The organism is Clostridium chromiireducens (genome assembly GCF_002029255.1).
Taxonomy (GTDB): Bacteria; Bacillota; Clostridia; order Clostridiales; family Clostridiaceae; genus Clostridium; species Clostridium chromiireducens.
Genome location: NZ_MZGT01000029.1, coordinates 1 through 57,671, shown reverse-complemented (window position 1 = coordinate 57,671; position 57,671 = coordinate 1). Strand labels below are relative to the sequence as shown.

59 protein-coding genes and 2 pseudogenes (1 of these 61 running past the window's edge) are annotated in these 57,671 nt (G+C 30.7%); 44 read left to right on the top strand and 17 right to left on the bottom strand.

Going from position 1 to position 57,671, the window contains the following annotated elements:
• A protein-coding gene (locus CLCHR_RS12030; protein WP_079440047.1) for a TetR/AcrR family transcriptional regulator crosses the window boundary here: on the bottom strand, nt 1–518 show its 5' portion. 10 nt of this gene lie to the left of the window's left edge; the window shows 518 of its 528 coding nt (coding positions 1–518); it begins with the start codon at nt 516–518; its stop codon lies beyond the left edge, outside the window.
• Nucleotides 519–1,085: 567 nt separating this feature from the next.
• On the opposite strand from CLCHR_RS12030, the gene CLCHR_RS12025 reads away from it, so the two are divergent.
• Nucleotides 1,086–2,039: an SDR family oxidoreductase gene (locus CLCHR_RS12025; protein ID WP_079440046.1), complete on the top strand. Its 954-nt coding sequence runs from the start codon at nt 1,086–1,088 to the stop codon at nt 2,037–2,039.
• Nucleotides 2,040–2,057: 18 nt separating this feature from the next.
• On the top strand, nt 2,058–2,930 hold the full coding sequence (locus tag CLCHR_RS12020; RefSeq protein WP_079440045.1) for a carotenoid biosynthesis protein: 873 nt from the start codon (nt 2,058–2,060) through the stop codon (nt 2,928–2,930).
• Between the two features lie 319 nt (nt 2,931–3,249).
• Here CLCHR_RS12020 and CLCHR_RS12015 read toward each other — a convergent pair.
• Nucleotides 3,250–3,578, bottom strand: a pseudogene (locus CLCHR_RS12015) (sigma-70 family RNA polymerase sigma factor); the annotation flags it as partial.
• A 131-nt stretch (nt 3,579–3,709) separates the two neighbouring features.
• On the opposite strand from CLCHR_RS12015, the gene CLCHR_RS12010 reads away from it, so the two are divergent.
• The 16 genes from CLCHR_RS12010 to CLCHR_RS11940 all read left to right on the top strand — a co-directional run bounded on the left by CLCHR_RS12010 (nt 3,710) and on the right by CLCHR_RS11940 (nt 17,181).
• The gene (locus CLCHR_RS12010) at nt 3,710–4,270 is read left to right on the top strand and encodes a class I SAM-dependent methyltransferase (RefSeq protein WP_079440044.1); all 561 of its coding nucleotides are present in this window, start codon (nt 3,710–3,712) and stop codon (nt 4,268–4,270) included.
• A 17-nt stretch (nt 4,271–4,287) separates the two neighbouring features.
• On the top strand, nt 4,288–4,974 hold the full coding sequence (locus CLCHR_RS12005; RefSeq protein ID WP_079440043.1) for a response regulator transcription factor: 687 nt from the start codon (nt 4,288–4,290) through the stop codon (nt 4,972–4,974).
• A complete protein-coding gene (locus CLCHR_RS12000) occupies nt 4,971–6,053 on the top strand; it encodes a HAMP domain-containing sensor histidine kinase (protein ID WP_079440042.1) in 1,083 nt (360 codons plus the stop codon). The genes CLCHR_RS12005 and CLCHR_RS12000 overlap by 4 nt, the downstream gene beginning before the upstream one ends.
• Before the next feature lie 116 nt (nt 6,054–6,169).
• Nucleotides 6,170–7,102, top strand: a complete 933-nt coding sequence (locus tag CLCHR_RS11995) for an oxidoreductase (protein WP_079440041.1) — start codon at nt 6,170–6,172, stop codon at nt 7,100–7,102.
• Nucleotides 7,103–7,436: 334 nt separating this feature from the next.
• On the top strand, nt 7,437–7,925 hold the full coding sequence (locus tag CLCHR_RS11990) for an RNA polymerase sigma factor (RefSeq protein WP_079440040.1): 489 nt from the start codon (nt 7,437–7,439) through the stop codon (nt 7,923–7,925).
• The gene (locus CLCHR_RS11985; protein WP_119366877.1) at nt 7,922–8,377 is read left to right on the top strand and encodes a zf-HC2 domain-containing protein; all 456 of its coding nucleotides are present in this window, start codon (nt 7,922–7,924) and stop codon (nt 8,375–8,377) included. The genes CLCHR_RS11990 and CLCHR_RS11985 overlap by 4 nt, the downstream gene beginning before the upstream one ends.
• A 382-nt stretch (nt 8,378–8,759) precedes the next feature.
• Nucleotides 8,760–9,692 (top strand): exonuclease domain-containing protein, encoded by a 933-nt coding sequence (locus CLCHR_RS11980; RefSeq protein WP_079440038.1) that lies wholly within the window; start codon nt 8,760–8,762, stop codon nt 9,690–9,692.
• Nucleotides 9,693–9,986: 294 nt separating this feature from the next.
• Nucleotides 9,987–10,325: a hypothetical protein gene (locus CLCHR_RS25200; protein WP_242966021.1), complete on the top strand. Its 339-nt coding sequence runs from the start codon at nt 9,987–9,989 to the stop codon at nt 10,323–10,325.
• Complete coding sequence (locus tag CLCHR_RS25195) at nt 10,313–10,549, top strand: PHP domain-containing protein (protein WP_242966020.1); 237 nt, start codon at nt 10,313–10,315, stop codon at nt 10,547–10,549. Before CLCHR_RS25200 ends, CLCHR_RS25195 begins: the two co-directional genes overlap by 13 nt.
• Nucleotides 10,550–10,853: 304 nt before the next feature.
• Nucleotides 10,854–11,219 carry an ArsR/SmtB family transcription factor gene (locus CLCHR_RS11970; RefSeq protein ID WP_079440037.1) on the top strand — a complete coding sequence of 122 codons (366 nt, stop codon included), beginning with the start codon at nt 10,854–10,856 and terminating at the stop codon, nt 11,217–11,219.
• A gap of 54 nt (nt 11,220–11,273) precedes the next feature.
• Nucleotides 11,274–12,143: an aldo/keto reductase gene (locus tag CLCHR_RS11965; protein ID WP_079440036.1), complete on the top strand. Its 870-nt coding sequence runs from the start codon at nt 11,274–11,276 to the stop codon at nt 12,141–12,143.
• 185 nt (nt 12,144–12,328) lie between these two features.
• Entirely contained in the window at nt 12,329–13,546 is a 1,218-nt protein-coding gene (locus CLCHR_RS11960; RefSeq protein WP_079440035.1) for a MerR family transcriptional regulator, read from the top strand.
• A gap of 123 nt (nt 13,547–13,669) precedes the next feature.
• Entirely contained in the window at nt 13,670–14,926 is a 1,257-nt protein-coding gene (locus tag CLCHR_RS11955; protein WP_079440034.1) for an MFS transporter, read from the top strand.
• 184 nt (nt 14,927–15,110) lie between these two features.
• Complete coding sequence (locus tag CLCHR_RS11950) at nt 15,111–15,905, top strand: nucleotidyltransferase domain-containing protein (RefSeq protein WP_079440033.1); 795 nt, start codon at nt 15,111–15,113, stop codon at nt 15,903–15,905.
• A 347-nt stretch (nt 15,906–16,252) separates the two neighbouring features.
• On the top strand, nt 16,253–16,687 hold the full coding sequence (locus CLCHR_RS11945; RefSeq protein ID WP_079440032.1) for a hypothetical protein: 435 nt from the start codon (nt 16,253–16,255) through the stop codon (nt 16,685–16,687).
• 59 nt (nt 16,688–16,746) lie between these two features.
• Entirely contained in the window at nt 16,747–17,181 is a 435-nt protein-coding gene (locus CLCHR_RS11940) for a hypothetical protein (RefSeq protein ID WP_079440031.1), read from the top strand.
• Nucleotides 17,182–17,508: 327 nt separating this feature from the next.
• On the opposite strand, the gene CLCHR_RS11935 is transcribed toward CLCHR_RS11940, so the two are convergent.
• Both CLCHR_RS11935 and CLCHR_RS11930 read right to left on the bottom strand, forming a co-directional pair.
• Nucleotides 17,509–18,669 (bottom strand): FtsW/RodA/SpoVE family cell cycle protein, encoded by a 1,161-nt coding sequence (locus CLCHR_RS11935; RefSeq protein WP_079440030.1) that lies wholly within the window; start codon nt 18,667–18,669, stop codon nt 17,509–17,511.
• Between the two features lie 277 nt (nt 18,670–18,946).
• A complete protein-coding gene (locus CLCHR_RS11930) occupies nt 18,947–19,507 on the bottom strand; it encodes a nitroreductase family protein (protein WP_079440029.1) in 561 nt (186 codons plus the stop codon).
• A gap of 285 nt (nt 19,508–19,792) precedes the next feature.
• Here CLCHR_RS11930 and CLCHR_RS11925 point away from each other — a divergent pair, with 285 nt between their 5' ends.
• Complete coding sequence (locus tag CLCHR_RS11925) at nt 19,793–20,686, top strand: LysR family transcriptional regulator (RefSeq protein WP_079440028.1); 894 nt, start codon at nt 19,793–19,795, stop codon at nt 20,684–20,686.
• A 348-nt stretch (nt 20,687–21,034) separates the two neighbouring features.
• Here the strand turns inward: CLCHR_RS11925 and CLCHR_RS11920 are convergent, their stop codons facing one another.
• Both CLCHR_RS11920 and CLCHR_RS11915 read right to left on the bottom strand, forming a co-directional pair.
• The gene (locus tag CLCHR_RS11920; protein ID WP_079440027.1) at nt 21,035–22,399 is read right to left on the bottom strand and encodes an MFS transporter; all 1,365 of its coding nucleotides are present in this window, start codon (nt 22,397–22,399) and stop codon (nt 21,035–21,037) included.
• Nucleotides 22,400–22,404: 5 nt separating this feature from the next.
• Nucleotides 22,405–22,932 carry a PadR family transcriptional regulator gene (locus CLCHR_RS11915; protein ID WP_079440026.1) on the bottom strand — a complete coding sequence of 176 codons (528 nt, stop codon included), beginning with the start codon at nt 22,930–22,932 and terminating at the stop codon, nt 22,405–22,407.
• 207 nt (nt 22,933–23,139) lie between these two features.
• On the opposite strand from CLCHR_RS11915, the gene CLCHR_RS11910 reads away from it, so the two are divergent.
• The 3 genes from CLCHR_RS11910 (at nt 23,140) to CLCHR_RS11900 (ending at nt 25,664) form a co-directional block, all read left to right on the top strand.
• Entirely contained in the window at nt 23,140–23,559 is a 420-nt protein-coding gene (locus tag CLCHR_RS11910) for a GNAT family N-acetyltransferase (RefSeq protein ID WP_079440025.1), read from the top strand.
• A 64-nt stretch (nt 23,560–23,623) separates the two neighbouring features.
• The gene (locus tag CLCHR_RS11905; RefSeq protein WP_079440024.1) at nt 23,624–24,592 is read left to right on the top strand and encodes an AraC family transcriptional regulator; all 969 of its coding nucleotides are present in this window, start codon (nt 23,624–23,626) and stop codon (nt 24,590–24,592) included.
• A gap of 190 nt (nt 24,593–24,782) precedes the next feature.
• Nucleotides 24,783–25,664 carry an SDR family oxidoreductase gene (locus tag CLCHR_RS11900; RefSeq protein ID WP_079440023.1) on the top strand — a complete coding sequence of 294 codons (882 nt, stop codon included), beginning with the start codon at nt 24,783–24,785 and terminating at the stop codon, nt 25,662–25,664.
• 145 nt (nt 25,665–25,809) lie between these two features.
• On the opposite strand, the gene CLCHR_RS11895 is transcribed toward CLCHR_RS11900, so the two are convergent.
• Nucleotides 25,810–26,256, bottom strand: coding sequence for a DUF2000 domain-containing protein (locus CLCHR_RS11895; RefSeq protein WP_079440022.1), 447 nt, complete (start codon nt 26,254–26,256; stop codon nt 25,810–25,812).
• A gap of 1 nt (nt 26,257) precedes the next feature.
• Nucleotides 26,258–27,181: a DMT family transporter gene (locus CLCHR_RS11890; RefSeq protein WP_079440021.1), complete on the bottom strand. Its 924-nt coding sequence runs from the start codon at nt 27,179–27,181 to the stop codon at nt 26,258–26,260.
• A 140-nt stretch (nt 27,182–27,321) separates the two neighbouring features.
• On the opposite strand from CLCHR_RS11890, the gene CLCHR_RS11885 reads away from it, so the two are divergent.
• Nucleotides 27,322–28,146: a TrmB family transcriptional regulator gene (locus CLCHR_RS11885; RefSeq protein ID WP_139376233.1), complete on the top strand. Its 825-nt coding sequence runs from the start codon at nt 27,322–27,324 to the stop codon at nt 28,144–28,146.
• Nucleotides 28,147–28,353: 207 nt separating this feature from the next.
• On the opposite strand, the gene CLCHR_RS11880 is transcribed toward CLCHR_RS11885, so the two are convergent.
• Both CLCHR_RS11880 and CLCHR_RS11875 read right to left on the bottom strand, forming a co-directional pair.
• Entirely contained in the window at nt 28,354–28,725 is a 372-nt protein-coding gene (locus CLCHR_RS11880) for a DUF3037 domain-containing protein (protein ID WP_079440019.1), read from the bottom strand.
• An 11-nt stretch (nt 28,726–28,736) separates the two neighbouring features.
• The gene (locus tag CLCHR_RS11875) at nt 28,737–29,543 is read right to left on the bottom strand and encodes a HipA family kinase (RefSeq protein WP_079440018.1); all 807 of its coding nucleotides are present in this window, start codon (nt 29,541–29,543) and stop codon (nt 28,737–28,739) included.
• Between the two features lie 324 nt (nt 29,544–29,867).
• On the opposite strand from CLCHR_RS11875, the gene CLCHR_RS11870 reads away from it, so the two are divergent.
• The 3 genes from CLCHR_RS11870 to hisS all read left to right on the top strand — a co-directional run bounded on the left by CLCHR_RS11870 (nt 29,868) and on the right by hisS (nt 32,195).
• The gene (locus CLCHR_RS11870) at nt 29,868–30,113 is read left to right on the top strand and encodes a hypothetical protein (protein WP_079440017.1); all 246 of its coding nucleotides are present in this window, start codon (nt 29,868–29,870) and stop codon (nt 30,111–30,113) included.
• A complete protein-coding gene (locus CLCHR_RS11865; protein ID WP_341456899.1) occupies nt 30,110–30,502 on the top strand; it encodes a retropepsin-like aspartic protease in 393 nt (130 codons plus the stop codon). The genes CLCHR_RS11870 and CLCHR_RS11865 overlap by 4 nt, the downstream gene beginning before the upstream one ends.
• 403 nt (nt 30,503–30,905) lie before the next feature.
• Nucleotides 30,906–32,195, top strand: a complete 1,290-nt coding sequence (gene hisS / locus CLCHR_RS11860; protein WP_079440015.1) for a histidine--tRNA ligase — start codon at nt 30,906–30,908, stop codon at nt 32,193–32,195.
• A gap of 253 nt (nt 32,196–32,448) precedes the next feature.
• Here hisS and CLCHR_RS11855 read toward each other — a convergent pair whose 3' ends face one another.
• Complete coding sequence (locus CLCHR_RS11855) at nt 32,449–33,003, bottom strand: nitroreductase family protein (protein ID WP_079440014.1); 555 nt, start codon at nt 33,001–33,003, stop codon at nt 32,449–32,451.
• Between the two features lie 276 nt (nt 33,004–33,279).
• Here CLCHR_RS11855 and CLCHR_RS11850 point away from each other — a divergent pair, with 276 nt between their 5' ends.
• Entirely contained in the window at nt 33,280–33,861 is a 582-nt protein-coding gene (locus tag CLCHR_RS11850) for a TetR/AcrR family transcriptional regulator (RefSeq protein ID WP_079440013.1), read from the top strand.
• 25 nt (nt 33,862–33,886) lie between these two features.
• Here the strand turns inward: CLCHR_RS11850 and CLCHR_RS11845 are convergent, their stop codons facing one another.
• Complete coding sequence (locus tag CLCHR_RS11845) at nt 33,887–34,882, bottom strand: oxidoreductase (protein ID WP_079440012.1); 996 nt, start codon at nt 34,880–34,882, stop codon at nt 33,887–33,889.
• A 210-nt stretch (nt 34,883–35,092) separates the two neighbouring features.
• On the opposite strand from CLCHR_RS11845, the gene CLCHR_RS11840 reads away from it, so the two are divergent.
• Nucleotides 35,093–36,073, top strand: coding sequence for an AraC family transcriptional regulator (locus tag CLCHR_RS11840; protein WP_242966019.1), 981 nt, complete (start codon nt 35,093–35,095; stop codon nt 36,071–36,073).
• Between the two features lie 2 nt (nt 36,074–36,075).
• Here the strand turns inward: CLCHR_RS11840 and CLCHR_RS11835 are convergent, their stop codons facing one another.
• Nucleotides 36,076–36,957 carry a LysR family transcriptional regulator gene (locus CLCHR_RS11835; RefSeq protein WP_079440010.1) on the bottom strand — a complete coding sequence of 294 codons (882 nt, stop codon included), beginning with the start codon at nt 36,955–36,957 and terminating at the stop codon, nt 36,076–36,078.
• A 249-nt stretch (nt 36,958–37,206) separates the two neighbouring features.
• Between CLCHR_RS11835 and CLCHR_RS11830 the strand changes: the two genes are divergently transcribed.
• The 6 genes and pseudogenes from CLCHR_RS11830 to CLCHR_RS11805 all read left to right on the top strand — a co-directional run.
• Entirely contained in the window at nt 37,207–38,220 is a 1,014-nt protein-coding gene (locus tag CLCHR_RS11830; protein WP_079440009.1) for an aldo/keto reductase, read from the top strand.
• Between the two features lie 326 nt (nt 38,221–38,546).
• Nucleotides 38,547–38,678 (top strand): winged helix-turn-helix transcriptional regulator, encoded by a 132-nt coding sequence (locus CLCHR_RS25665; protein WP_419260662.1) that lies wholly within the window; start codon nt 38,547–38,549, stop codon nt 38,676–38,678.
• Nucleotides 38,663–39,019, top strand: a complete 357-nt coding sequence (locus tag CLCHR_RS11820; RefSeq protein ID WP_079440008.1) for a winged helix-turn-helix transcriptional regulator — start codon at nt 38,663–38,665, stop codon at nt 39,017–39,019. The genes CLCHR_RS25665 and CLCHR_RS11820 overlap by 16 nt, the downstream gene beginning before the upstream one ends.
• Before the next feature lie 103 nt (nt 39,020–39,122).
• Complete coding sequence (locus tag CLCHR_RS11815) at nt 39,123–40,298, top strand: iron-containing alcohol dehydrogenase (protein WP_079440007.1); 1,176 nt, start codon at nt 39,123–39,125, stop codon at nt 40,296–40,298.
• Between the two features lie 14 nt (nt 40,299–40,312).
• Nucleotides 40,313–40,825 carry a heme-degrading domain-containing protein gene (locus tag CLCHR_RS11810; protein WP_079440006.1) on the top strand — a complete coding sequence of 171 codons (513 nt, stop codon included), beginning with the start codon at nt 40,313–40,315 and terminating at the stop codon, nt 40,823–40,825.
• Nucleotides 40,826–41,094: 269 nt separating this feature from the next.
• Nucleotides 41,095–41,502, top strand: a pseudogene (locus tag CLCHR_RS11805) (ATP phosphoribosyltransferase regulatory subunit); the annotation flags it as partial.
• A 42-nt stretch (nt 41,503–41,544) separates the two neighbouring features.
• On the opposite strand, the gene CLCHR_RS11800 reads toward CLCHR_RS11805, so the two are convergent.
• The 3 genes from CLCHR_RS11800 to CLCHR_RS25660 form a co-directional block, all read right to left on the bottom strand.
• A complete protein-coding gene (locus tag CLCHR_RS11800) occupies nt 41,545–41,967 on the bottom strand; it encodes a hypothetical protein (RefSeq protein WP_079440004.1) in 423 nt (140 codons plus the stop codon).
• Between the two features lie 422 nt (nt 41,968–42,389).
• A complete protein-coding gene (locus CLCHR_RS11795; RefSeq protein ID WP_079440003.1) occupies nt 42,390–42,956 on the bottom strand; it encodes a flavin reductase family protein in 567 nt (188 codons plus the stop codon).
• Between the two features lie 413 nt (nt 42,957–43,369).
• Nucleotides 43,370–43,600, bottom strand: a complete 231-nt coding sequence (locus CLCHR_RS25660; RefSeq protein ID WP_207652315.1) for a helix-turn-helix transcriptional regulator — start codon at nt 43,598–43,600, stop codon at nt 43,370–43,372.
• 357 nt (nt 43,601–43,957) lie between these two features.
• Here CLCHR_RS25660 and CLCHR_RS11780 point away from each other — a divergent pair, with 357 nt between their 5' ends.
• The 4 genes from CLCHR_RS11780 to hcp all read left to right on the top strand — a co-directional run bounded on the left by CLCHR_RS11780 (nt 43,958) and on the right by hcp (nt 48,668).
• A complete protein-coding gene (locus CLCHR_RS11780; protein ID WP_079440002.1) occupies nt 43,958–45,655 on the top strand; it encodes a methyl-accepting chemotaxis protein in 1,698 nt (565 codons plus the stop codon).
• Nucleotides 45,656–45,694: 39 nt separating this feature from the next.
• Nucleotides 45,695–46,003, top strand: coding sequence for an MGMT family protein (locus CLCHR_RS11775; protein ID WP_079440001.1), 309 nt, complete (start codon nt 45,695–45,697; stop codon nt 46,001–46,003).
• A 367-nt stretch (nt 46,004–46,370) separates the two neighbouring features.
• The gene (locus CLCHR_RS25460; RefSeq protein ID WP_278337003.1) at nt 46,371–46,493 is read left to right on the top strand and encodes a hypothetical protein; all 123 of its coding nucleotides are present in this window, start codon (nt 46,371–46,373) and stop codon (nt 46,491–46,493) included.
• 519 nt (nt 46,494–47,012) lie between these two features.
• Nucleotides 47,013–48,668, top strand: coding sequence for a hydroxylamine reductase (gene hcp, locus CLCHR_RS11770; RefSeq protein ID WP_182629365.1), 1,656 nt, complete (start codon nt 47,013–47,015; stop codon nt 48,666–48,668).
• A gap of 293 nt (nt 48,669–48,961) precedes the next feature.
• Here the strand turns inward: hcp and CLCHR_RS11765 are convergent, their stop codons facing one another.
• Nucleotides 48,962–49,222 (bottom strand): hypothetical protein, encoded by a 261-nt coding sequence (locus CLCHR_RS11765; RefSeq protein WP_079440000.1) that lies wholly within the window; start codon nt 49,220–49,222, stop codon nt 48,962–48,964.
• Between the two features lie 453 nt (nt 49,223–49,675).
• On the opposite strand from CLCHR_RS11765, the gene CLCHR_RS11760 reads away from it, so the two are divergent.
• From CLCHR_RS11760 to CLCHR_RS11735, 6 genes are all read left to right on the top strand, one after another.
• The gene (locus CLCHR_RS11760) at nt 49,676–50,329 is read left to right on the top strand and encodes a DUF975 family protein (protein ID WP_079439999.1); all 654 of its coding nucleotides are present in this window, start codon (nt 49,676–49,678) and stop codon (nt 50,327–50,329) included.
• Between the two features lie 434 nt (nt 50,330–50,763).
• On the top strand, nt 50,764–52,317 hold the full coding sequence (locus CLCHR_RS11755; RefSeq protein WP_079439998.1) for a nitrogenase component 1: 1,554 nt from the start codon (nt 50,764–50,766) through the stop codon (nt 52,315–52,317).
• Between the two features lie 139 nt (nt 52,318–52,456).
• The gene (locus tag CLCHR_RS11750) at nt 52,457–53,806 is read left to right on the top strand and encodes a nitrogenase component 1 (protein WP_079439997.1); all 1,350 of its coding nucleotides are present in this window, start codon (nt 52,457–52,459) and stop codon (nt 53,804–53,806) included.
• A 284-nt stretch (nt 53,807–54,090) separates the two neighbouring features.
• On the top strand, nt 54,091–54,924 hold the full coding sequence (gene nifH, locus CLCHR_RS11745; protein WP_079439996.1) for a nitrogenase iron protein: 834 nt from the start codon (nt 54,091–54,093) through the stop codon (nt 54,922–54,924).
• A 30-nt stretch (nt 54,925–54,954) separates the two neighbouring features.
• Nucleotides 54,955–55,872 carry a homoserine O-acetyltransferase MetA gene (gene metA, locus CLCHR_RS11740; RefSeq protein WP_079439995.1) on the top strand — a complete coding sequence of 306 codons (918 nt, stop codon included), beginning with the start codon at nt 54,955–54,957 and terminating at the stop codon, nt 55,870–55,872.
• A gap of 245 nt (nt 55,873–56,117) precedes the next feature.
• Entirely contained in the window at nt 56,118–57,407 is a 1,290-nt protein-coding gene (locus tag CLCHR_RS11735) for an O-acetylhomoserine aminocarboxypropyltransferase/cysteine synthase family protein (protein ID WP_079439994.1), read from the top strand.
• The last annotated feature ends 264 nt before the right edge of the window (nt 57,408–57,671 follow it).

The window sequence follows — 57,671 nt, the reverse complement described above, 5'->3', positions numbered from 1 at the left end:
ATTTCAGCAATAAGTTTGGCCATTTCTTCAACACTCTCCTTAGTATCGTTATTTATCCATTCTATTAAAATGCTGTAGAGGCCACCCGATGCGTATCTTGTAAGATAATTATTATATGGCAAGTTATTACCACCTATACTCTCAAGAAAGTTGAATAAATAACAACTTAATCTATCATAAAAGATATATATCAATCCTGACTTAATTAATACTTCAATAAAATCTTTCCTTTCTTTAAAATAAGAAAAGTAAAGCAACGCAACATCGTATTTTTCGCTGGCCCTTGAATTTTTAATTTCATTCATAAATTCATTGAACAGCTCATCCAGATAGGTGGTTATAATATCTTCTTTAACATTATAGTTTCTATAGAAAGCCATTCTTGATACACCTGCAAGATTAGTTATCTGCGTTATGGTTACTTCATTAAACTGATGTTTTTCTAATAATTTTATCAGGGCAATAAATATACTTTCTTTTGTGAGTTTTTTTTGGACCTCGGTATAAGAATCAGGCAAAATAAATTCCCCCTTTATGTAATAGATGACTTTGGGAATATAAATTTCAATAATTAACATTATAATATAAGAATAAATCCATTACAAGTGTAACGTTACACTTGTAATTTAGAAAATGGATAACTACAGATGTTCCGAAATAACAATTCCATAAATCTCATTTCTTCATTAAGAATTTTCCCAGATTTATAATGGGCGGATATTGCCTAAGGTACAAGCAAACTCAAACATAGGTATAGATTATGATGTACCATTGCAACCATATTGAAATCATGTGATTTTTTGAGCTTCAGTTTATGAATCATGCGTAACAAATTTTTCTCTATTGTAACAGACGGCCTTGAGAGTATTGACTTCAGGTGATTAGCAATATAATATAAGAATTAATCCGTTGCATATGTAACGTTACAAATATAACGGAACGATAAAAAGTTTAACAAATTAACGAGATTTTATCTTAAGTAAAAAACAAAACAACAATGTCCAATTAACAGGAGATTTCAAGAATATTCACCACAAGGGAGTTGCAACTTATAACATTAATTAGAGATAGGAAGGGGAAAAAGCATGAAAAAATCAGAAGAATGGATAAATATCAATATTCCCAAACAACATAGTCGTTCAGTTATCATTACAGGTACAGGTGGATTGGGATACGAGACGGCATTGGTTTTGGTTCGTGCAGGAGCAGAGGTCATTTTTGCAGGTCGTAATGAAAAAAAGGGAGCTGAATCAGTAAATAAAATTCGTACAATAGTTCCTTCAGCTAATATACGCTTTGAGAGTATCGACTTAGCTGATCTTGCATCTATAGAAGCATTTGGTGCTCGTATAAAAAATCAGCGTCAAAGCCTCGACCTACTTATCAATAATGCAGGTGTGATGACGCCACCAAAGCGAAAAGTCACTAAGGATGGATTTGAGTTGCAATTTGGGACAAATTACCTTGGGCACTTTGCATTAACTGCTCATCTAATGCCACTATTAAGAAAAGGAAATAAACCGCGAGTGGTCACTGTCAGCAGTATGGCAAACAGAGAAAGAAAAGCTAAAATTAATTTTGATGACTTGCAGTCAGAGCGTAATTATCACTCAATGGATGCTTATGATCAATCAAAACTTGCAGATTTAATGTTTACTTTAGAACTTCAACGTCGTAGTGATGCAGCAGGTTGGGGTATCATGAGCATCGCATCTCATCCAGGAATTTCAAGTACGGATTTGATGGCCAATGGTCCAGGTGAAAAAAGTTTATTAGCAAGGATGTTAAATATCTTTACATTTATGCGACAATCGGCTCAAAATGGAGCGTTACCTTCCCTGTACGCAGCAGCTGCACCAAATGCTGAAGGCGGAGGGTATTACGGACCGGGTGGATTTTATGAAATTAAAGGTCTACCTGGACAAGCTAAGATACCGACTAAAGCACAAGATGTAAATGTTGCAAAACGCTTATGGGAAGTTTCAAAACAGTTAACGAGTGTAGATTTTGACAAGATAGCATCAATGTGTGAAAAATAAAAATGAGGAGGAAAAGCTATGTCAAATAGTTCAATTAGTTTAAATGAAAATATAATAACAACGAATAAAAATAAAGAATTTAGTTTTTTAAGATGGTCATTAATTGCAGTTGTATTTATACTGTATACTTCAATTCTAGTTGCCCCACACAACCCTTTAAGTGACGTTGCAAGGCCTGCGGGTGCTCTTTGCATATGCCTTTTGGCGTTTATTCATGGGGGTAAGCGTTATGGATTCAAAAATATGGCTATATTTTTTGTAGTTACGTGGATAGTCAGTAATTCCTTTGAGGCTTTAAGTATTTACATGGGGTTTCCTTTTGGGAATTATCACTATACCATGTCTGGTCCACGAATATTGGAAGTCCCATTATTAATAATGCCTGCTTACTTTGGAATGGGTTATATGGCATGGACTTTATCAAACATACTAAATGGACAGACTGGCAAAAGACTTAAAGGTGCTCATGTATTCCTAGTACCGTTAATTGCATCTTTTATTATGGTAATGTGGGATGTAGTTATGGATCCTATTACTGCAACAGTTTATAAAGTATGGATATGGGAGGATGGAGGCAGTTACTTTAACGTTCCAATTTCAAACTATTTAGGTTGGTTTTTAGTAGTCTATATATTTCTACAGATTTTTTCCATCTACATCTCAAGATATGATATAGTGGAAAAAAGAGATGATTTTAAGAAAACATTCTGGCTTGAAGCATCAATCATATATGGGATACAAGGCTTGAGCTTTATAGGGCAAGCTTTGGTGGAAACGGGAAATAGAGAAATATTTAGTTCTATGGGCTTAGTTTGTGTATTTACGATGATGTTTGTGAGTATTCTCTCCGCCATAACGATATACAATTCAAATGAGCTTAGATATAGATAAACAAGTTGAAAACTATACTTTAGCATAGAACTTACCGAAATAAGGTGCATGCATTTATTCCAGTTGCTGAGAATTTTGCTGGATGCATCTAAAGAATACTAGAATAGATATTCTAAACAATATTTATTCTGAAGAATATTACCATAGAAGAATATACACCTATAAAAAAAGCAGCTATGCTGCAATTCAGAACTTTCACACATTTAACAAGAGTGCGTCAGCAAAATCAAAAAATAACAAGTTCATTTGACAGTATATCTGAACTTAATAATCTCATTATGAAAATAAAAGCTCCAAGAATTTAGTAATCTTGGAGCTCTTAAGCTTGATAATTTAAGGAAATATAGTTGAAGATTTTATTTAAAGCAACTTTCTTTTTTCGAGTAGCTGTAGAGTTGCACATATTTTAAAAATGAGTATATTTTTGAACTGTATTGTTTTTAAAGAAAATAAAATCTAAAGTTCTTTTTCAAAATCATCAAGGAGACTTAAAGCATCATATCCTCCAGTTGAGCTTCTAGTTTTAATTCGTTTTATAAGATCATTCATGTTATTTTTAATTGAATTAGTGGCATAGGCAACAAATCTATGTCTTTCTAAATTGCACATGGAAACACATTTGAATAATGATTTGTAACAGTCATTTTCTTAAGAATTCTTAAGATTTTTTGGGGGAGAATGTTAAGCTTTTATCTTTATACTAGGACCATGTAATAATTCTTAAAACAAATCAGCAATAGCTGTCCATCAATTATTAAAAATAAGGGGGAAGATTTAGTGTGAAGATAGTAAAATTTCTGAGAGAATATTTTAAATCGCCAAGAATTGTTGGAGCCGTGGCTCCTAGTTCACAAAGGTTAGCTGAGAAAATGATCAGAGATATTGATTTTGAAAATGCAAAGTGCATAGTTGAATACGGACCAGGTACAGGTGTATTTACAGACAAGCTTGTAGAGGGGAAAAGAAAGGACACGATATTACTGCTGTTAGAATTTAATAAAGAATTTTGTAAGCAACTAGAGGAAAGATATAAGGGATATGATAAAATTATCTTAAAAAATGACTCTGCTGAAAATGTAGATAAATATTTAAAAGAGCACAATATTAATGAAGTTGATTATGTAGTTTCAGGTCTACCTTTTGCAAGTTTACCTAAGAATGTTTCAAATAACATATTAAGAAAAACTAGAAGTATATTGAAGAAAGATGGGTTATTTATAACTTTTCAGTACACTCTTTTAAAGAAAGAATTTATTGCAGGATTTTTTAAAAAAATAGATTTAGAAAGAGTGGTACTTAATGTTCCGCCAGCTTATGTACTAAAATGTCAAAATTCTTAAAGAAAAGGAGTAACTTTATGTCAAACAAAATTTTAATAGTTGATGATGATAGTGAAATAAGAAAAATTACAGGGATATATTTAGAAAACGAAGGCTATGAGGTGTTAAAAGCAGAAAATGGAGAACAGGCTCTTAAACTTATTGATGAATATAATATTGATCTTATCCTTTTAGACATCATGATGCCGATTATGGATGGGATAGAACTCTGTATGAAAATTAGAGAAGTTAATATGATGCCTATTATCTTTTTATCTGCAAAATCAGAAGAACTTGATAAAATTCATGGTCTGGCATCAGGTGCTGATGACTATATAACAAAGCCCTTTAATGCTATGGAACTTATTGCAAGAGTTAAGTCGCAGCTTAGAAGATATACAAAATACTCCACTCCCCAAAATATAGCAAAGAATATAATTGAAATTGGTAACTTGATAATAAATACCGATACAAGGCAAGTGTATTCAGGAGGCAATGAGATCAGACTTACACCAAAAGAATTTGATATACTTGAACTTCTTGCAAGTAATAAAGGAATTGTTTTCAGTATAAAAAAGATTTACGAAAGAGTATGGGGAGAAATCTTTTATAAATCAGATAATGCAGTTATGGTGCATATAACAAAGATAAGAGAAAAAATTGAGGAAGACCCAAGAAAACCTATATATATCAAGACTGTTTGGGGAGTTGGGTATAAGATATGAAATTTTCAATATTTACAAAAAAAATCAGTGTTGAACTTATATTATCAATTATAATTTCTGTCTCATTTGCATTTTTGTTAGTATATATATCTTCGACTTTTATTACTATACCTTATTTCTTGGCAAGAGATAATGCTGGGGAAGTAATAGATTATTGTATTATAAGCTTTCTTATCTCTGCAATTGGAATAGCAGCTTTTTTGGCCATTTTCTTATCATTAGTAAATAAGAAAATAAAATATATCAAATATATTTCTGAAGAAGTATCTAAAATTGCAAATGAACAATTAGGTTCAACCTTGAAAGTACGTGGGAATGATGAATTAGCAGAACTTTGCAAAAGCATTAATTCTATGTCTTTGGAGCTAAAGGATAAGTTTGAACATGAAAGAGGAATAGAGAATACAAAGACTGAGTTAATAACCAATGTTTCTCATGATTTAAGAACTCCTTTAACAGCGATAATTGGATATATAGATATTTTAAAAAATGAAAAATATAAAAGTAAAGAAGAAGAGAAGGAACATTTAATCTCAACATATAACTTATCAATAAAATTGAAAAATCTTATTGATGAATTATTCGAGTACACAAAGCTATCTAGTAGAGATATATCCTTAAAACTTGAAGAAGTGGATTTGAGTTCTATACTTATTCAAATACTAGGAGAATATACTCCAGTGCTTGAAACTAAAGGTTTAAGTATTATAACAGATATAGCTGAAGAAATCCCAATTAAAATAGATATTGAAAAAATAGTCAGAGTTTTTGATAACATTTTAAATAATGCAGAAAAGTATAGTATTAAACCATCAGAAATTATTATCAAGGCAGAAAACAAGTCAGACTACACTCATATTTCTATTTCAAACAAGGGTAAACATATTGAACAGGACAAGTTGAATAAGATGTTTGAGAAATTTTATAGAGTTGATATTTCAAGATCAAGCAAAATTGAAGGTTCAGGACTGGGATTGGCAATATCACAAAAAATTATAGCACTTCATTATGGTGAGGTTTGGGCTGAATGTGAGGATGATATGATAAGAATACATATTAAATTGCCTATTAGCAATTAAATTGCGTTATACTCAACAGTTCCAATAAAACCTATAGATTAGCTTAAAGGTGCGAAGTAGACATAATACTCATTTACGGAATCTCAATAATTATAAAATAATAAGGAGCTGTTATTATGGCAAAAAATATGAAAAAAAATTGGACTTCAGAAGATATTACTTCACAAAAAGGTCGTTCAGTTGTTATTACTGGAACAGGCGGAATTGGCTATGAGACAGCATTGGAGATGACACGTGCTGGAGCTGAAGTTATAATGGCAGGTAGAAATAAGGATAAAGGAGAAGAAGCTATAAGAAAGATTAAGAAAGTAAATCCTAATGGCAATATACGTTTTGAAAAACTTGACCTAGCAGATCTTGCTTCTATAGAGGCCTTTGGTGAACGAATGAGATCAGAGCGCAAAAGTTTGGATATTCTTATAAACAATGCAGCGGTAATGGCTCCGCCTAAGCGTTTGGTTACAAAAGATGGATTTGAACTACAAATGGGTACAAATTATTTTGGACATTTTGCATTAACAGCACAAATGCTTCCTCTTCTTAAGAAAGGAGACAAGCCTAGGGTAATCACATTGAGTAGTTTAGCTCATACTGCAGGAGTTATAGAATTTGGTGATCTTCAATCAGAACACAATTACAAACCAATGGTAACCTATGGTCAGTCAAAACTCGCATGCCTTATGTTTGCATTTGAATTGCAACGACGAAGTGATGCAGCTGGCTGGGGGATTACTAGCATGAGTACACATCCGGGGATATCAAGAACGGAATTAATCCCTAATGGAGCTGGAAAGAATAGCCCAACTGGAATTGTAAGACGTTTAATGGGTCCGTTTTTATTTCAGCCAGCAGCTCATGGAGCATGGCCATCACTTTATGCTGCGACAGCAGAAAATGTAAAAGGCGGAACATATTATGGTCCATCAAAAATGAAAGAGATGAGAGGGTATCCTACGATAGCTAAAGTTGCACCACAAGCTATGGATGTTGAGGTGGCTTCAAAGCTTTGGGAAGTATCTGAAAAACTGACAAAGGTAAAGTTTATTTAATAAAACCATTGACTTTTTCTGCTATTTTTTTGGTGTGCCCAGCATGGGCATGAACTAATCGGTTCTTTCTTGAAAACTTCTTGTTTTTCATTATCAGCCTTTTTAAGTACATCTGTTGGTCTTGTATAACTTAAGAATCCATTTTAAACAAGTGTCCATGTAGATACTTTTATGAAACTAGGTCATAATATAGATGAAATCAAATTTCTATTGTAGCACAAGATTTTTTATATTTACTACAAGCGTGTCTAAAACTGGCACGCTAAAATTTTTTTTGTGAGTAGTGTAATATTTTGAGTTTTAATGTGACTAATTATATGAAAGGGGGATTTAAATGAAGCAAATAGAAAAATTGTACTTAGAATATAAGCAGGATATATATAATTATTTGCTTAGTATTACTCATAATCAGACCCTTTCAGAAGATTTGCTCTCAGAAACCTTTATAAAGGCTATTTATTCTATTGGAAGATTTAAGGGGAATTCATCAATTAAAACCTGGTTATTTAGCATTGCTCGCCATTTATGGTTGCAAAATTTACGAAAAAACAAGCCTGCTGTGGAATATAGTGATCTTTTAGAGTTATATATTGCAGATAGTGCCTTTGACAACTTTAATACAAAACAAATAGCACATAGAGTGTGTGAACTCTTAAAAACCAAAGATGAGCAAGTACAAAAGGTAGTAAGTATGCGTGTTGATGGGATAAGTTACTGTGAAATATCAGAGAAAATAGGTATTTCTGAAAACTCGGCAAGAGTACTAGATTTTAGAACAAAGAAATGGCTCAAATCCGTTTTGAAAAAGGAGGAATTAATTTGAACATATCATGTGATGTCATATTGGATTTAATACCGCTAGTTAAAGATAACGTTGCGAGTGAAGATAGTATTAAATTAGTTACAGAGCATATAAAAAGCTGTGAAAGCTGTAAACTAGAGCTTGGAAGACATACTTTGCCAATTCAAACAGAATTAGATGATAAAAGAGTAGTATCTTCAATCAAGAAAAAGCTATTTCTTGTAATGTCAGCGTTATTATTTATTGGAGCATTTATCGGAATGGCATTAAATAAAAATTCATCTTCAAACTTTATGCCAGCAATAATTGTTGTTTTAGGTATTGTTTTTGTAAGTTTACTAATATTTAAATTTGACTTGAAAGGGGATAGGTATATGAAAAATTTCTTTCTAGGAAGAGCTATTGTTACAATAATTATCTTTACTATATTGGGGATTTATCTATTGATGAAAAATGTATTACATCTTTTTTAGACATGAACAACAAGGGATATAGTATAATACATAGCTTTTGTATTACATATTATTTTTAATAGACGACTAAAAATAAAAGTGGACAAATTAACCTGATAACTTTTAAGATACTAATTTATAAGCATTGGTTTAAAGTCGAGCGTAAAGTAAAAACTCACTATAGAAATATCGAGAGTTTTTACAAGGTTATAATAATTCACTGTATAACAATGTATTTAAATTGTCACTATTACAAAAAGTAATAGTTGATTTTGTATTGATTAACCTTAACATGAATTAATGAGTTCTATCCAAACTGAGTTTCCATTGTAATTTACATAAATTTATGATAAAAAAATTAGTATAATAATTTATCATAATTAAAGATATGGGAGAAAAATCAATGAATTTTGTAGCAATAGATTTTGAAACTGCAAATGAAAAAAGAAATAGTCCATGTTCTATAGGAATTATTGTTGTAATAAATGGTGAGATTGTAGAAAAAGAACATCACTTAATAAAGCCTAAGGAAATGAGATTTATGCCAATAAATATTGGAATTCATGGAATAAGACCTAGTATGGTAAAGGATGAATTAGAATTTGATAAAGTGTGGGAAAAAATTAAGCAATATTTTAATGATAATTTGATAATAGCTCATAATGCTTCTTTTGATATATCTGTGTTAAGAAGAACATTAGAGCTTTATGAAATAGAAATGCCAAAATTTCAGTATATATGTACAATGAAGCTTTCTAGAAATTTTTATAGTAATCTTGACAATGCAAGGCTTAATACAGTAAATAATTTTTTAGGATATGAATTTAAACACCATGATGCTTTAGCAGATGCAATAGCTTGTGGTAATATCTTAACTAATATAAGTAAAGAATTAAACTGTAAAGATATTAATGAAATATCAAAATTAGTTGGAGTGACTTTAGGTACAGTAAATAAAATTGAATATACTCCATGTTCAATAAAAGGAAAAGTTTTAAAAAAATCTAATAAACAGTTTTCAAAACAAAATGAAAATACAGTAAAAAATCTTAATTCTACTGCATTTGAAAATGAGATTATTGTATTTACTGGTGGATTAGCTTCTATGACAAGAGATGAAGCAATAAATCTAGTTAGAAAGCTTAGTGGCACTGTAGGAAGTTCTGTAACTAAGAAAACAACCTGTATAGTCACTAATACGAAAAATATAGAAGATTTGCATAGAGAGGAAATGAGTAATAAGCTTAAAAAAGTGATGGATTTAAAGCAAAAAGGGCAAAATATAAAGTTATTAAATGAAGAAGAATTCTTGAATTTATGTGAGGCGCCTTTATAAAGTCTTAGAATAAGACATCTAAGTATTTTGGGGATATAATGTATTATTAAAAATAAATAATATAAAATAAAATATTTTTCTATTGCAGACCATAATAGTACAAATGGAATAGAGGAAGCAAAAGAATATTGAATTGGCAAGGATATTGAAATTATTCCGGCAATTGAATTAGATTGCACTATTGATAAAGTTAACTTACATGTTTTAGGTTACGGCATAGATTATAAAAATTCTATATTTCATGAAATTGAAGAAAATATTATACAGCAGGAACAAGCTGCATCAAAAAAACGTATGAAGCTGATTCGTGAATTAGGAATAGATTTTTCAGATGAAGTTATTGCATCATTATCTAGGAATGGGGTAGTTAATGGTGAGATGATTGCTGAAGCTGCTATGGAATTCGATAAGGAACATAAAAATCCACTACTTATGCCGTATTATGAAAATGGTTCAAGACATGATAATCCGTATGTTAATTTTTACTGGGATTATTGTGCTCAAGGGAAGCCTGCTTATGCGAAAGTAAAGTTTATAGACTTGCAAGAAGCAATTAAAATTATTGAAGAAAGTGGTGGAATACCTGTTTTAGCGACCCTGGAAATAATGTTAAAGAAAATATGCCTCTATTAAGAGATATTATTTCTTGTGGCATTAAAGGTATAGAAGTTTACAGCAGTTATCATAGCAGAGAACAAGTAGATTTTTATAAGGAATTTGCTTTAAAAAATAAATTGATTTTAACATGTGGAAGTGATTTTCATGGTAAAACTAAACCAAGTATATCTATTGATGGAACAGACTGTGAAAACAGTGAAGAGAATATTATATCAAGATTAAAAGAGCTTCTAATATGAAAATAAAATTTAATATAAAGATTTAAGAGATTACAGCACTATTCTGTATAGGATAGTGCTTTTGTGTATGCTTCAAATTTTAGTTTATCTGATTTTCCATTTATAGATATAAAGAATTTATCTTTAGCAAGTTAATTTATATGATAAAGTATTCGTCTCGATTTACTTTCCCGATGTTGATAAGGTAATTATAAATTGCTATTATTGATTAAAAGATTAAACCATTAATACGTGAATGAGTTGATTTATTGTAAAAGGAGTTAACCATTCATTATTTGATTCTTTACTTAAAGGAGGCATATCAATGAATGAATTAGAAAATTTAAAAAAGCTAGAAAATGAATTCAAAGAATGTAGACCTGTGTTAACTGCTATTGGGGATGAGACAAGACAATTAATTATTTTAAGTTTGTCTAAAGGAACATATCCTGGAATGAGAGTTGGAGAAATAACTAGAAGAACAAACTTATCACGCCCAGCCGTTTCGCATCATTTGAAAATATTGAAAGAAGCAAAAATTGTGAATGTGGTAAAACAAGGTACGATGAATTTTTATCATATAAACAATCCAGCAAAAAGTGGATTGGCTTTGGTGAAATTGTTATTTTCCCATCTTGAAGAATTTATGTCTGATTGCTGGAAAGAGAATTTGGATGAAAAAGAGATATAAATAATAATTTACAATTGCTATAGTATTTTAAATTGTTTTGAAAGGAGTAAGTAAATGAATGTAGCTAACAGAGAAATAAAGGCAGCTAATGGGGTGAAAATTCCACAAGTAGGGTTCGGAGTATATAAACTAATTAAGGAAGAAGATTTTGAGAATGCAGTTGGGGAAGCTATTAGAAATGGTTATCGTCATTTTGATACAGCTAAAATTTATGGAAATGAAAAAAAGTTAGGGATGGAAATTCAAAAAAGTAAGATACCTAGAGAGGAATTTTTTATTACTTCTAAGGTCTGGAATACGGATCTTGGTTATGAAGCTACTAAGAAAGCATTTAAAAGAACTTGTGAAAATCTAAATGTAGAATATATTGATATGTATTTAATTCATTTTGCAGCCCCTTGTTATTTAGAAGCATGGAGAGCTATGGAGGATTTGTATTCTGAAGGAAAAATCAAAGTCATTGGAGTTGCGAATTTTGAAATTCAGCACCTTGAAGAATTAATGAAACATTCCAAGATTGCACCTATGGTTAATCAAATTGAGACTCATCCAGAGTTCCCGCAAAATGATTTACATGATTATTTAATTAAACATAAAATTTTACATGCAGCTTGGGCACCTTTAGGGCAAGGGAATAAAGATTTATTGAAAAATAAGGTGTTGGAGGAAATTGCAAATGATCATGAAAAAACAGTGGCTCAAGTCATTCTACGGTGGCATACGCAAAGGGGAATTATTATTATCCCAAAATCATCAAATCCAAAAAGAATAAAAGAAAACATTCAGCTGTTTGATTTTGAATTATCCAGTGAAGAAATGGGAAAAGTTAATCAACTAAATAAAGGCAAAAGGTATTCTCACAATCCTTCAGGTTATATGGTTAATCCCCTTTATAATAAACTGATGAAAATTTTCCTTAAGTAGATTGGGACTCTATCCTAAAATCAGCGATTAATATTCTACGGTTAATATATAAATAAATGGTGTAGGTCGTACGTTATGTAAAAATATGCTATAATCTCTAATATAAATACATCATAGTTAACTAATAAGTATAGACTTAGGTAATAATTATTTACTTTAAAACTTACTGGATATGAGGTGATAACATGAAAATTGGTGAATTTGTTAAAGTCAACAATTTGACAATAGATACTATAAGACATTATATGGATATGACTCTGATAATACCCGAAAAGCAAGGTGGACAATACAACTTTGATAATAGATGCCAAAGTGATTTGGAAGATGTGCTCCTGCTTAAAGGAATGGGTTTTTCATTAAGCGAAATTAAATCAATTTTTATGTTTAAAAGATTAGGTAAACTAACTAAATATGAGGAAGAGGAATGTTTTAAAACATTTTTCATAAATAAATATAAGCAAATAGAAAATCAGATAAAAGAACTTAGAGGAATGAAGCAAAAGCTCGAAACAAAATTAAGTGATCTTTCAAATGTCGAAGCCAAAGATAAATCTATTATAGGTATAGATATTAGAGCACTTAATATTTTAAAGTGTTTTAGATGCAAAAAAGATTTAGAACTTCTTGAAGGTAATATAACAAATAATCAAATTATAAATGGAAAATTGGAATGCTCTTGTGGTGAGGAATATATAATTGAAGACGGCATATTAAGGGTCTCTAATACAAAAGTAGATTCTGATTTTAATTTTGACTTTAACTACATTATAGATTATATAAATTCTACTAATGAAGCTTATCTTGAAAATGTTTATCGTGGAATGGATTGGATATATAAAAAAATTGATTTTCAGAATTTAAAAAATAAAGTTTTACTTGAGCTAGGTTCTGGAATTGGATTTTTTTTAAGAAATGTTTATCAAAATTTAACTGACGATTCAATATATATTGATGTAGATCACGATATAAATAAACATTTATTCTTAAAAAGCATCTTAGAGAGTATAAATTGTAAAAAGAATATAGTATTCATTTGTTCTGATTTTGAGCAAATTCCAATAAAAGATAAATCTGTTGATATGCTCTTAGATATTTCAGGAACAAGTAACTACAGTTTTGATCATGAGGAGTTTTTATTAAATCAAGTTAATAATTATGTAAAGGATAGTGCAGATATAATAGGAAGCTATATTCTATTCAAAAATTTTGCATCAAACTGCTTAATAGAAGATAAATACCGAAAAAACTTCACAATAGATAATGTTAAGAATCAGCTTTCAAAACTTAACTATAATATCTTTGAAGAAAATATATCAAACTATATAGAAAAAGGCGGAAAATATGAAAGTTATTTTAGAGATGGAGAAAAGGTATATTCATATTTGATTTTTGGAAAAAGGTAGGGTTAACCCTATCTTTTCTTCATTTTAGCACAAAATTTTACTGAATTAATCAATTGATATGGTGATAAGACTACTATTTACAATGAAATTAGAAATATTATTTTTAAGGAAGAAGGAATTAAATTGTTAGTATCAGTCTTATCATTAAAAAAGCTTCTAAAGAATACGGAGCTAGTAAATGTATTTTTATTTTCAATTGCAAGTTTTATATCTCTATTTGGAACGTCAATATATAATTTCGCCATCAGCCTATATGTGTTAAAGCTTACTGGTTCAGGATTAAGCTTTGCAACTACATTAATAATTGCCATTCTATCTACCGTTCTTGTAAATCCATTTGCAGGTGTACTTGCTGATAGAATTGATAAAAAACTGCTTGCCGTTATTACAGATGCACTAAATGGAATTTTATTATTAGGTATATTTATGTTAACTACAAAACAGAATCTAAATCTAACAATTATATATTTAAGTACATTTTTCTTAAATGTATCTGCTACTATTTATGGAATAAGTATTGAAGCAGCAAAACCTAATATAGTATCAAAAGAAAGGCTTATTCATATAAATTCCATCAATAAAGTAATTGAAGCTTCCTCTTCTATACTAGGTCCAATGGTTGGAGGTATAGTTTTTGCTTTGTTAGATATAAGGTTATTCATAATAATTAATGGTTTTTCTTTCGGTATTTCAGCATTACTTCAGCTATTTATGAATTTTAAGTTCAATTATGATAAAAATGAGAAAACTGAAGAAAAAATTAATATTTTCATTGACATTATTGACGGCATCAAATATTTAAGAAGTAAAAAAAATATTATAAATATGTTTGGAATTTTTATAGCATTGAATTTTTTTATTGGACTTTCAATTAATGTGCCAATGCCATATATAATCAATAATATTTTAAAATTAAATGCTAATTTTTTTGGCATAATACAGGCTTTTTTCTCTGTAGGAATGATTGCTGGTGCACTAATAATAAAAAAAGTTATGAATAAGTATTCCTATCTCCAAATTATAAAATCCTCTATTATCATATTATCAATATGTATGATAGCAATAGGAATCTCTGTTATAATGCACTATAAAATATATGATAAAAACATTTATTTAATATATTTCAGTTTGATAATGTTATTAGCAGGCATAGCTGTATCTTCGATTGATATACCTATTTTTTATATACTACAACAAACTATTTCAGAAAGTTTTAGAGGAAGAGTATTAAGTATAGGAATTAGCATAGCTAAAATAATTCTACCTATCGCGCTAATCATAGCGGGAGCTCTTATAAATCGTATACCGGCATATATATTACCAATAATAAGTGGAGTAGGACTTTATGTTTTTAGTATATTATATGCTAAAGCTGACTAGCTTTACTTGAGAAAAAATGATTATAAAATATAAACCTACTAAATTATCTAAATATTTATTGGAAGATGAATTAAGCATTAAAATTTAAAAGCTTTTTTAGAGTATAGTAATATTTTTAAGAATATGATATTCTATACTAATGCCTAATTTTAAAGTTTGGCTATTTTAAAAGGAGATGGTTGATATGATACCAATAAATCATAAAAGTTTTATAGATAATTCAATAAAAGTTTTAAAGGATGACTTTAGAATTGTAGGAGTTGCAACAGGAGGATCATATATTACAAATGAAATGGATGAATATTCAGATATTGATTTTATAATTGCAGTAGATTCTAACTACTATGAAGATGTAATGAATGAGAGGACTAAAATAGCAGCAAATTTAGGTACATTATTATCAGCATTTACAGGAGAACATGTTGGAGAACCACGACTCTTAATATGCTTATATGGTCCAGAATTGCTACATGTTGATTTGAAATTTGTATCAATAAATGATATAGCACATAGAGTTGAAGATCCTGTTATTTTGTGGGAACGAGACAATTGTGTATCAGAAGCATTAAAGCAAGATAATGCAAAATTTCCAATTCCAAAACTACAATGGATAGAGGATAGATTTTGGGTTTGGATTCATTATGGAGCTACCAAAATAGGCCGAGGTGAAATTTTTGAGACTATAGAATTTATATCATCATTGAGGCAAATGGTAATAGGTCCACTAATATTAATGAAAAATGGAGAATTACCAAGGGGAGTTAGAAAAATAGAATTTGTTGCTCCAGATAGCATAAGCCTATTGAAAGATACTATACCATCATATAGCATAGAAAGTTGTATAAAATCGTTAAAGGTGATAATGCAAATATATTTGGAATTAAGAGAATACTTTATAACGGAAGATTTTGTGAAACGTGTAGAAGCTGAAAAATGTTCCGTAGATTATTTAAATAAAATAAATCATGGGAATAAGTAATCCATAAAATTTCTTTCACCTACTTCTATAAGGTGTCTTGTGGTCGCTCCTTTAGCAACTTCAGCTCTTCGGCCTTCATGTGAAGGAAGAATGACTGAGCTTGTTCTTTCAAATGCAAAAATGATGATAAATCAAATGCAAAACTAGAATAAAAAATTTAAGATTATAATGAAAAGAAGAGGTAACAAATGTATGCTGCCTCTTCTTATTTTGACTTACTTATATTATATAAAAAATAATATTTTAATTGTAAAATGTAGTAACTAATAAGATACGGTTGTCATACAATATATTAGTTAGGGATTATATTCTTAACTAGTATGTATAAATGTTTGGAAGGAGTAAAAATGGCTTCGATAGAACAATTCGAGTATTTTGAGCTGAATCCTAATGAATTCAATAGCACCGAAATACCAGTATCAATTATGCCTTATGTAATTAGTGAGGTGTTTATAGATGAGGTTATTCCTGGGGATCTTATTTGGATAAATGCAGTAATTGGTGGTGTGGATAATGACAATGAAACTAAAGCCGCATCACTTAACATTAATTTGTATAAGGGAAATGTTTTTATACCAGGAAAGGAAATATATTCGTCTTATATAGAAGTTGATAAAGATGGAGATGGAGATATTACAAATGTCCCTCTTTCTTATGTTGACCCTATAAATAAAGCTGCTACAAATGTCAGGTATGTGTTAACAGTACAATTAACTAGTAATGTAAAAAATGTATTTATAAGAGGGCCAATTACCTTTACAGCATTACGCATAAGACCTTGAATAGATTAAAAAATATATCTTTTCACAATTTAAAAGCTATAATCTGAGGAGGAACTAAAATGGCAATAACTATACAACAATTTGACTTTTTCACTGGAGCTACCTCAGCTACTGATAATTTAATTCCAGTAACAAGCACTCCTACTGTAATAGGTGAACTAGTTATAGATGAAGTAATTGTAGGTGATCTTATTTGGTTAACTGGTGTGGTTGGTGGTCTTGATAATGACAATGAAACAACTTATGCTTCCTTTGATATAAAAATATTTAAAGGGGATGTATTTATCCCAAGTAAACAAGTTTATTCAATTTCTACAGAGGTTGATAAAGAAGGCGATGGAGATTTAGTTAATACTCCATTGTCTTATGTAGATGTTATAGATAAAAATGCTACTAATGTGAAGTATGTAATAACTATTCAAGAAACAACAGGTAATAAAAATGTATTTGTTGATGGACCAATTACCTTTACAGCTGCTAGAATTAGAAAATAACACCATTAATTACAAAAAGTAAAAATGATAGAATTTTAAATTAAGACACATGAACTAATTTCATTTTACTCATCTAAAAATACAAAACTTAATCTTTATTTTTAGATGAGCTTTTTCATATTTTTATTACAATGATCAACTTCAGTCCTTCGGCCTTAGAGGCACGCCCAGGGGTTTTGTGAAAGCCAAATGACTGGACTTGCTAGTCATTAGCGGCGATGGTTGGATATGTAAGCCATTGTATTACAGATTAGAAAATGTAACTTCGGATGTACATATGTTACTACCTACATATCTGTGGGTATATTGAATAAACCTAACATAAAACTATATTATATTTGATTTACTAAAAGTTAATTTTTTTGTGCCTATTTCTATATTAAGAATTAATGCCATAGAAATCATTGTTGTAAATAAAGAACTCCCCCCATAACTTATAAATGGTAAAGTTATACCTGTAATTGGAAGTAATTCTAACGTCATTCCAATATTTTGGGTTACAGCGAATAAAATGTATGAAGCCATACCAACACAAATAAATTCTCCAAATCTATCCTGAGCTTTTTTTGCAATTTTTAATATTTGTATAATTAATATTGCATATAAAAATAATAGAAACAATGATCCTATAAAGCCCCATTGTTCAGCTATGGCAGTAAAAATAAAGTCTGTTTGAACTTCGGGAACATGAGTTCCAGCATATTCTGGGGATACTTCTGGATCTAATGATAAACTATACCCTAATAATCCGCCAGATCCAATACTAATTAGCCCCTGATCAAGCTGATACCCTTTACCTGTTGTATTATTATTGGTATTTAAAAACTCCAGAATTCTATCTTTCTGATGTTGAAAGATTAATCCAGAATTCCATAAAAGAGCTATAGCTAATACCAAGATTGAAAATCCACCTAATATTATTTTTTCATCTAATCCGGCTATATACATCATGCCTAAAATAATAAAGAAACATACCATTGTCATTCCCATATCTTTTTGGATTAAAATTAACCCCACAGGAAGTGAAACATAAAGTAAAATTTTTCTGAAATTATCCCGATTATTAATATGACAATTCATATCATCTAGCAATTTAGATAACATTAAAATTATAGAAAACTTAGCCACTTCAGATGGCTGCAATAAAGAAATTTTTAAATCTATCCAACCACGTTCCCCATTAATATTTATACCTATTCCAGGTATCCAAACTGCAATTAGGAGTGCAATTGTTATCCAATATATTATTGGAACATATTGATAGATAACTCTATAGTCAAAAGTTAAAAATAAACAAATTGAAATTAGTGAAATAAAAAACCATGTTAATTGTTTTCTTGTAAATAAAAAAGGATCATTGAAAACCCCACCTTTAGTACATAAGTATATGTTAATAATACCAAATGATGTAAGGAGAACTAAAGTAGTTAATAATTTAAAATCCAATTTCTTTAATGATGTAAAATCTAGATTGTATTTTTTTAACATAAATATAAGGCCCCCCTTTTTTGATAGCATTTGTTTTGTCATATTAAAAAAATATCCATTTTGACTATATCATATTTGGAGTTATTTTCATTAAAATACATATAATTGTAATATATTTTTAAGTTATAAGAAATTATTACAATTTATAGAAATACTTAATACCGATTTTGAAAGTTTTTGGAACATTAATTACTCACAGACTAATTAAAATAAAAAAATATTGGGATGCAATTAACGCTGGTAATAAGCAAAAAAGCTTGTTACCAGCGTTTTAATGTTATTTTACTATATTAATAGTTCCTTCTTTTCTTGGTGTTGCTTTAGGTTCTTCTTTGCTATTGTAACCTAAAACAGCAGTACCATATACTGAATAATCTTCTGGAACGCCTAGTTCTGTAAGTACATTTCTAACATTAGGATCATTACCAGTAAGAGCTAATATGTGAATCCAACATGATCCAATATTAAGTGAATGAGCAGCTAAAAGCATATCTTGAAGTGCTGCTGCACAATCAGATTCCTTTGTTAGTGAATTTTTATCATAAGCTGTAATAACTATTGTAGGCGCATTATAAAATGGATTGAAATTAGGATTTTCTCCCATCTTTCTATATTGTTCTATAGAAGATTTTAGCATAGCTTCTTTTATTGCAGAAACTAGCTTTTCAATCTTTTCTTTATTTTGAACTGCTGTGAAATGCCAGCTTTGTTTGCTCATACCACTTGGAGCAAATTGGGCAGTTTCTAAGATCGTATTTAAATCAGCATCGGAAATTTGATCTTCTTTATAAGTTCTTATACTTCTTCTTGTTAAAATATTTTGGATTACTTCATTCATAATTTTTCTCCTTTCAATGTAAAAGACATTTTCATTCTATCTTAGTATTTACTAGATGATGAAAAAATATATTAGACTTTTACTTTATAAAGAACATTGCTATGTTTGACTAATATATAAAATAATTTTATAATTAACTAATCGAAATTTAAATGAAATTTATAAAGTAGTATAATGATATCAATATGTATAGAATATGTCTAATTGATATTTTTCATTAAATCCATAACTATAAGTTATAGATGCTTTATAATTTGAGATATTATAGATTAAGGGGTGCATATTATGAATTGGCAGCAATTAGAATATTTTAAAACCGTAGCAGAAACACAAAATTTTACATCAGCGGCTAATTTACTTTCTGTAACTCAACCAGCCTTGAGTAAGTCTATTTCCAAATTAGAAGAAGAGCTAAATGTACCTTTATTTGAGAAAAGTGGTAGGAATATAAAGTTAACTCGTTTTGGCATTATGTTTTTAAAGCACGCAAATATTGCAATAAAAGAAATTAATGAAGGAGTTCAAGAATTACAGGATATAATTAATCCCATGACAGGTACTGTTTCTATTTCCTCACTCTACACTATTGGAACACATTTTATTCCTTCAATCATAAGTGAGTTTTTGAAGGAAAGTCCAAATATAAAATTTGAATTTGGGATTCAATCAACATCTAATATTTTAAAAGGTCTTAAGGATGGTAAGTTTGATTTTGGTTTCTATGACGAATTTGAAGATATTAAAAAGTATGAAGAAATAGAGTCATTTCCAATAAAAAATGAGGAACTTGTTGTAATAGTGCCTAAAAATCATCATCTTGCTGATAAAACAGAAGTATTTCTAAAAGATTTAAAAGAGGAATCTTTTGTGTTTTTTTCAGAGGGAATCAAAGGAAAAATGTGTTCTGTTTTTGAAAATCTTGGTTTTATCCCGAAAGTGTCCATGAGACCTAATGAAAGCAGTATGGTGGTAACAGGTTTTGTTAGTGCAGGAATTGGTATTTCTATAGTTCCCGATACCCCAAATTTAATAACCCATGAATTATCAGTATTAAGAATAAAAGAACCTTATTGCTATAGAACTGTACATATGGGATGGTTAAAGAATGGATATATGACGCCTTCAGCTAAAATATTTAAAGATTTTGTTATAGAGGCCTCCTCAAAAATCATAATTTAATAGGTTTTGTTGATTTTGTTTAGACTCTGGAAATATACAGTTGATTTCCGAATTATAATTTGGTTTATGTGAAAATCAAACCAAGTAATATAAATGTTTACTTCTTTAAATTATGAAAATATCACTAAAAGCACTAAATGAAAGGTTGCATTACTTCAACTTGATTCAAATACTATTTTGATAAGCAGAAGTAAAATAATCCTTTATTAAGTGCTTTTTTCAGTTAATTTTCAAATACCTAATTGTATTATTTTCTTTGAAATTACATGTATTTATATAATTTCTTTACTTTCAGATATTCTTCTATTAGGCGAATATCTCATGCAACAATTTAGATAGCAAGTAAAATTAGCTAATTGTAGCATGTCCAATATTTTTAGGTAGAAATAGTACTTCAATTGCTGGAAATAGCATCAATAGACCAAGGAAAATAAAACCTAATTTATATGCTAAAGTAATTGAAAAGTAAATTTGAAGTAAATTCACAATTACTGTAATAAGTGATATTCCCATTCCTTGGGCCAATGTTGATACTACAGCATTTAAAGTATTTGCACTGTTACGATCTTTAGGAGCTATTTCAGAAAAACTAAGTCCACTGTAAGCAGTTAAAGCTAATGAACGTCCAACACCTGAAACTAATGCAAGAAACATTATCCAAATAGGTAAGGTATCAATTTGAATAAATGCTAAGGCAATTGATGTAATAAATACCATTCCAAATGAGGATAATAATGAACCACGATAGCCTAATTTACGAATAATCGGATTAGTGAAAGGCTTGATTCCAATATTTCCAACAAAAATAAATAACACATAGCTTCCAGCTTTTACTGCAGACCAATGAAAGACAGTTTGTAAAAAGATTGTTAATATATAAGGTAATGCTCCAACACATAGCCACATAACAGAACCACTTGTTTGGCAGATTCTAAAAGAAGCTACTTTTAATGAATCGAGTGAAAATAATGGATTGTTTATTGTTTTTAGGTGCCTGAAAACAACAAAGCCTAATATCAATCCTAAAATAATTAATCCTAATGCAATAAGCCAATAATTTTCTCCACGAGTCGCTACTTCTGCTCCAACTAAAATAATACCGGATGAAAATGCAATTTCTATAAATCCTAAAAAATCAAAAGCAGCTTCCGTTTTTACTTTATCACTATCGATTAGCTTTGTTCCAATTAATACGATAATTAAACCTATTGGTATATTAATCAAGAAAATCCATTGCCAGTTCCAATAAGTAACAATAAAACCTCCGACCACTGGCGCTATTGCTGGAGCTATAAGTGCAGGCCAAATGAGATAGCTAAACATTCTTAATAGCTGTGAAGCAGGTGTCTTTTCTAATACAATTAATCTTGCTGTAGGTGTCATCAAAGCACCAGAAATTCCTTGTATAATTCTCATTATCAAAAGGAAGGAAAAGTTAGGTGCTATTGCACTGCTTAATGAACTAAGAGTAAAAATTATAACGGCAATAATCCAAATTTTCTTTTTACCAAATCGATTAGCCATCCACCCACTTAAAGGGATAAAAACGGCAACGGTAATTAAATACACACTGACAAGTAAAGCAATTGTTGCTGAACTCGTACTAAAGTATTGAGACATTCTAGGAAGGGCAGTAGTTACAATTGTTCCATCTAAAATCTCCATAAAGAGACTAGCAGCCATTAATAAGGCTATTTTAATTTCTTTTGTCATTATGTTCACCATTCTTTCTTCATTTCCTGTTTAAATCTTTCGATCCATTCAATTGCAACATTGGCCTGCTGAAGTCGTAACTCAAACTTTTTACTTGCATACCAGTGATCTTTTGAATTTTCTTCAGCTAATTTTTCAAGTATATCCTGTGTATCTTTAATGATATCTTTTTGTTCCTGATAGAATTGGTCTAATAGTTGTATTTGTTCATCTAGAGTAAGGTGCTGCATAACATCAAGCTTTATTAAATAGATATCGGCATTGTGAGCGCCACTCGGAACAGGCATTTTCATGAGTTCAAAAAAACGCTTCTTTCCTTTTTCTGTAATAGTAGCAACTTTCTTATTTTTTCCGTCTGCTCCTACAGTAGTTATTTCTACCAAACCATCTTTTTCTAATTTTTCAAGTAGGGGATAAATCACTCCATAGCTGACTTTACGATGATGACCTAAAGAGACTTGCAATGCACTACGTAGATAATAACCGCTTTGTGGTTCTTCCATTAATTCACCTAAAATAAAAAGTTCATTCATTGTTTTATTCCTCCTGTATATGTAAAATATGTATCTAAAAGATATATTTAATATATATCTTTTAGATACATATTGCAAGTTCTTTGAATAAAAAAATTTGATAATCAAAAAGGTTCGTAAAAACTAAATAGTACAATATTTGTAAACATGCTATAATTTAGTGGTTAAAATTATAATATGTGTTCAAGGAAAGGATATTTAAATATTATGATTATTGAAAAGCTAAAAATAGAGGAACTTTCCCAGGTATTAGAATTACATAGTACAATTATTCCGTTTGAAATATCATTTGATAAGGCACTTGAGACATATAAGGAAATGTTGTTGGATGAAAATTATTTTTTGGTAATTGCTAAAGAAGATGAAGAAATTATTGGTACTGCAACTGGAATATGTTGCAAAACATTAGCAGTACCTTTTTTAGTAATAGAAGATGTAGTAGTTAAAGATGGATTAAGAGGAAAAGGCATAGGCGGAAAACTAATGAAAGCACTTGATGATTTTGCTGAAAGAAAAAACTGTGCTTATGCAATTCTTGTATCTTCTGATTTTAGAAAGAATGCACATAAATTTTATGAGAATCATGGATTTACAGATAGTGTAAGAGGATTTAGAAAGGTTTATTAGGTGAATAATAGATTGAATAAAACAAGTATAGGATTATTGCTATTAGGAAAGGAGTGCTTTAATAATGTTAGGCAAATATTGTGAAGAATTAGGTACAATTAATTCTCAGGCATCAAATGAAACAGAAATAAGTAGGTTGGTCAACTTAATCTATAATAATTCTCAGAAGGATGGTACCTTTAGTCAAAGTATTTCTGGCTTGCATACCAGACGTTACTCCAAAATAAGCAAGGATTGGGAGAAATCATTTTACTTTCCTTCTGTGATAATTGTTGCACAGGGGGTAAAGGCTGTTAGGATAGGAAAGGAAATCTTTCAGATAGACAAAGGTTGTATACTAATGCTTCCAGTTGGGGTACCAGTTGCTCTAAGGACTATACAGGCTAGTTCTGAAGAGCCATTTCTAGGCATTGGATTAACTTTGGAACCGGAAAAAATCGCGGAATTTGTCCCAAAAGTTTATCCCAAAGGTCTGCCACCTATGCCAGAACGGAGTGCTGCCTATGCTTCAAAAGCTGATGCAGGTATTATAAATGCAGTGACGAGGCTTATGGAATGTTTGCAAAGTTCTAGTGATGCAGAATTACTTGCGCCAATTGTTAAGGATGAGATTTTAATGCGTCTTTTGCGCAGCCCGATTGGTATTCAAATTGCGGAATTAGGTTTTGCAGAGTCTAGGGTGCAGCATATTACAAAAGCTATTAAGTGGCTGTTAAATAACTTCTCTCAGCCAATGAAGGTTTCTGATTTAGCGACTATTTCAAATATGAGTGTTTCTGTTTTTCACAAGCATTTTAAAGAAGCAACATCTATGAGCCCTTTGCAATACCAAAAAGTACTACGATTGCAAGAAGCTAAACATCTTATGTTATCTAGGAAAATGGATGCAACTACTGCATGTCAGTTGGTAGGATATGCAAGTGCATCACAATTCAGTCGGGATTATAGCAACTATTTTGGAAATCCGCCCAAAAAAGATATTTCTATACTATATCAGCAGCTTAAAAAATCTGATAAAGTATATGACAGTTAGTAGAAGAAATATATTTACAACAAGAGAATCAGGCAATAAGTTGAGAGTAAGCAGCAACAATTTTTTTGAAACCTAGATTATAATGAATTCAGAGTATTACATCTAACTAAGCTAAGCACTATTTGTTTTTGTGTGTCTTATGCTAAGGAGGATTTAACTCTAAGTTAATAGGATTTAGGAGGAATTTATAATGCGAGTTTTTGTTACAGGGGCAACAGGTTTCATAGGTTCAGCTATTGTTCAAGAATTAATAAGCGCAGGGCATCAGGTGTTGGGGCTTGCACGTTCTGATGAGGCAGCAGAAAAATTATTGGCAGCAGGTGCAGAGGTGCATCGTGGATCTCTTGAGGATATTGAAAGTTTGCGCAGTGGAGCAGCCGCTGCAGATGGTGTGATTCATACAGGATTTACAAATGATTTATTAGATCTAGCTAATGTATGTGAAATAGATTGCCGTGCCATAAAAACACTAGGAGAGGCTCTTAAAGGATCAAATAAACCTTTTGTTACCACTTCAGTGATCACAGCCCTTAAGGCGGGTCGTCTTGGAACGGAAAATGACGAAACTGATCCAAATTCTATCGGAGCACCACGTATTCCTTCAGAGAAGGCAGCACTTTCAATGGCAGCTCACGGAGTACGTGTTTCAGTAGTACGACTTACACCATGTGTGCATGATGAAAATCGTCAAGGGTTTGCTACAGCCTTGACTTATATAGCACGTGAAAAAGGTGTTTCAGCTTATGTTGGCGATGGACTGAACCTTTGGCCAGCTATACATAAGCTTGATGCAGCAAAATTATATCGAATGGCTTTGGAATCTGCTCCTGCTGGTTCATGCTTGCATGGTGTCGGTGAAGAAGGAATACCATTTAAGCATATTGCCGAAGCAATTGGGCGCCACCTTAACCTACCTGTAGAAAGCATTTCCAGTGAAGCAGCAGATAGACATTTTACTTGGCTTGCAGGTTTCGTTGTAAGCGATAATCCTACGTCTAATGAACTTACACAGAAGTGGTTAGGATGGAAACCAGAGGGACCTACATTGTTAGCTGATTTAGGAATGAAATAAATTATTTTTATTGAAAGAATTAGATAAAATAATAATTATGACTAATTATATAAACATTATAAAGGCAGATTAAATTGTAGAGATTTAGTCTGCCTTTATTGTTGGGCTCTAAGTATAGCAGGTGCTAAGCTGCGAAAGTCATCTGCTATTTTATCATTTCACATTTCCCAGTGAGTTTGCTAATTTTATTTTTTGCACCAACTAAAGCTATTCCAAGGTAGTTCATATCTTCTGATGGTATATCTTTTGTGATCGCTAGAAATTCTTCATAATTTTTTGTTTTTTGACCTTCTACAGGGAAGTCTATAACATCGCAGCCTTTTTCTAATGCAGCTTTACGGAGAGCTTGTAAATCGTCCTGAGTTGTGCACAACATAGGAATTCCAGTAGGAATTAAACCTGGATGTGCTTCACCCGATGCGTCAATGAGTGGTTCTCCAAGAAGTACAGGGTGACGTCTACCTGCTGTTAGTGCTATTACAGCAATTGCGTTAGCAAGCAGACCACCTGATAAAGAGCTGTTCATTATAATAGTACAGCGAGTTGGGACTTCAGATAATACAGTTAAAAATTCATTATTTTCATTATACATTTTAATTTTCTCCTCTCTGAATAGAACTTAATATAACACCGAAGATGACAATAATTCCGCCTAATATTTGTATGGCAGATACACTTTCATGCAAGATTAATATTGAAAATACCAAACCTAAAACAGGAACTAGATTCATAAGAGATACTGAAATGCTAGCAGAAAGTTTTCTAAGCCCCAAATTATATAATAGGAATGCAACAATAGAGCAGCCTATACTTAGGTATATTAATGCACTTGCTGAAGTGATAGTTGGCATTTTCCATGTCTTATTCTCAATGAGAACAAGTGGTAAAAAGAAGATTAAACCTGCCTTCATCTGATAATAAGTTAATGTTATAGAAGAATATTTATTTGTTAGATTTCTAGTAATAAAGTTGTAGAAGGCCCATACAATTCCAGCTCCTATTAGAATTACATTTCCGAGCATTGATTTAGAATCACCATCCACATTAATTTGAGTTAGAACAGCAACTCCAATGATGGCAATTATAATTCCAAGTACCTTTTTTAAATTTGGTTTTAAATGATAAATAAAAAATTCCAGTAACGTTGTAACGGCAGGAAAGGAAGCTACTATCAAGGCAGAATTTGAAGAAGAGGTCATACTAACCCCAATGTTTTCTATTGCAAAATATAGTGTAATGCCTAAAAATCCACTGAATGCAATACGTATACGATCTTCTTTTTTTATTTTTTCATCATTTGATGAGATTCTTCGTATGAACCAAAAGATAATTACAGCAAAAAGTGTTCTAACTGCACCTAACTGAATAGGAGCAAAAGTTTCATAAGCTAATTTTGTAGCAATAAAAGATGCACTCCACAATATAACGGCGCCAGTACTAGCTAAGTAATAGTGAGGTAATGTTCCTTTAAATAAATCCATTTTTTGATTATTTATTAATGGTTTGGCCTTTAACATTAAATATATCCCCCTTTTATCTATATAGTGACTACCTACGTAACTACTTTTAATTACAATATCAGTTTTGGTTGATTGTGTCAATAGATTTGGTTATAATATTAGTTACTAAAGTAGCAACTAATATTATTGGAGGATTTATGAAAGATAATATTTTAGATACATTAAAGAATTTAAATTTTACGGAATATGAAGCTAAGGCATACCTTGCTTTATTAGAGGAATCACCGCTAACAGGCTATGCAGTAGCAAAAAATTCAGGCGTACCTCGTTCAAAAATATATGAGGTTTTAGATAGTCTTGCTATGCGTGGAGATATTTTGATTAGTCATGGAAATACACAACAATATGTCCCAATTCCAGCAAAAGAACTTATTAAGAATCGTCGAGTAAAAGCAGAAGAGAACTTTAAACTAGCAGAAAAATCTTTAGAGCAATATAATAAAGCATCAAAAAATCGTGAGAACATCTGGAATATAACTGGTCGTGATGAAATACTTGATAAGGTGAAAGAATGTATCCTTTCCGCAAAACATAGAATTTTGATTGAACTTTGGGATGAGGAATTTAAGGAATTAGAAACTGAATTAAATAAGGCAGCTGACAAAGGGGTAGTAGTAACTATTATTGCTTATGGAGAAATAACATCTACTTTCGCAAATGTTTACTTACATGATATGAGTGCAGAAATTACAGAAGAATATGGAGGACGCTGGCTTGTAGCAAGTGCTGATAATTCAGAAGTTGTAGCAGGTATTGTTTCGCTCGGAAAAGATAGCAGAGCAGCGTGGACTATGCACCAAGGATTGGTTATGCCTATTACAGAAGTCATGATTCACGATCTGTATATTATGGAAATAATGGAGAAGCATAGAGAGTTACTAGAAGAAAGCTTTGGAAAAAATCTTATTGAACTTCGTAAGAAATTTTCTATCTACCAAGATTTGAAGAAACATTATGTATAATTAATCTAGATGGTAATATATTTGAGCGCAAGAGAGTCGTAGTTTTGTTAATAGGCAAGCTGAATAGGGAGTATAACCGATGATTTAAAGAATCATTGAAGTTTCACATTTGCATCGTGTGGAGCTAGAATAATATTGGGTTTATATTATATATGGCCATTTCCAAGGTGTTTTTTATGATAATACCTCGGAAATGGTGGAAGGGCTTTATGATTTATTAAAATCAGAAACTAAATATTGCCTTGAGCATTTTTTTACAAAGTCTTCAAAGTTTTCTGCCTTAGTTGAAATAATTTCTGTAAATTTTAAATCATTAATATAAAACTTAGTATATTTATCTAATGTAAACTTAGGAGCTTTAGCAATATCCACAATTTCATCTTGGATACCTTCAAGTTGTAATTTGACTAAATCGATATCTAAGTTCTCATTAAATAAATGTACTCTATCCCAATTTTTTGTTGAAATTAAAGCGGTTTCTTTTGTATCTCTATTAAATAATAAAATAGCTAGTGTTATGCAGTCTTTTGAAACCAAAGATGGATGATGGCATAAAATAGAATAATCTATAGTAAACATGAAATCACTTCCTAATAATTAGTATTTAGAATTAAATCTGCATAGTAGTCAATATGCTCCATTCTATACAGTAAATATTGAATTAATGCCTTTAATTCATTTTTATTATGTTCAAACACTTCAGGGATTTTGTCAACGATACTTTCCAAAAAGTCTTTTGTTAAATTTTCTTTGAAATAATCTACTGTTTCTTTCATAACAATAAGGTCAAGCTCTAAGACTGATTTGAATTTTGCATAGTGATACCAATTATCAGCCATTATAGCAGAATCTTTAAAGTCTTCATCAATAATCTTATATTCAAGTGCATGGGTATTCCATAACGCTTCTAGATTGAAAGTATGACTATGATCTATAATATATAGCTGTCTATTGGATTTTGAAAGTGAAATAAGAAGATTACCCTTATTTCTATCTTTATTATAAATTAAATGATCAAATAACATTAATTTAGGCAATAACCATTTATGATTACTTGCTAGTTGCAGCATTTTGCTTGAGGTTACTACAGTAACAGGTTCTAAAAATTCTGAACAAAAGGCTAATCCAAAACAGGAATCAGAGAAGTCCTCTAAGTCTAACACTTTTTTAGATATTACTGTATTTGCATCTATAATGCCTAATTTTGCATCAGGAATTGGAAAGTTTAATTTTTTAGCTATGTAATGACAAACCAATTCATTTATTAAAGTTTTATTTCCTTCGATATTGTTGAAGGTTTTTATAATATAATTTTTATTATTAACAACTCCAAGTATAGGAATAGTAGCTCCATTGCCTATTGGATATAATAATTCATCTACATGATACGTGTCCAACTTTTAATCCTCCTATACATACTCCGATAATTCTAGTTAAAAGATAAGTGTGTTAATTATATCATATTTTATATGAATAAGTGGGAATTATTAAATTTAGATAAGCTGAATTAATGTATTTGGGATGTCCGGAAAATAGGATATTTTATGTAGTTAATTGAATAAGTATTGATATTTAATTATTAGTATAAGATACAATTAGAAATTATAAATAAATAAATTATATAATAAATATTTATCTGGAAAGTGTGTTCCGATATAATTAAAGTAATATAGAAATAATTATATGAGTAATTAGTCTAAATTAGATAGGAGTTGATTAAAATGAAATGGCAGGAAGTCAGGGAAATGTATCCAAATCAATTCGTGAAATTTGAAATTGTAGAATCTCATGAAGATGAAAAGTTCAAATATGTTGATGATGTCGCAGTAATAAAGGCGATAAAAGATGGAAGAGATGCTATGGTAGAATTTACAAAATGTAAAAAAGGGCAATTAGTATACAGTACTGAGAATGAAAGTATCGAGATAGAAAAAATAAAGCATATTGGGATTAGAAGGAGTATATGATGAAAAGTAAATTAAATATAAAAAATGGCTTGTTATATACTTCTATAAAACTAACTCATGAAGGAAGCTATGTGATTATTGATAATGTTATTATTGACACAGGGGCATTTCATACAATAATAACAACAGACTTTCTAGATGAACTTGGCGCAAAGTTCTCAAATGACGATAAACTTATTGAGGCGTCGGGATATGGTGGAGCATCTAGCTATGCTGTAAGGAAAAAGATTGATTCAATTAGCTGTGATTCTGTTGCATTGAAAGATTTTAAGATAGACTTTGGTGAAATTGATCCAAATGAAAGGATTAATGGATTATTAGGATTAGATTTCCTAAAAGAAGCAAAAATAATTTTAGACTTAGAAGAGTTAGTTATGTATACAAAATAAGAATATAATTATATATGGAACTTTTAGATTATAGTAACTAATGAAATCAAACATATCTGCATATAAGAAAATAAGATAATATAAAATTAGTCAGCATTGAAAATTAAATTTATATATCGTATAATACTAACAATTAAATTCTAGGAGGAAATATTATGAAAGCATTTAATTTGAAAGTAGTAAACTTCATACATCATCATCACTAGCAAGACTTGGTCTGTTCAAAAGCAGATGCAAGTCTATAATTTGTAGGCTTGTATCTTCTGGTGATGATAAATTAAATGTTAGTAATAATTTATTGAGCCATGTGGGATATATGCCTGCATGGTTTTTTGTTATTCAAAATAAAGATTAAATTAATTTTATTGATTCAAAATTTATCATAAGTAAGGAGAAAGAGATTATGAAAAATAATAAAATACAACCAAGTATATTACCCGGCTTTATGGAGCTATTACCTAGAGAGCAACAAATATTTAAGGATATAATAAGAAAAATAACTAATGTTTATGAGAAAAATGGCTTTTTAGAGATGGATACACCAATAATTGAAAAGTCGGAGGTATTATTAGCTAAAAGTGCAGGTGAGACAGAAAAACAAGTATACAGATTTAATAGAGGAAGTAATGATTTATCTTTAAGATTTGATTTGACAGTGCCTTTCGCTAGATTTTCAGCTCAGTATTTTAATGAGTTAATATTCCCGTTTAAAAGATATCAAATCGGAAAGGTATATAGAGGGGAAAGAAACCAAAGAGGAAGATATAGAGAGTTTTATCAATTTGATGTTGATATTATAGGGAATAATAAACTGAGTATTAATAATGATGCCTTAGTAATTAGTATGGCCTCAAGAGCCTTTAAAGCCATTGGTTTAAAGGATTATAAATTACAAATAAGCAATAGAAAAATATTATCATCTGTTTTGAAGGAGTTAGAAATTACGAATACAACAGAAGTTTTGATATTAATTGACAAGTACGACAAAATAGGAGCAGCAGAATTTGAAAGTTCATTAATTGAATTAATAGGTAAAGAAAAAGCAGATTATATTAATAAAATCATTAATATTAATGGAAGCAATGAAGAAATATTAGCTGAGTTGAAGAAATTAGATATGAATTCAGAGGAATTAAAAAAGGGTATAGAAGAAATTGATACAGTTAGAAAAATGTTAAAGCTCTTAGGCGTAGACGATAATGAGTATACAATAAACTTAAAAATAATAAGAGGACTTGATTATTATACAGGAACAGTAATTGAAACATTTTTAATTGGAAATGAGAATTATGGTTCAATATGTTCAGGTGGAAGGTACGACAACCTAGCTGAAAATTATACAGATAACATCTTACCAGGGGTAGGAATATCTATTGGGCTTACAAGATTATTTTTTGTATTAAAAGAAATAGGATTTTTAGATAATTATAAGGTGGAAAAATCCATAGAATATTTAATTATACCAATTGGGGACACACTAGAATATTGCGTCGAGATATATAAAATGTTATTGGCTAAAGGAAAATATACAGAAATATATCTAGAAGAAGATAAATTAAAGAAAAAACTTAATTATGCAAATAAATTAGCAATACCTAATGTAATATTAATTGGAGAAAATGAAGTTTTAAAAAGAGAAATAAAAATTAAGGATATGGCTAGTGGGGAAGAAAAAGTTATTAATCTACTTTGAATATAAGTATACTGATATTTGTTTGAAATTTTATTTTAAGGCTGTTAAAATAAATGTAAATATAAGTAAATGGAGGAGGAACAAGACTTTAAGACGAAATTCTTGTTTTATTTGACTAGATGAAAAATTCTTTATAGTTTTAAACAAGCCGGATAGTGAAGCATATATAAATACTTTTCGCTGCACCGGGATTTTAGATAGTATTGTAATAAAGCCTTCGTGAATATCGAAGGCTTTACTTTAGTATATTTGTTTATTTAATATGATTGATTACATCAACATTTCTTTTTGGAGCAGTTAACTCTTTCTCTATGTTTTTATAACCAAACGCTGCACCATAATAAGGCTCATATCCTTCTGGTATGCCGAGTTTTTCTACTTCATCTTGTAAACTAAACAAAGGAGTCATAAAACTAAGCCAAACAGAGCCGATATTTAAGCTTTCAGCAGCAATTAGCATATTTTGAATTGCTGCTGAACAGTCTATTTTTGGTTCAAGAGCATCTTTTTTTCCGGAAACTATAATTAAAGTAGGAGCATTATATATTGTATTTATTTTAGGATTTAACCCTAGAGTTCTTATAAAGTTATCTTCAGACTTAGCCATTAATTCCTTAGTTTTTTCGTTTATATGTGAAAGCAATTCCTCGTTTTGTATTACTGTAAAATGCCAAGGTTGATCATTGTGTGCAGTAGGTGCATAAATACCTGCCTCTATGATTAAATGTAATTCTTCCTGATTTATTTGATCTTGTAGATAAGATCTTATACTTCTTCTATTTTTTATTGTTTTTAATACTTCATTCATATTTTTTCTCCTTTTCTTCGTTATTGTAAAATGTATCTTGGATTTTTCGGTATACCTATCATACTTTAATGCAAAAATATTTTGTTAAATTATAAAGATTTTCATGAATATCTATATGGAAACATAAGCAACACCTGTTGATAATGTATCACATATATGTTATTATAAGGCCTAATAATACTTGAAACAACCAACAATAAACCTATTCTGTTGGGTACTCAACAGAACAAGAAAATTGTTGTGTGAATTTTATTTTGAAGAAGAAAGGGATTAATTATGGCATTAAAACTAAATGAAAAAGATCCAAGAGTAATTAAGACGCGTAGACTAATTCAAGAAGCAATTTTTAATTTATCAAAAGTGAAGAACTTTGATGCTATTACAGTAAGTGATATCGCCAAAAAGGCCGAAATAAACAGGTCAACGTTCTATGCTCATTTTCAAGATAAGTATGATTTATTAGAATCAATTGTTTCCGATCAGTTAGAATATTTTATTTCTAAAAGAATTGGCGACAAATTAGAAATAACAGAAGAAGTTATAAGGAATTTGATTCTGTCCATATGTGATTACCATGAAGATTTAAGTCAGCGTTGTAAATATAGCTATCGCTCTTTTGCCTCTGTAATAGAGATTAAAGCTAAAGTTCAATTGCGCCAGGTAATGCTTACACTTTTTATAAAAAATGAAAATAAGTTTGCCCATGATAAAATGAAAATAGAATTAATTTTTACTATGATAAGCAGTTCTATTTATGATGGCGTTCAGTATTGGTATAGCTTAGGTAAAAAGGTAAATTCCATCATTTTAGTTGAGGAAATGTTACCTTTTATAATGACATATTTCACACTGCTTTAAAATTAGAGTGTAATAGAAATAATAACTATTGTTTTCCGCCAATAAGTCGTTCACTTAAATTCCAAAGGCTTTCAGCTGCTTCATTATCAATAGCAAAAGGCATTACACCTGAAAAGTCTGTTGTATCTTCAATTTTCCAATTTTCATAATTATTAAAATCTATGTAAGCTATATCACAGTTTTCGCAATATACGCCGCCCATATTGTGCAATTGAGGACTTACCGCACACCATACGATAGTAGCTGAACCTTGTTCAATTGTTTTGAGATTTTTTGAAGGATCGATTATAGGATTTCCTTGCTCATCGTAAGAACCTGAAGCTAAAAGTGCCTCTTCTGGTAAGTACCTACCTAAGCCTGTTCCAGCAATGCTGCCTGGATGAAGAGAAAAGGCTCTTATACCATCTTTTTTAAAGCGTTTATCTAATTCAACCGTAAATAAGACGTTAGCAGTTTTTGATTGACCATAGCCTTCCCAAGGAGTATAATCACGATTCTCAAAATTAGGGTCATCAAGCACAAAAGGTGAAAAGTGGTGACCCCAAGAGGATACCGAGACTACTCTAGCTCCATTGGCTTTACTTAGAGCTGGCAAAAGTCTTGTAGTAAGTTGAAAGTGTCCTAGATGATTGGTTGCAAGCTGAAATTCATATCCTCTACTATCACGATATAATGGGCATGCCATAATAGCTGCACAGTTTACCAAAATGTGCAATGATCGGTCAGAAGCTAGGAATTTATCAGCAAAGGAGTCTATAGAAGAAGGATCAAGTAAATCCATTAACTCAATTTTTACGCCATCAATGTCTTTCAATGCTGCATTAGCTCGTTCATAATCCCTTGTAGGCACTATAACCTCAGCACCTGCTAAACGCAATGTACGAACAGTTTCTTTCCCGAGCCCAGAGTAACCACCGGTTACGATAGCAGTTTTCCCCGTAAGGTTGATACCAGTAATAACGTCATTAGTAGTAGAAGCGGCTCCAAAACCTGAGCCTATAGGTTTTTGTTCTGTTTTCATAAAAAATACCTCCATAAAAATTAATAAATAATAAGATTTTATTTTTAAAATCTTTATGATGAAATTATGCCTTAAATAGATAAAAGCAGCTAGACACATTAATGTATAAAAATTGCCTAATACTGCAATAGGTATTTTTAGAGCAAGATTGAATTACCTTATCTGATGACGTATAATAAAAAAATATTTATTTTTAATATACAAATTAAAGTGAGGTGCAAATATATGTCTCAGCAGCAACAGGGCATTACAAATAAAGAAGCTTATACAGAGTCAAATGCAAGCTATCAAAAAGTTCTAAATCAACTGGCTGCTTTATGCGAAAAAAATCTTACATCAGATGGAGAGGTCGATACAGCAATTCCTTTTATAACACTTTATAAAAGCAGCAAGGAAACACCGTTACTTCCTGGAATTTTAACGCCATCAATTTGTCTTATTCTACAAGGGGAAAAAAATATTCATATTAATCAGAATATAATTCAATATAATTCTGGAGACTATGTAGCATCTTTGATTGATTTTCCTGTTTCAGCACAAGTCATTGGCGCAAGCGAAGATAAACCATATATTGGCTTACGTGTTGAATTTACTGCCCAAGAAATTTTCTCAGTGATGATGGATGCAAAAATTAATGTGAATTCAAAAGATAATAACTTAAATATGGCTGCATTCATTGGGAAATCCAATTTTGAACTATTAGATCTTCTTATGCGATTACTAAGATTGCTTGATAAGCCTGATTCTATTCCTTTTCTGTCAACATTGATTAAACGTGAAATCATATATCATTTACTTACAGGGGACTATGGTCAATTGTTTCTTCAACAAGCCTTTATTGATTCTAATATAGATAGTATTGGTAGAGCAATCACTTTAATAAAAGAAAACATATCAGAGCCATTTACTGTTGAAGGACTGGCAAAACTCTGCAACATGAGCGTGTCTGGACTTCATCACAAATTTAAAGCTACATTAAACATGGGACCTTTACAATATCAAAAAAATCTTCGACTTCAAGAGGCAAGACGTTTATTAGTTAGTGGATCTATGAGTGTGGGAGATGTGGCCATAAAAGTTGGTTATGAAAGCTATTCACAATTTAACAGGGAATATCGAAGATTATTTGGACTTCCACCTCTTCAGGACATAAAAGAAGTGCGTATAAACACTAAGATGAACTTTATGTGATTCTAAAGTAAAAAACTACTGTCTTTTATAAAAGCTGCCAAATTGCAAGTGGCTGGAGTAAGAAGTCTGCTATCTTTTTTTATAAAGATTCCATTTATGTTTTTATCTTTTAAATCTTCTACTTCTCTTAGAGTAACCCCTGGCATTGAAGAGTCTACCTTGAGACTATTTAAAAAGCCAATACCAAATTCATTTTGCACAAAAGCCATTGGCGAAATCATATTTGTAATTTTAACGGAAACATAGGGGCCTGTTCTTTTATCTAATAAGTCTTCTAATTTTTTTAAAGCTGAGGTTTGTGGTCTTGGCATTAAAATGCGTTCATTCCGTAAATCTTTTAGATACACCTTTTTCTTTGAGGCAAGTGGGTGTGAGATAGGAACCGCTAAAAGGATTGGAAGTTCAAGAACAGGGATAAAATTCATGTCATTATTATTAATGGACAAGGTGCAGATAGCAAAATCTAGTTTACCATCGATTACCATGTTGTTTAAAGCAATACTAGTATCAATTGTAATTTCAACATTAATAAGAGGAAATTGTTTGTGGAAGGAATTTAGAATTTTAGGTAATATGCGACTGGCGATGGGTTCATTTGCACCAATTTGTACAGTTCCCTTTGTGTTATCTGAAAATTCATTTATAGACATCATAAGATTTTCATAATCAGTGAGCATTTGTTTTGCAGGATTTTTAAATAATTCTCCAGCCTGAGTTAATCGTATTTTCTTGCCTCTTTCCATAAGAACCACTCCAAGTTCTGTCTCAAGGCTTTGTATATGATTGGTTACAGTTGATTGAGCGTAACCAAGTTCTTTTGCAGCCTCTTGGAAGCTGCCATTTTTTAATATGCTGAAAAATGTTTTTACAACTTGAATGTCCAAAATACTTCCTCCTTCATTGTATATAGATAATTCGATAAATCGAAATCATTCTATTCGATATTTCCGTTTTACTAATACTTAATTGCATTTTATAATAACATTAAAGAAAATAGAAAACAATAATTATAAATGCATAGCTTCAATATTAAAGCAGTTTTTAAAGGACTTTCGATATTTTAAGGAAATTTGAGAATATAACTTTAAATAGGGAGCAATACATTTTATAGAAGAAAGTGAGGAAGGTTATTTATGAAATATACGAGATTAGGTAATACGGGATTAGAAGTTTCTAGAATATGTTTAGGATGCATGAGCTATGGAAATACTGGTACAGGTATAAATGAGAGACCATGGACTTTAAGCGAGGAGGAGAGCAGGAAATTTATAAAATTAGCTTTAGATAACGGTGTGAACTATTTTGATCTTTCAAATAATTACTCTGATGGAGACACTGAAAGGATAGTTGGACGAGCGATTAAAGATTTCGTTCGTAGAGACGATGTAGTTATTGCAGATAGGGTATTTGCACCAATGCGTCCAGTTCCAAATGGCATGGGGCTTTCTCGTAAGGCAATAATGACAGAAATAGATGATAGTTTAATGCGACTCGGTACAGATTATATTGATATATATGAAATAGGTCGCTTCGATTATAACACACCTCTTGAAGAAACCTTAGAAGCTCTTAATGATTTAGTGAAGGCTGGTAAGGTACGTTATCTAGGTGCATCAACTATGTATGCATGGCAGCTTATGAAGGCTATTGGTATTCAAAAAGCCAATGGATGGCATCGTTTTGTGGTAATGGAGAATTATTATAACCTTCTTTACAGGGAAGAAGAACGAGAAATGCTTCCATTATGTGAAAGTGAGGGGATAGGTGTTACACCTTGGTCTCCATTAGCGCGCGGTCGATTAACTCGTCCTTGGGTGGATGGCGTGCAGACTACAGAACGAGGAAAAACTGATGCACATGCATCACAGTTGAACATAACAACAAATTTAGATAAGCCTATAGTTGATAGATTAGCTGAAGTTGCAGAGAGAAGAGGAGTACCTATGGCACAAATTGCGTTAGCATGGCTGCTTTCAAAAAGTGTCATTACTTCTCCAATAGTAGGTGCAACAAAAGAACAACATATAAAAGATGCTGTAGAAGCGGTGGAATTAGAGCTATCAGAGGATGAAATAGCAGCATTAGAAGAATTTTATAAACCTCATACCTCTTTGAATAATTACAATTTTAAACTTCAAGCAAGATAATAATAAAGTATATTATATAAGAAACGACTGAGGGAATATATCAAAAAATTTACATTAGAACTAAATAAATAATACTGTGGACCATATTATAAATATATGATAAAGTGAGCAATAAATTGATATTGAAAGGTTTATGAGGCGTTCAAATATTTGAATAACGCATTATAAACCTTTTTTTATTATGTTTAAAATTAAAATATAGTAGATTGAGATACTAGAATAATTGTATGGAAATTGTTGGGGATGAGTTATCATGATATACTATAACTGGAATTATTCGCTTTGGAGAATTAGATAGGTTGTTGCCAAATGTAACATAAGCTACTTTGACAAAAGAACTTCGTACTTTAGAAAAGTATCAACTTATAGAGAGCAAAGTATGTCTAGAAGTTCCACCAAAGGTAGAATATTCATTAACTAATATAAAAATGTGGAGGAAATTATGTCGGAGAAAATAAAAGTTACTTGTGAAATGGAAATTACGTTGAAAGTGATTGGTGGTAAATGGAAACCTCTTATTTTGCATTATTTGCAGGAGGAAGGACCAAAACGTTATAATGAGATTCTGCATTTTTTGGAAAGTGCACCTAAAAAAACTTTGACGAATCAGTTACGCGAACTAGAAGAACAGGAAATTATACAAAGGAAAGTTTTTTCAACAACTCCAGTGAAGGTAGAGTATTCTGTCACAAAGCACGGGGAAACGTTATATCCAATTTTGGAAATGATGTGTGAATGGGGCAGTCAAAACGAAGGGGATAGATATGAAGTGACAAATAGGCAGTGTTGTGAGGAGTAAGTAGGGTACATATAAGTAACCTAGGCAAAAAAAAGTGCCTTCTTGTATTTGTTTTCATTTGGAAATAAAATATATTTAGACTAAGAGAAAGAAGGTATTTACTATGGAGAATTTCACATTTTATGCACCAACGTATTTTGCATTTGGAAAAGATACGGAGAATGAGACAGGAAAATATATAAAAAAATTTGGCGGAACTAAAGTCTTAATTCATTATGGTGGTGGATCAGTTATTCGTTCTGGGTTATTAGATCAAGTAAAAGAAGCTTTAATAAAGGAAAATTTATCTTATGTGGAATTAGGCGGCGTAAAGCCAAATCCACGAAGTGGTTTGGTATATGAAGGTATTGATATTTGTAAGAAAGAAAAAGTTGATTTTATTCTAGCTGTAGGAGGCGGAAGTGCAATTGATTCAGCGAAAGCAATTGCAGCAGGAGCAGTTTATGACGGAGATTTTTGGGATTATTATCAAGGGAAAGTAGTAGAAAAGGCATTGCCTATAGGTACAATTCTCACAATTTCTGCTGCTGGAAGTGAGGGATCGGCAGATTCTGTTATCACAAATGAAAATGGAATGTTTAAACGTGCTACATCAGGAGAAGCACTAAGACCTAAATTTTCTATTCTAAATCCAGCATTGACTCAAACTTTATCAAAATATCAGACTGCGTGTGGAATCACGGATATTCTTGCACATTTATATGAAAGATATTTTACTAATACTGAAGAAGTTGAAGTTACAGATCGTATGATAGAGGGATTGATGATGACTATGGTTCATGAAGGACCAAGAGTTATTGCCGATCCAGATAATTATCAAGCACGTGCTAATATTATGTGGGCAGGAATGATGGCACATAATAATTCATGTGGTGTGGGAAGGTCACAAGATTGGACAAGTCATGATATCGAACATGAGTTATCTGCTCTATATGATTGTGCTCATGGTGCTGGTTTAGCAGTAACGATGCCAGCAGTTATGATATATAACATGGAGCATAATGTTATGCGTTTTGCTCAAGTTGCATGCAGAGTATGGGGATGTGAAATGGATTTTAATCATCCAGAAGAGACAGCAAAAGCTGGTATTCAGGCATTTCGTCAATTCTTGATTTCCATTGGCATGCCAAAGAACTTTGAGGAACTGGGAGCAAAAGAAGAAGACATTGAAAAATTGGCTCATACTGCTTGTTATGGAGATGTGAAAGCTGGTACTTTAGGCGGCTTTGTAACGCTAAACGAAAAAGATGTTGTAAATATTTATCGTTTGATGCTGTAAGGAGATTAGATGATATGACTAGTGAAGATTATATTAAATTGAATGAGATTATATTAAAACAGGAAGAGATGCTTAGATTTCCGCAGTTTTCAAATAGAGATGCTTGGGAACTAGGAAATTATATGGTAAATAAAGTTTATGAAAAGAAACAGGAATTAGCTATTGCTATTCGAAAATTAAATGGAAATATTCTCTTTCAGCATTGTACAGAAGGAACAAACCTTAATAATCAAAACTGGATGGATAGAAAATATAATACAGTATCCTTAATGGAAAGAAGTTCACTAGGTGCATGGGCGGTTGCCGCTACTACTGGTGAAGTGGTTAGTACCCATGGATTGACTGAGAAAGATTATATATTTTGCGGAGGTGGATTTCCAATTCGATTGAAAACGGGGGAAATGGTTGCGGTTTTGATCGTATCTAATTTTCCACACGAGTTGGATCATGATTTTATAGTAAAAGCTTTAAGTGATTGGCTCGGTATTGATAACGTTCCTGAAATAGATTTATCACTGTCATATTAGTCTGAAAAGGCAGAAAACTGTGTGATTCTATTAATTTTTAAGCAGTTAGGGCTATCAAAAGAATCAGAATAGTTTTAAATAACTAATTTACATAAAGGTAGTTCGGAGTTTTTTTATGTGAAATTTAAAAGGTATTAAACTAAGATATAAGTATATATTATCATAATCAAAATAAAAGGAATACTCATAACAATAGAAGTTTTGAGTATTCCTTTTTCTATTTTAAAGAGATAATAAGATGATAAAATGGTACAAAAAAGAGCAACTAGAAATTATATTTGAATTCAGAGGAATTTAAAAAGGGCATAGAAGAAATTGAAACAGTTAGAAAAATGCTAGAGATCTTAGGAGTAGACGATAATGAGTATACAATAAATTTAAAAATAATAAGAGGACTTGATTATTATACAGGAACAGTAATTGAAACATTTTTAATTGGAAATGAAAATTATGGTTCCATATGTTCAGGAGGAAGGTACGATAACCTAGCTGAAAATTATACAGATAACATCTTACCAGGGGTAGGAATATCTATTGGGCTTACAAGATTATTTTTTGTATTAAAAGAAATAGGGTTTTTAGATAATTATAAGGTAGAAAAACCCATGGAATATTTAATTATACCAATTGGGGATACACTAGAATATTGCGTCGAGATATATAAAATGTTATTAATATACCATTAATAAATATGTAAGAAAGAATTTATTTATTAATGTTTATTTATTAATAGAATTAGAAATTCCATACCTTCTTGAATCTTCATTTCCTATAAGATAAATTTCAACAGTTAGCTGGTCATCTATTTCTATTATATATTTTTGTTCACTATCATTAAAATTATAATTACCAATTTGTTGATTTTGTTTCATTTTATTTAAAGTTGAATCAAAAAAAGACTTACATTTATTTATGTCATATTTATTATAATAAATTTCAGTTGGAGTTTTAAATAAAAAAGCAGAGTTGGATGGTAATGGAATAGATAATTCTTTATCTTTTTTGTAATGCACCGTGTAATTATTAGTTGCAAAAAAAGTACTTTTAATAATAAGATGAAAATCATAATTTGTATAGTATAAAATAAAGATTGTTATAGGAATAAAAATTATCATAAATTTTTTTAAGTTTAAGATATTCATTAATGTACTGCCTCCCATCATTATATTTTAACTATACAATCTTAAATATTACTTTAGAATTATTATACAAATCATATAAATTATATTCAATATATTAAAGAGTTACGGGTACTTATTCTTCAGAATATTACCATAGGAGAATATATATTCTAAAACATAATAAAATATATATTCTAAAGAATATGCGCCTAAAATGCGGATTGAGAGTGATTTTTTATAAAAGTATTAATATTTAATGATTTTTATAGCACTAGTCATATATCCATAAGAGTAGCAGATAAATTATTAATGCTGTAAATGAATTATTGAGGTGTGTTAGGAGATACATTAAGCGCTTGATATTGATTTACATAGGGAGTAGATTAATTGAAAGCGCTTAATGCTGATATTAACATAAAAAATAATTAGGAAAAATATCTGAATCATTTCAAATATTTCATCCAGTCTCCACGGTTTCCAATTTTATTACCAATAGCATAATAATTAAATGGGGCATAAATAGCAGGATCCAGTTTGTTTAGATCGATCTTACTGAAATCTATATTTTCTAAGGCCTCATCTATTTGTATATTTTCTATTTCTGAAATGAATAAATGACTTCCATTTAACTCAATTACTTTGCTAACATTGCATTCGTATATCCATCTGCTTTGTTCAAGCATAGGTATATTTTGATCCTCATTCCATATGTAATCATATTTGACCTTATTTTTTGTTTCGCTAGTACCCGTAGTTGATCCCAAATAATCTGCAAGCCAAATCATATCCTTGCTGACTAAGTTAGCAGAAAACTTATTTTCTCTTAGGAGATTAATTCTCGTCTGTTTATTCCCCCCGATGGTCATAACAATATGCGGAGTATTGTCAATAGTTACCTCTAGCCATGTGACAGTACCGAAGTTGGGTGAACCATCGGCATTTTGGGTACCAATAATATATATAGGTTGTGGAAAGAATATTAAACTTGGCTCAATACTAATTTTCTTCAATGTATGCTACCTCCAAAATTTGTTTTTAATACATATTGTCATTGTCATCATATTATCATGTCAAACTTGACGACAGTATGTCATGTTAAAGTTAGAGTTGTTTATTTTTCTTCTTTCTTCATTTTTTTGAGTATAATAGTCACGATGGGAAATCGCGATTTAGCCACAGAAATTCATCTTAATTTAAAAAGACATAGTTATATAATTTAATTACAGATAATTGTAGTATGTATTCTTTTGTTTTATACTAAATAAAAAGTTAGAAATGAAATGATGATTTTCATTGAATAAACTAGCAAAGTTAATTAAAGGCTGAGAAGCAGTGGCCCATCTTTTCAAGTACGCTGTCTAATTCATGATATTGAGTTGCCTGCATGGCTTTGAGTAATAACATTAAGTTTTTGATTTCTAAATCAGAAAAAAAGCGCTTTGCTCAATGTATAATTTTCCCCAAAATGTATTCTGCCTCCATTACCTTTACTCATGTATACAGGTACGCCAACGGAAGAAAGAACATCAACATCTCGATAAATAGTTCGTGTTGATACTTTGAAGTTTTCAGCTAATTCTTTAGCAGTTATGGATTTTTTGCGAGAAGTATTTACTTTTTTAACAGATGATGGTTTGGTTGGACGTTTAACCATGTCTCAGCAAGAGCGTTGGCCTAAAGGGGGATATACAACTTCTGAACTTGAACATAGCTTGCTGAATGTATATGGTGGCTGGTTGTTTTAGCTAATCGTATAAATATTGATATAAGTGAAGCACTTCACTAAGTTAATGTTTAGTGAGGGGTTTTTTATGCTTAGAGTATTAACAAGTTTCGACTGTTGAAAGTTCTGTTTTATCTAGCGTTTAGAACTATTTGACGAATATATATATCAATGATTAGAAGAAATTAAAGAAATTATTAAATCTGAGTAACCTTTTACAGTTTTTGTTTATTAAATAATATATTGATGTTAAAATAAACGTATATACAAAAGAAGGGAAGGGTATTTATGAGAAATATAAAGATCAAAATATTATTACCACTTTTTTTAATGATTATATTTTTTGTGGGTTTCATGACAATTCAGTTTATCTTCGCGAAAAATAATTTAAAATTGGTAAAAGAAATGAATACAAAATATTTTTCTACTATTTCCAAAACTGATAAATTAAAACTTGATGTTGTGGAGGTTCAACAGTGGCTTACGGACATAAGTGCAACAAGAGCAGCAAAAGGATTTGATGATGGATTTGATAAGGCTGAAACCTATGCACAAGATGTAAAAGTTGTTATACAAGAGCTTAAACAAATAAATCCTGAAAGTACAGGAGAAATTGAAAAAATAGAGAAAAGTTTTGATCCATATTATGAAACAGGAAAAACAATGGCTAGAGCATATATTGATGGGGGCCCTGATAAAGGTAATTTATCTATGGAAGAATTTGATAGTACTGCTGAAGCAATTAACAGTGAAGTTGATAACTTTAAGATTTTAGCTTCTCAAAATATTGAAGTTTCTATAAAAAATATAGAAAAATCAATAACAAATACAATAATTTTAATAGTAGTATCTATTTTAGCTGTAATAATATTATCTATAATGGCATGGATCTATGTTACCAAAAATATTGCTAATCCAATAACTTTAATTTTATCAAAATTAAAAGACATGGCAAGTAGTGAAGGAGATTTAACAAAGCATATTGATTTTGTTAGTAAAGATGAAATTGGTGAACTTGCAAATAACTTTAACTTAATGCAAAATTCATTTAGAGAAATAATTAGTGTTGTTATTGATGAATCTAGAAATGTTGAAAATAAAGTTAAGAAAACTAATGAAAATATTGATCAGTTATCTTTATTGATTGAAGATGTTTATTCTACAACAGAAGAATTATCTAGTGGCATGGAAGAAACTGCAGCATCAACAGAAGAAATGAGTGTAGCAAATTCTCAAATTGAGTTAGAAATAGAATCAATTGCAGAAAAGGCAAAGAACGAAGCTGAAAAATCATCAGAAATTAAAGATAGAGCAAATGATCTTAAAAATAAAGCTGTTTATTCTAAAGAAACAGCAAAGCAAATTAATAGCAAAACGCAGGACAAGCTTTTAGATGCTATTGAAAAATCTAAAGAAGTAGAGAAAATAAGTGTTTTATCTGAAGCTATTTTACAAATTGCATCTCAAACTAATTTACTAGCATTAAATGCAGCCATAGAAGCCGCAAGAGCAGGGGAGGCTGGAAAAGGTTTTTCGGTGGTAGCAGAAGAAATTAGAAAACTTGCGGAAGACTCAAAAAACACTGTATCAGAAATACAAAATATTAGCAGCGTAGTTGTAGGAACAGTACAAAACTTAGTGGCTACATCAGAAGATATAATTGAGTTCATAAACACTCAAGTTATAAGGGATTACGAAATGATTGTTAATACTGGCGAGCAGTATAATAATGATGCAATTATGATTAACAATATGACAACTGAATTTAGTGAAAAATCCAATAAAATAATGACTTCAATGGTTACAGTTGCAGAATCCGTAAATCAAATAACTAATGCAAATAATGAATCTGCAAATGGAACAAATAATATTGCTGAAAAATTGAATACTATATCTGAAAAATCTGATAATGTGGTGAAATTAATAAAAGAAGTTAACACTAGTACAAATAAATTAGTCGGAATGGTTAATAATTTTAAAGTATAACAATATCTCCAAATAAGGATTCGTATCACAGGTGAATATATGAAAAAGATTATGAATGAACAATTAATTTATGAAATACTTTCTGTTGTGGAAGAGATCCCTGCAGGCAAAGTAGCTACATATGGACAAATTGCCAGCCTTATTGGCAGAGAAAAAAATGCACGGCTTGTGGGGAAGGCTCTTAGCCAGGCAGAATTTTATGGTAGATATCCATGCCATCGAGTGGTAAATCATGCTGGAAGGTTGGCACCGGGATGGCAGGAACAACGATTTCTGCTATTAGAAGAAGGTGTATCCTTTAAAGATGAGAATCATGTTGATATGAAGAAAAATCAATGGGACTGTTAGGATGGTTATGCAAGATGAATAAACAGAATTATTTAAATTCGATAGATCAAAAAAAGGAAGGCGATTTGTTGCAAATAAATAAAAAAAAGCTGCACTACAAGGCATCTAAACCAAGTAATATGGCAATTGTACCGATAGCCGGATTGAGGTATATCCATTAAAATATTAGAAATCTAAGATAATAGATATTAAGAGAAAAATACCAACGGCTATACATTTCAACCAATGATGACTTAATCTATGAGTCAAAGTTTTTAATATTGACAGTAGAATTAATTTAGCGTATATTATAATTAATAAGACCTAACACGCCTCTTAACAATGCGGACCACGTTAGGTTATTTTGATTTAAGGAGCTTTTTAAAGTATGGATAAGAAAACTTTGCAAAATCCAATTTCAATAGATTATCAAATTGATAATTTAATTTCGAAATGGTTAATAATTGAAGATAGAGATTATGCAAAGAGCTTTTTAAGTAAAGTATCATAATTACTATATGAGTGATGACAAATACACCATTTTTTATTTTTTAAATATGATGTATAAGCATCTCGTAGAAATTTTTCTTCAATTTCATTTAATTCAATTTTATCCATAATATAACTCAATCTCCTTTTCCGACAGTAAACATTTTCAATCTTATTATGGATAGTAAATTTAATATTTATGTATATTGGAACGGTGGGAATGGTTTTATTTATGGCATAACTTAACAGTAGTAATACTGGTATATATAATTTAAAACTGCACAAAATAATATATGAAAGAGGTGATTGTCATGGGAAACGATTTTGAAGATGATATTTGGGGATTACTCCGAAAATAACTTTTAAATCCCCATAAGTACACTTATTTCAAAAGAAGCCAGGGTTTAAGAATAAGCCCTGGTTTTATTTTATTTCTCTGCCTTATATTTTCTAAAAATCGAAAGATTACTTAAGCCATTAAAGAATATTATCTAATATTATGAAGACAATAAAATAGACTAATATTTAAGGAGTGATATTTATGGATGAAAATCCTATGTTTTGCTATCAGTGTGAACAAACAGCAGGGGGAAAAGGATGTACAAAGATTGGTGTATGTGGAAAAACACCAGAAATTGCAAATTTACAGGACTTATTAATATATCAATTAAAGGGAATTTCTTGTTATGCAAAACCTTTAATTGAACAAGGTAAAATTATAGATAAAGAAATAGTTAAATTTGTAGAGAATGGTTTATTTACAACATTAACAAATGTAAACTTTGATGCTGAAGTTCATGTGAGATTATTGAAGGAATCTCAAAAGATAAAAGAATCATTAAGAGATCAAGCACCAGAAGGAGAATATCCAGATGCAGCTACATACAATTTAAGTGATACAAAAGAAGAGATGTTAAAGGATTCAGTAAAAGCAGGGATAATGTATGATCAGAATCTAGATGCTGATATTCGTTCCTTAAGATCAACTATTCTATATGGATTAAAAGGTGTGGCTGCTTATGGGCATCAAGCAAGGTTTATTAATTACAATAATGACCAGGTAGATAATATTTATTTCTTAGGATTAGAAGCTACTACAAATGATAACTTAAGCTTGGATGATATGATACGTATGACAATGAGGGTTGGAGATATGAGCGTGCAAGTAATGCAGCTTTTAGATGAAGCTAATACTACTAGATACAAAAATCCTTCTCCTCATAAGGTAAATGTTAATATTAAAAAAGGTCCATTTATTATAGTATCTGGTCATGACCTTAGGGATTTAGAAATGCTTTTAGAGCAGACAGAAGGTAAAGGAATTAATATTTATACACATGGTGAAATGTTGCCATCCCATGGATATCCAGAACTAAAAAAATATAAACATTTAGTAGGAAACTTTGGTTCTGCATGGCAAAACCAACAAAAAGAATTCGATGGAATTCCGGGCTGTATTTTAATGACTACTAACTGTTTGATGAGACCAAGAGAAACCTATAAAGATAGGATATTTTCAACAAGTGTTGTAGGCTGGGATGGAATAAAGCATATCGATGTTCTAGAAGATGGAACTAAGGATTTTAGTGAGATAATAAATAAAGCATTAGAATTAGGCGGCTTTAAAGAAGATGAAGAAGAAAAAGAAATCTTAGTGGGCTTTGGACATCATGCAACATTATCTCATGCTGAAGCAATTGTTAATGCGGTTAAGGAAGGAAAGGTTAGACATTTCTTCTTAATCGGTGGGTGTGATGGTGCAAGGCCAGGAAGAAGTTATTATACTGAATTTGCTCAAAAGGTACCAAAAGATTGTATTATCCTTACACTGGCATGTGGAAAATATAGATTTAATAAATTAGACTTCGGAGAAGTGGCTGGACTTCCAAGATTATTAGATGTAGGTCAATGTAATGATGCATATTCAGCAGTTAGAATTGCAACAGCACTTGCAGATGCATTTAATACAGATGTTAATGGATTACCATTATCAATAATTCTTTCATGGTATGAGCAAAAAGCAGTTGCTGACCTTTTAGCATTACTTTCATTAGGCGTAAAAGGAATCTACCTTGGACCATCACTTCCAGCATTTGTAAGCCCTAATGTATTACAATATTTAGTGGATACATTTAACATAAGACCTATAAGTGAACCAGATGATGATTTAAAAACTTGTTTGCAACAAGGTGTGTAAAATATAAAAAAAATACATTAACAATATTAATAAAAGTGTTATAAACTATTTAAAAGAATCTAATTGATGAAGGTTATATTATCAATTAGATTTTTTTGTATTATTATAAACGTACATCATAGGCTTTGTTATGATTTAGCATAATTGCAAACTTTAAATTTTGTCTCATCAGAAGTTATACAATACTAATTTGTTATTCATTTCGCTCAGAACCTCTGGGGTAATAGTCGTGAGTTTACGAACGACTTGCTTAAAGCGTATCATTAGATTTAAACAGCTTGATGATACATTTATTATTTAGATTGAATATATCCTATACCGTCTGGTAATATGTTATAGCTTGTAAGACCCACACACCTATCAACTTCAATAAATATAATTTTTTTTAAATGTTCTAAACCATCTATTTTTGCCTTAGTAATCTGTCTATCCTCATTACTATATGAGTGACGATATGAATGATGGCAAATACACCATTTTTTATTTTTTAAATATGATGTATAAGCATCTCGTAGAAGTTTTTCTTCAATGTCATTCAATTTGATTTTATCCATAATATAACTCAATCTCCTTTTTTCATAGAAAACATTTTCAGTATTATTATGTATAGTAAATTTAATATTTATGTATATTTGAACGGTCGGAATGGTTTTATTTATGGCATAACTTAACAGTAGTAATACTGGTATATTTATTTTAATACTGCACACAATAATATATTAAAGAAATCATTGATATTTATTGTTATAGTAAATTTTCTTGTAATAATACTTGAATGCACTATTACGATAGGTAATAGTGAAACTATAATAACTAATGCCTCAATTGCAATAGATAAATTCCAGAGAATAAGTAAAGTCTAGGCCACTACCCCTTAGGTCCAACATTAGGACCTAAGGGGTAGTGGCCTAGAGTTTATGAACGACTTACTATATTATATAGTTTAAAATTTTTCGTAAATATGCTATAATTAACAAAATAAGTAAATTGATAGAGGTAAGTTAGTTATGATAATTAATTGTAAGGATATCAGAGCGGAAGCAAGACGGAGTTTGAAAGGATTTTGGAAGGTAATAATATTAATTAGTCTGGTATATAAGCTTGTTGACATTGTTGGGGATTTCATTCCAAAATCAAGTACTTTAGTGATTGTTCTAATGTCAGTTATTTCTACTATCTATGGATCATTTTTTTTGTTTGGATACACATCCGTAATATTGAAACTAGTAAGAGGCCAAAATATTAAATTAAAAGATATGCTTTCTGGAAGGTTTTTAAAAGCATTAGCAATAAACGTAGTAGTGGGTATTTATACTATATTGTGGTCACTGCTTTTGATAATTCCCGGAATTATAGCAGCAATTAAATATTCTATGACTTTTTATGTATGGGTAGATAATCCAAACATTGGCATTAATGAAGCAATAAGTAGAAGTACTGAAATGACTGATGGGCATATAATGGATATATTTACATTAGGACTAAGTTTTATTGGCTGGATAGCATTAATATTTGTTCCAGCTGCTATTGTTGGATACTGGCATCAACAATACTTTACCATAATTGCATCTGTTGGAATGGTTTTTCTAACTCCATATATCGATTTAGCAATGGGAACTTTATATACTAAGTTAGCTGAAGAGCAAAAAACCGAAATATAGATTTGTGCTGATATATGGAATAGATTATTCAAGCAAAAATGCAACATTATAATTTAGTAGTAATTTTTAATAAAAATATTATTGACTAAATATACATGTATAGAATATAATTGGTAATAAGCAAAACATAGTAAGTTAATAGGAGTAATATGAAAAAAGGATATTTATATGAAGTTAATGCAGTGAAGGGAATAAGTGCATTAGGAAAATTTTTCTGATGGGAATTCTAAATGGAACTTATATAGAATACATCCTAGATTAATAAATTGAATAATAAAATTTATCAAACAGTATCTGACTGGTAAACCAGAGGACATGTTTCTAAGAATAGAAGCATGTCTTTTTTATATATAACTTTATTCAAAGTTATAATTATAATTTGAAAAGTATTTTACATAAAGATATTTTTCCATATGTATAGAGAGGGTGATACAATGTCAAAAAAAACAATAAATATTGAATTAACAGAAGTAGATAACAGAGAAATGAGATTAGGAACTATAACTGCTTGGGATGGTTCAGCAACGGAGTTGTGGAAAGAATCAAATTATGAATTGAGAAGTCAAAGAAAAAATGGCTGTGCTGGAAACCAAAAAGCTTGTCGATTGTGTGAATTAGATTCGCCGTTAAATCAACAGACCATGTGTGCCAATGCGATTGTTGAATGTCAAATAGGAAATATTACAGATTGTATACTTATTCAGCATGCTCCAATTGGGTGCTCAGCAGATAATCCTTGGTTTAATCTTGCTTTTAACATGGGGCTTGGAAGAAGGAATAAGCCACCACAAAATTTACAGATTTATAGCACAAATCTTTTGGAAAATGATATGGTTTTTGGCGCATCGGATAAACTAAGACAAACAATACGGGATGTAAAGGAACGTTTTAATCCTAGAGCAATTTTTATCTCCATGTCGTGTGCTACTGCTATTATAGGTGAAGATATAGATAGTGTTGCAGAAGAGATGGAGGAGGAAATTGGAATAACAGTTATTCCGTTGCATTGCGAAGGGTTTCGATCAAAACACTGGAGTACTGGATTTGATGTTTCACAGCATGGAGTTTTACGTCAAATAGTGAAGCGTAACCCTGAAAAGCAGAAAGATTTAATTAACATTGTAGCTTTGTGGGGAACTGATTATTTTACAGAAATATTAAAACCTCTTGGTTTGAAAGTAAATTATATGATAGACATGGCAAGCTACGATGAACTTGCTCAGGCTTCTGAAGCAGTGGCTACTGCAACTTTTTGTCACACACTTGGTTCTTATATGGCTACAGTGCTTGAAGAACAATTTGATGTTCCTCAAGTTGATGCACCTCAACCTTATGGAATCGCAGGTACGGATGCTTGGCTCCGAGCAATTGGAAAGATTGTTGGCAAAGAAAAAGAAACCGAAGAGTATATAAAGACTGAGCATGAAAGAGTGCTCCCTCAAATTCAAAAATTGCGCGAAAAGTTTAAGGGAATTAAAGGATTTGTTATGACAGGCTCATCCTATGCACATAGCCTTATTTCAGTTTTACGTGAATTAGGAATAGGAGTTGATGGTTCGGTGGTATTTCATCACGATCCTGTTTATGATGGTGGACATGAGAAACAAGATACCCTGCATGAACTCATCAGCAATTATGGAGACATTCCTAATTTTACAGTAAGTAAAACACAGGCATTCCAACTAAATGCTTTATTTAAACGAGTGGAGACAGATTTTGTAATAATTCGACATCAAGGACTTGCACCTGAGGCAGCAAAGCTTGGTATCCCATCTTTAGCCATGGGTGATGAACATTTCCCTGTTGGTTATGATGGAATAATTCGGACAGGTGAGGTTTTGTTAGATATTCTTGCTAGAAAGAAATTTAATGAAGTTCTTTCTAGACATGTTAAAAGTCCGTATAATGAATGGTGGCTTAGTCAAAATGATCCATTTTTGCTTGCAAGACATCCTGAAGTTCTTGACGAACGAGTTAAACTTTTGTAAGTGAGTTACACTGAGACTTTGGTTAAGAGAGGTAAGGGGAATCAATAACTATTGGCGTTACGATAAAATAATTAAAAAAATAAAAAATCGAGAAAATTCAGGAGAAGAATTTTTGTAAGAATATATAAGGAGGATTAGAATGACTAAGATTAATATAGAGAAAAAAAGTAATACAATAGTACATCCACATTATGCTTGTGCGGTTGGTGGTGTATATACTACAGTAGCAATTAAGGGTGGGGTTCCGATTGCAAATTGTGGTCCTGGATGTATGTACAAGCAATATTTTTTTATGGGGTTTGAAAATGGTTTTCAAGGTTCTACTAGTTATGGCGGCGGTAATGTTCCTAGTGCAAATGTAGGTGAGAATGACATAGTATTTGGTGGTGAAAAAAAACTTGATGATTTAATAAAATCAGTTTTAGCAATTTATAATGGTGAATTATTTGTGGTAGCTACAGGATGTACTGGAGAACTTATAGGAGATGATGTTGGATCAATTGTAAAGAAATATCGTGAGGCAGGTTATCCTATAGTATATGCAGATACAGCGGGCTTTAAAGGTTCAAACCTTATAGGTCATGAAATTGTTGTGCAAGCAATAATAGATCAATTTGTTGGAGATTATAAAGGTGAAAAGAAAAAGGGATTAATTAATTTGTGGCTTGAGACACCATTTTTTAATACAAATTGGCGTGGAGATTACTTGGAAATTGTAAGAATCTTAAGAAGCATAGGATTTGAAGTAAATGTACTTTTTGGACCACAAAGTGGCGGTGCAAAAGAATGGAAGGAAATTCCTAAAGCACAATTTAATCTTGTAATTTCGCCTTGGGTAGGGGTAAATATTGCGAAACATTTAGAAAAAAAATATGATCAGCCTTATTTGCATATTCCTGTAATACCTGTTGGTGAGGAAGCTACTACTGCTTTTATAAGACAATTAGTTCAATATTCAGGAATTGATGCTGAAAAATCAGAAGCGTTTATTGCAGAAGAAACAGAATTGTATTATTACTTTTTAGATTCTTTTTCACATATGTTTGCAGAGTATTGGTATGGCTTACCTTCTCGATTTGCTGTTGTGGGAGACAGTGCTTATACACTTGCATATACAAAGTTTTTGGCAGATCAAATAGGACTTATACCAGTAAAACAAATAATTACGGATAATCCACCAGAGAAATTTAGAGAGGAAATAAGTAAGGAATTTAGAAACCTATCAGAAGGTGTGTCTGTGGAGGTAGAATATATTGAAGATGGTTATCTTGCAGAAAAATCACTTTCAGAAGCTGATTTTGGTTCAGGAGTTCCATTGATATTAGGTTCGACATGGGAATCTGAAGTAGCACGAGAAAAAAATGCATTACTAATAGAAATAGATCCGCCTTCTTCTGAGACAGTAGTACTGAATAGAAGCCACATAGGATATAGAGGTGCTTTACAGTTTATAGAAAGAATTTATACGTCAACTGTAGGTGGAAAATAAAAGTTATCTATATTACATATATAGAAGAAATACTTTATACAATGGTAATTAAAAATATCTTTTCTATTTTATCCATGCAGAAAATGACAGAACAGAAGAGTTCAATTAAGATGAATGCATAAAAGCTTAAGTAATATCCTAGGAATGGATGTGATTTGTTGGTAAATATAATTTAATAATAAACAGTTGACTAGAAAACTAGAGGCTAAGTATATTCTTAAATATTTAAGAATATACTGGCCTCTAACTTTTGTATAAAATTTTAATGAATTGGAGTGTTATAAATGGGAGGAAAAAGATTAAGACAAGTAGCTATATATGGAAAAGGAGGAATAGGTAAGTCAACAACAACACAAAATTTAACAGCAGGACTTACTGAACTTGGAAAGCATGTTTTAGTAGTAGGATGTGATCCTAAGGCAGATTCAACTAGATTATTACTAGGAGGGTTAGCTCAAAAAACAGTATTGGATACATTAAGGGAAGAAGGCGAGAATATAGATTTAGATGCAGTTGTAAAGACTGGATTTGGAAATACTAAATGCGTTGAATCAGGAGGGCCAGAACCTGGAGTTGGATGTGCAGGAAGAGGAATAATTACATCAATTGGATTACTTGAAAGATTAGGAGCTTACACAGAAGATTTAGATTACGTATTTTACGATGTACTTGGTGATGTTGTTTGTGGTGGATTTGCTATGCCAATAAGAGAAGGAAAGGCACAAGAAATATATATAGTAGCTTCAGGAGAAATGATGGCATTGTATGCAGCAAATAATATTTCAAGAGGTATTCAAAAGTATGCATTAAAAGGTGGAGTAAGACTTGGGGGAATAATTTGTAATAGCAGAAATGTTGATGGAGAATTGGATCTTTTAGAAGCTTTTGCAAAGGAGCTTGGAACACAATTAATACACTTTGTTCCAAGAGACAATGTAGTACAAAGAGCAGAGATAAGAAAAAAGACAGTTATTGAATTTGAACCAGAAGCAAAACAAGCTGATGAATATAGAACATTAGCTAAAAAAATAGAAGAAAATCAATTGTTTGTAATACCAAAACCAATGAAACAAGAAAGATTAGAAGAAATATTATCCGAATATGGATTAGATGCTTAAAATGTTAAAAATAAGGGAAGGAGCAGAGCAATGCCAATAAAAATTCCTGCTGAATTACCTGCATTTAAGGTGTTACGTGATGATAATATATTTGTAATTAACAGTGAAAGGGCAGATACCCAAGATATAAGAGTATTGAAAATAGCAATTATTAATTTAATGCCAAAGAAAATAGTAACAGAAAATCAATTATTAAGATATTTGTCTAATACACCATTACAAGTAGAAATCAAGTTGATTCAAACAAAGAGCTATGTCTCTCATACCACACTGTTAGACCACTTAGAGAAGTTCTATAATTATTTTGATGAAATAAAGAATGAAAAGTTTGATGGACTTATAATAACAGGTGCGCCAGTAGAAAAAATGAAATTCGAAGACGTAACATACTGGAAAGAACTTACTGAAATTATGGAGTGGAGTAAGACTAATGTATTCTCAACACTACATATTTGCTGGGGAGCTCAAGCAGGGTTATATTATCATCATAATGTACCTAAATATGATTTAAAGGAAAAGATGTTTGGAATATTTTTGCATCGCGTAAATGATGAGAAAGCTGATATTACAAGAGGGCTTAGTGATATTTTCAATGCTCCTCATTCTAGATATACTGAAGTTAAAGGAGAGGATATAGAAAAAGTTAATTATCTTGAGATTTTATCTGAATCAGAAGAAGCAGGAATATTTATTGTAGCGACACAAGATAGAAGAAAAATTTATATTACAGGACATCTTGAGTATGATAGAAACACATTAAATGATGAATATATAAGAGATAAAGAAAAAGGAGAAAAAATAGATATTCCTAAAAATTATTTTAAGAATAATGATCCAAATGAAATCCCTATTCATTCGTGGAGAGGTAGTGCAAATATAGTTTTTAGTAATTGGCTAAACTATTGTGTATATCAAAATACACCTTATGATATTGAAACACTTCATTAATTTAAAATCACAAAACTAAAATTACAGTTATTAAATAATGATATAAAAAATGGATATCGATTAATAAGTCATAATAATTAAAGGGGGCGAGGCTTGCAGATTTAGGAAAAGAATTAATTATATATTAATAAAAAATAGGACAGCTTGTATTAACAATTGAGAAAAAAATCGCGTGGAAATCATAGTAAATTAATCATATAACCATGATTAATAAAAATAAAGATAAAAATAATGGAGGAAAAATTATGAGTAATCAAGAAAGAAAATTAAAATTCGAAACGTTACAACTTCATGTGGGACAAGAACAAGCAGACCCAACAACAGATTCAAGAGCAGTGCCAATATATCAAACAACTTCATATGTATTTAGAAATTCAGCACATGCAGCTGCAAGATTTGGACTAGCAGATGCAGGAAATATATATGGACGTTTAACAAATTCTACACAAGATGTTTTTGAAAGGCGTGTTGCAGCTTTAGAAGGAGGGGTAGCAGGTCTTGCAGTAGCATCAGGGGCAGCTTCAATAGCGTATTCAATTCAAAATATAACAAAGGCAGGAGACCATGTAGTAGCAGCTAAGACTATATATGGAGGAACATATAATTTATTAGCACATACGTTAGCTGATTATGGAGTAACTACAACATTTGTAGATCCAGGAAATTTAGAAAACTTTAAAAATGCAATTAAAGATAATACAAAAGCAATATTTATAGAATCACTTGGAAATCCTAATTCAAATATTATAGATGTTGATGCATTATCAGAAATTGCACATAATCATAAAATTCCACTAATAGTTGATAACACATTTGGAACACCATATTTATTTAGACCAATTGAACATGGTGCAGATATAGTAGTTCATTCAGCAACTAAATTTATAGGTGGACATGGTACATCATTAGGTGGAGTAATTGTAGATTCAGGAAAATTTGATTGGATAGGATCAGGAAAGTTCCCACAATTAACAGAAGCTGATCCAAGCTATCATGGAATTAAATTTGCAGAAGTAGTTGGACCAGCAGCTTATGTAACAAGAATAAGAGCAATTCTACTAAGAGATACTGGTGCATCAATTAGTCCATTTAATGCATTTTTACTATTACAAGGATTGGAAACTCTTTCTTTAAGACTTGAAAGACATGTTGAAAATACATTAAAGGTAGTAGATTTCTTAAATAAACATCCAAAAGTTGAAAAAGTAAATCATCCATCATTAGCAGATAGCCCGGATAACGCATTATATAATAAATATTTTCCAAATGGTGCAGGATCTATATTCACTTTTGAAATTAAAGGCAAAGCAAAAGAAGCTCAAGAATTTATTGATAAGTTAGAAATATTCTCATTACTTGCAAATGTTGCAGATGTTAAATCATTAGTAATACATCCAGCAAGTACTACTCACTCACAATTAAGTGGAGAAGAATTATTAGATCAAGGAATTAAGCCAAATACAGTTCGCCTTTCAATAGGAACTGAGCATATTGATGATATAATCTATGATTTATCACAAGCATTTGAAAGTTAAGTTAAGTTAAAAATGCGAATGAATGAATTTTTGTAAGAAATAGTTAACATTATTTAATAGTAAAATATTATATTTAGAATTGTTGACTAGAAAACTAGGGACTAATTATTTTGTTAAATAAATTTAACGAAATAATTAGTCTTTTGCTATTTTATTAATGAGATTATAGAAGTTTAACGTAGTTGTCCTTAATAATATAAGAAATATCATAATAACTATAATCTAATATATGGTAATAATTATTAGAGGGTATATTATTTACCT

Bases quoted from the DNA above. Each gene is read 5' to 3' on its own strand.
- CLCHR_RS11930 (WP_079440029.1), bottom strand. From the start codon at position 19,507: ATGAATGAAGTAATCCAAAATATTTTAACAAGAAGAAGTATAAGAACT.
- CLCHR_RS11830 (WP_079440009.1), top strand. From the start codon at position 37,207: ATGAAATATACGAGATTAGGTAATACGGGATTAGAAGTTTCTAGAATA.
- CLCHR_RS12020 (WP_079440045.1), top strand. From the start codon at position 2,058: ATGTCAAATAGTTCAATTAGTTTAAATGAAAATATAATAACAACGAAT.
- CLCHR_RS11780 (WP_079440002.1), top strand. From the start codon at position 43,958: ATGAGAAATATAAAGATCAAAATATTATTACCACTTTTTTTAATGATT.
- CLCHR_RS11820 (WP_079440008.1), top strand. From the start codon at position 38,663: ATGTCGGAGAAAATAAAAGTTACTTGTGAAATGGAAATTACGTTGAAA.
- CLCHR_RS11870 (WP_079440017.1), top strand. From the start codon at position 29,868: ATGAAATGGCAGGAAGTCAGGGAAATGTATCCAAATCAATTCGTGAAA.
- hisS (WP_079440015.1), top strand. From the start codon at position 30,906: ATGAAAAATAATAAAATACAACCAAGTATATTACCCGGCTTTATGGAG.
- CLCHR_RS25460 (WP_278337003.1), top strand. From the start codon at position 46,371: ATGGATAAGAAAACTTTGCAAAATCCAATTTCAATAGATTATCAAATT.
- CLCHR_RS11920 (WP_079440027.1), bottom strand. From the start codon at position 22,399: ATGACAAAAGAAATTAAAATAGCCTTATTAATGGCTGCTAGTCTCTTT.
- CLCHR_RS11935 (WP_079440030.1), bottom strand. From the start codon at position 18,669: ATGTTAAAAAAATACAATCTAGATTTTACATCATTAAAGAAATTGGAT.
- CLCHR_RS11910 (WP_079440025.1), top strand. From the start codon at position 23,140: ATGATTATTGAAAAGCTAAAAATAGAGGAACTTTCCCAGGTATTAGAA.
- CLCHR_RS11925 (WP_079440028.1), top strand. From the start codon at position 19,793: ATGAATTGGCAGCAATTAGAATATTTTAAAACCGTAGCAGAAACACAA.
- CLCHR_RS11735 (WP_079439994.1), top strand. From the start codon at position 56,118: ATGAGTAATCAAGAAAGAAAATTAAAATTCGAAACGTTACAACTTCAT.
- CLCHR_RS11970 (WP_079440037.1), top strand. From the start codon at position 10,854: ATGAATGAATTAGAAAATTTAAAAAAGCTAGAAAATGAATTCAAAGAA.
- CLCHR_RS11845 (WP_079440012.1), bottom strand. From the start codon at position 34,882: ATGAAAACAGAACAAAAACCTATAGGCTCAGGTTTTGGAGCCGCTTCT.
- hcp (WP_182629365.1), top strand. From the start codon at position 47,013: ATGGATGAAAATCCTATGTTTTGCTATCAGTGTGAACAAACAGCAGGG.
- CLCHR_RS11890 (WP_079440021.1), bottom strand. From the start codon at position 27,181: ATGTTAAAGGCCAAACCATTAATAAATAATCAAAAAATGGATTTATTT.
- CLCHR_RS11965 (WP_079440036.1), top strand. From the start codon at position 11,274: ATGAATGTAGCTAACAGAGAAATAAAGGCAGCTAATGGGGTGAAAATT.
- CLCHR_RS11810 (WP_079440006.1), top strand. From the start codon at position 40,313: ATGACTAGTGAAGATTATATTAAATTGAATGAGATTATATTAAAACAG.
- CLCHR_RS11800 (WP_079440004.1), bottom strand. From the start codon at position 41,967: ATGAATATCTTAAACTTAAAAAAATTTATGATAATTTTTATTCCTATA.
- CLCHR_RS11915 (WP_079440026.1), bottom strand. From the start codon at position 22,932: ATGAATGAACTTTTTATTTTAGGTGAATTAATGGAAGAACCACAAAGC.
- CLCHR_RS11855 (WP_079440014.1), bottom strand. From the start codon at position 33,003: ATGAATGAAGTATTAAAAACAATAAAAAATAGAAGAAGTATAAGATCT.
- CLCHR_RS11880 (WP_079440019.1), bottom strand. From the start codon at position 28,725: ATGTTTACTATAGATTATTCTATTTTATGCCATCATCCATCTTTGGTT.
- CLCHR_RS11760 (WP_079439999.1), top strand. From the start codon at position 49,676: ATGATAATTAATTGTAAGGATATCAGAGCGGAAGCAAGACGGAGTTTG.
- CLCHR_RS11980 (WP_079440038.1), top strand. From the start codon at position 8,760: ATGAATTTTGTAGCAATAGATTTTGAAACTGCAAATGAAAAAAGAAAT.
- CLCHR_RS11945 (WP_079440032.1), top strand. From the start codon at position 16,253: ATGGCTTCGATAGAACAATTCGAGTATTTTGAGCTGAATCCTAATGAA.
- CLCHR_RS11960 (WP_079440035.1), top strand. From the start codon at position 12,329: ATGAAAATTGGTGAATTTGTTAAAGTCAACAATTTGACAATAGATACT.
- CLCHR_RS11865 (WP_341456899.1), top strand. From the start codon at position 30,110: ATGATGAAAAGTAAATTAAATATAAAAAATGGCTTGTTATATACTTCT.
- CLCHR_RS11895 (WP_079440022.1), bottom strand. From the start codon at position 26,256: ATGTATAATGAAAATAATGAATTTTTAACTGTATTATCTGAAGTCCCA.
- CLCHR_RS11995 (WP_079440041.1), top strand. From the start codon at position 6,170: ATGGCAAAAAATATGAAAAAAAATTGGACTTCAGAAGATATTACTTCA.
- CLCHR_RS11765 (WP_079440000.1), bottom strand. From the start codon at position 49,222: ATGGATAAAATCAAATTGAATGACATTGAAGAAAAACTTCTACGAGAT.
- CLCHR_RS25195 (WP_242966020.1), top strand. From the start codon at position 10,313: ATGCCTCTATTAAGAGATATTATTTCTTGTGGCATTAAAGGTATAGAA.
- CLCHR_RS11950 (WP_079440033.1), top strand. From the start codon at position 15,111: ATGATACCAATAAATCATAAAAGTTTTATAGATAATTCAATAAAAGTT.
- CLCHR_RS11775 (WP_079440001.1), top strand. From the start codon at position 45,695: ATGAAAAAGATTATGAATGAACAATTAATTTATGAAATACTTTCTGTT.
- CLCHR_RS11940 (WP_079440031.1), top strand. From the start codon at position 16,747: ATGGCAATAACTATACAACAATTTGACTTTTTCACTGGAGCTACCTCA.
- CLCHR_RS11885 (WP_139376233.1), top strand. From the start codon at position 27,322: ATGAAAGATAATATTTTAGATACATTAAAGAATTTAAATTTTACGGAA.
- CLCHR_RS25660 (WP_207652315.1), bottom strand. From the start codon at position 43,600: ATGGTTAAACGTCCAACCAAACCATCATCTGTTAAAAAAGTAAATACT.
- CLCHR_RS11815 (WP_079440007.1), top strand. From the start codon at position 39,123: ATGGAGAATTTCACATTTTATGCACCAACGTATTTTGCATTTGGAAAA.
- CLCHR_RS11905 (WP_079440024.1), top strand. From the start codon at position 23,624: ATGTTAGGCAAATATTGTGAAGAATTAGGTACAATTAATTCTCAGGCA.
- CLCHR_RS25200 (WP_242966021.1), top strand. From the start codon at position 9,987: ATGAAGCTGATTCGTGAATTAGGAATAGATTTTTCAGATGAAGTTATT.
- CLCHR_RS11755 (WP_079439998.1), top strand. From the start codon at position 50,764: ATGTCAAAAAAAACAATAAATATTGAATTAACAGAAGTAGATAACAGA.
- CLCHR_RS11990 (WP_079440040.1), top strand. From the start codon at position 7,437: ATGAAGCAAATAGAAAAATTGTACTTAGAATATAAGCAGGATATATAT.
- CLCHR_RS11750 (WP_079439997.1), top strand. From the start codon at position 52,457: ATGACTAAGATTAATATAGAGAAAAAAAGTAATACAATAGTACATCCA.
- nifH (WP_079439996.1), top strand. From the start codon at position 54,091: ATGGGAGGAAAAAGATTAAGACAAGTAGCTATATATGGAAAAGGAGGA.
- CLCHR_RS12025 (WP_079440046.1), top strand. From the start codon at position 1,086: ATGAAAAAATCAGAAGAATGGATAAATATCAATATTCCCAAACAACAT.
- CLCHR_RS11850 (WP_079440013.1), top strand. From the start codon at position 33,280: ATGGCATTAAAACTAAATGAAAAAGATCCAAGAGTAATTAAGACGCGT.
- CLCHR_RS11900 (WP_079440023.1), top strand. From the start codon at position 24,783: ATGCGAGTTTTTGTTACAGGGGCAACAGGTTTCATAGGTTCAGCTATT.
- metA (WP_079439995.1), top strand. From the start codon at position 54,955: ATGCCAATAAAAATTCCTGCTGAATTACCTGCATTTAAGGTGTTACGT.
- CLCHR_RS12000 (WP_079440042.1), top strand. From the start codon at position 4,971: ATGAAATTTTCAATATTTACAAAAAAAATCAGTGTTGAACTTATATTA.
- CLCHR_RS12005 (WP_079440043.1), top strand. From the start codon at position 4,288: ATGTCAAACAAAATTTTAATAGTTGATGATGATAGTGAAATAAGAAAA.